General features: G+C 67.9%; 46 protein-coding genes and 1 pseudogene (2 of these 47 cut by a window edge). 13 read left to right on the top strand and 34 right to left on the bottom strand.

What is annotated here, in order from left to right; translation table 11 throughout:
* Together ACOGI4_RS05590 and ACOGI4_RS05585 are read right to left on the bottom strand one after the other, a co-directional pair.
* Nucleotides 1–262: the beginning of a carboxymuconolactone decarboxylase family protein gene (locus ACOGI4_RS05590; RefSeq protein WP_419842937.1), read on the bottom strand. 305 nt of this gene lie to the left of the window's left edge; 262 of the gene's 567 nt are visible here — the first part of the coding sequence; the start codon lies at nucleotides 260–262; the stop codon falls past the left edge of the window.
* Nucleotides 263–348: 86 nt separating this feature from the next.
* Entirely contained in the window at nucleotides 349–1005 is a 657-nt protein-coding gene (locus ACOGI4_RS05585; protein WP_419842936.1) for a DNA-3-methyladenine glycosylase I, read from the bottom strand.
* A gap of 45 nt (nucleotides 1006–1050) precedes the next feature.
* Between ACOGI4_RS05585 and ACOGI4_RS05580 the strand changes: the two genes are divergently transcribed.
* A complete protein-coding gene (locus ACOGI4_RS05580) occupies nucleotides 1051–2307 on the top strand; it encodes a hypothetical protein (protein WP_419842935.1) in 1257 nt (418 codons plus the stop codon).
* A gap of 4 nt (nucleotides 2308–2311) precedes the next feature.
* On the opposite strand, the gene ACOGI4_RS05575 is transcribed toward ACOGI4_RS05580, so the two are convergent.
* From ACOGI4_RS05575 to ACOGI4_RS05540, 8 genes are all read right to left on the bottom strand, one after another.
* Nucleotides 2312–2782, bottom strand: coding sequence for a VOC family protein (locus ACOGI4_RS05575; protein ID WP_419842934.1), 471 nt, complete (start codon nucleotides 2780–2782; stop codon nucleotides 2312–2314).
* 43 nt (nucleotides 2783–2825) lie between these two features.
* Nucleotides 2826–3344, bottom strand: coding sequence for a UGSC family (seleno)protein (locus tag ACOGI4_RS05570; RefSeq protein ID WP_419843095.1), 519 nt, complete (start codon nucleotides 3342–3344; stop codon nucleotides 2826–2828).
* Nucleotides 3345–3433: 89 nt separating this feature from the next.
* Nucleotides 3434–4504 carry a hypothetical protein gene (locus ACOGI4_RS05565; protein ID WP_419842933.1) on the bottom strand — a complete coding sequence of 357 codons (1071 nt, stop codon included), beginning with the start codon at nucleotides 4502–4504 and terminating at the stop codon, nucleotides 3434–3436.
* A gap of 78 nt (nucleotides 4505–4582) precedes the next feature.
* Nucleotides 4583–5359, bottom strand: a complete 777-nt coding sequence (locus ACOGI4_RS05560; protein ID WP_419842932.1) for a TIGR00266 family protein — start codon at nucleotides 5357–5359, stop codon at nucleotides 4583–4585.
* A 64-nt stretch (nucleotides 5360–5423) separates the two neighbouring features.
* Entirely contained in the window at nucleotides 5424–6236 is an 813-nt protein-coding gene (locus ACOGI4_RS05555; protein WP_419842931.1) for an HpcH/HpaI aldolase family protein, read from the bottom strand.
* 87 nt (nucleotides 6237–6323) lie between these two features.
* Entirely contained in the window at nucleotides 6324–6632 is a 309-nt protein-coding gene (locus ACOGI4_RS05550) for an NIPSNAP family protein (RefSeq protein ID WP_419842930.1), read from the bottom strand.
* 81 nt (nucleotides 6633–6713) lie between these two features.
* A complete protein-coding gene (locus ACOGI4_RS05545; protein ID WP_419842929.1) occupies nucleotides 6714–8012 on the bottom strand; it encodes an AMP-binding protein in 1299 nt (432 codons plus the stop codon).
* A gap of 745 nt (nucleotides 8013–8757) precedes the next feature.
* Nucleotides 8758–11007, bottom strand: coding sequence for a fibronectin type III domain-containing protein (locus ACOGI4_RS05540; RefSeq protein WP_419842928.1), 2250 nt, complete (start codon nucleotides 11005–11007; stop codon nucleotides 8758–8760).
* A gap of 421 nt (nucleotides 11008–11428) precedes the next feature.
* On the opposite strand from ACOGI4_RS05540, the gene ACOGI4_RS05535 reads away from it, so the two are divergent.
* The 3 genes from ACOGI4_RS05535 (at nucleotide 11429) to ACOGI4_RS05525 (ending at nucleotide 13786) form a co-directional block, all read left to right on the top strand.
* Nucleotides 11429–11836 (top strand): hypothetical protein, encoded by a 408-nt coding sequence (locus ACOGI4_RS05535; protein ID WP_419842927.1) that lies wholly within the window; start codon nucleotides 11429–11431, stop codon nucleotides 11834–11836.
* A gap of 168 nt (nucleotides 11837–12004) precedes the next feature.
* Complete coding sequence (locus ACOGI4_RS05530) at nucleotides 12005–13147, top strand: LLM class flavin-dependent oxidoreductase (RefSeq protein WP_419842926.1); 1143 nt, start codon at nucleotides 12005–12007, stop codon at nucleotides 13145–13147.
* Nucleotides 13148–13159: 12 nt separating this feature from the next.
* Nucleotides 13160–13786: a hypothetical protein gene (locus ACOGI4_RS05525; protein ID WP_419842925.1), complete on the top strand. Its 627-nt coding sequence runs from the start codon at nucleotides 13160–13162 to the stop codon at nucleotides 13784–13786.
* Nucleotides 13787–13973: 187 nt separating this feature from the next.
* Here ACOGI4_RS05525 and ACOGI4_RS05520 read toward each other — a convergent pair whose 3' ends face one another.
* Together ACOGI4_RS05520 and ACOGI4_RS05515 are read right to left on the bottom strand one after the other, a co-directional pair.
* Nucleotides 13974–15134 carry a pyridoxal phosphate-dependent aminotransferase gene (locus ACOGI4_RS05520; protein ID WP_419842924.1) on the bottom strand — a complete coding sequence of 387 codons (1161 nt, stop codon included), beginning with the start codon at nucleotides 15132–15134 and terminating at the stop codon, nucleotides 13974–13976.
* Nucleotides 15135–15155: 21 nt separating this feature from the next.
* Nucleotides 15156–16772 carry a hypothetical protein gene (locus tag ACOGI4_RS05515; RefSeq protein ID WP_419842923.1) on the bottom strand — a complete coding sequence of 539 codons (1617 nt, stop codon included), beginning with the start codon at nucleotides 16770–16772 and terminating at the stop codon, nucleotides 15156–15158.
* A gap of 173 nt (nucleotides 16773–16945) precedes the next feature.
* On the opposite strand from ACOGI4_RS05515, the gene ACOGI4_RS05510 reads away from it, so the two are divergent.
* Nucleotides 16946–18157, top strand: coding sequence for a nitroreductase family protein (locus tag ACOGI4_RS05510; protein ID WP_419842922.1), 1212 nt, complete (start codon nucleotides 16946–16948; stop codon nucleotides 18155–18157).
* A 30-nt stretch (nucleotides 18158–18187) separates the two neighbouring features.
* On the opposite strand, the gene ACOGI4_RS05505 is transcribed toward ACOGI4_RS05510, so the two are convergent.
* Genes ACOGI4_RS05505 through ACOGI4_RS05490 form a run of 4 tightly spaced genes read right to left on the bottom strand, consistent with a single transcriptional unit; the run spans nucleotide 18188 to nucleotide 22742 of the window.
* Complete coding sequence (locus tag ACOGI4_RS05505; protein WP_419842921.1) at nucleotides 18188–18928, bottom strand: ABC transporter ATP-binding protein; 741 nt, start codon at nucleotides 18926–18928, stop codon at nucleotides 18188–18190.
* Nucleotides 18929–18932: 4 nt separating this feature from the next.
* The gene (locus tag ACOGI4_RS05500; protein ID WP_419842920.1) at nucleotides 18933–21395 is read right to left on the bottom strand and encodes an FtsX-like permease family protein; all 2463 of its coding nucleotides are present in this window, start codon (nucleotides 21393–21395) and stop codon (nucleotides 18933–18935) included.
* Between the two features lie 9 nt (nucleotides 21396–21404).
* A complete protein-coding gene (locus tag ACOGI4_RS05495; RefSeq protein ID WP_419842919.1) occupies nucleotides 21405–21590 on the bottom strand; it encodes a hypothetical protein in 186 nt (61 codons plus the stop codon).
* A 42-nt stretch (nucleotides 21591–21632) separates the two neighbouring features.
* A complete protein-coding gene (locus ACOGI4_RS05490; RefSeq protein ID WP_419842918.1) occupies nucleotides 21633–22742 on the bottom strand; it encodes an LLM class flavin-dependent oxidoreductase in 1110 nt (369 codons plus the stop codon).
* A 165-nt stretch (nucleotides 22743–22907) separates the two neighbouring features.
* On the opposite strand from ACOGI4_RS05490, the gene ACOGI4_RS05485 reads away from it, so the two are divergent.
* Nucleotides 22908–23651 (top strand): helix-turn-helix domain-containing protein, encoded by a 744-nt coding sequence (locus ACOGI4_RS05485; RefSeq protein WP_419842917.1) that lies wholly within the window; start codon nucleotides 22908–22910, stop codon nucleotides 23649–23651.
* A gap of 60 nt (nucleotides 23652–23711) precedes the next feature.
* Here the strand turns inward: ACOGI4_RS05485 and ACOGI4_RS05480 are convergent, their stop codons facing one another.
* The 7 genes and pseudogenes from ACOGI4_RS05480 to ACOGI4_RS05450 form a co-directional block, all read right to left on the bottom strand.
* Nucleotides 23712–25034 carry a CoA transferase gene (locus tag ACOGI4_RS05480; protein ID WP_419842916.1) on the bottom strand — a complete coding sequence of 441 codons (1323 nt, stop codon included), beginning with the start codon at nucleotides 25032–25034 and terminating at the stop codon, nucleotides 23712–23714.
* Complete coding sequence (locus tag ACOGI4_RS05475) at nucleotides 25034–26392, bottom strand: CaiB/BaiF CoA transferase family protein (RefSeq protein WP_419842915.1); 1359 nt, start codon at nucleotides 26390–26392, stop codon at nucleotides 25034–25036. Before ACOGI4_RS05475 ends, ACOGI4_RS05480 begins: the two co-directional genes overlap by 1 nt.
* Nucleotides 26389–27063: a lysophospholipid acyltransferase family protein gene (locus ACOGI4_RS05470; protein WP_419842914.1), complete on the bottom strand. Its 675-nt coding sequence runs from the start codon at nucleotides 27061–27063 to the stop codon at nucleotides 26389–26391. The genes ACOGI4_RS05475 and ACOGI4_RS05470 overlap by 4 nt, the downstream gene beginning before the upstream one ends.
* A gap of 167 nt (nucleotides 27064–27230) precedes the next feature.
* Nucleotides 27231–28925, bottom strand: a complete 1695-nt coding sequence (locus ACOGI4_RS05465; protein ID WP_419843094.1) for a M1 family metallopeptidase — start codon at nucleotides 28923–28925, stop codon at nucleotides 27231–27233.
* Between the two features lie 233 nt (nucleotides 28926–29158).
* Nucleotides 29159–29835, bottom strand: a pseudogene (locus ACOGI4_RS05460) (dienelactone hydrolase family protein).
* Between the two features lie 67 nt (nucleotides 29836–29902).
* Nucleotides 29903–31054 carry an amidohydrolase family protein gene (locus ACOGI4_RS05455; protein WP_419842913.1) on the bottom strand — a complete coding sequence of 384 codons (1152 nt, stop codon included), beginning with the start codon at nucleotides 31052–31054 and terminating at the stop codon, nucleotides 29903–29905.
* A 238-nt stretch (nucleotides 31055–31292) separates the two neighbouring features.
* Entirely contained in the window at nucleotides 31293–32075 is a 783-nt protein-coding gene (locus ACOGI4_RS05450) for an alpha/beta hydrolase (RefSeq protein ID WP_419842912.1), read from the bottom strand.
* Between the two features lie 190 nt (nucleotides 32076–32265).
* Between ACOGI4_RS05450 and ACOGI4_RS05445 the strand changes: the two genes are divergently transcribed.
* The 3 genes from ACOGI4_RS05445 to ACOGI4_RS05435 all read left to right on the top strand — a co-directional run bounded on the left by ACOGI4_RS05445 (nucleotide 32266) and on the right by ACOGI4_RS05435 (nucleotide 37496).
* Nucleotides 32266–33891: an acyl-CoA carboxylase subunit beta gene (locus tag ACOGI4_RS05445; RefSeq protein WP_419842911.1), complete on the top strand. Its 1626-nt coding sequence runs from the start codon at nucleotides 32266–32268 to the stop codon at nucleotides 33889–33891.
* A 168-nt stretch (nucleotides 33892–34059) separates the two neighbouring features.
* A complete protein-coding gene (locus tag ACOGI4_RS05440) occupies nucleotides 34060–36300 on the top strand; it encodes an acetyl/propionyl/methylcrotonyl-CoA carboxylase subunit alpha (RefSeq protein WP_419842910.1) in 2241 nt (746 codons plus the stop codon).
* 122 nt (nucleotides 36301–36422) lie between these two features.
* On the top strand, nucleotides 36423–37496 hold the full coding sequence (locus tag ACOGI4_RS05435; protein ID WP_419842909.1) for an alpha/beta hydrolase fold domain-containing protein: 1074 nt from the start codon (nucleotides 36423–36425) through the stop codon (nucleotides 37494–37496).
* A 55-nt stretch (nucleotides 37497–37551) separates the two neighbouring features.
* Here the strand turns inward: ACOGI4_RS05435 and ACOGI4_RS05430 are convergent, their stop codons facing one another.
* The 3 genes from ACOGI4_RS05430 to ACOGI4_RS05420 all read right to left on the bottom strand — a co-directional run bounded on the left by ACOGI4_RS05430 (nucleotide 37552) and on the right by ACOGI4_RS05420 (nucleotide 42088).
* Nucleotides 37552–38433 carry an amidohydrolase family protein gene (locus tag ACOGI4_RS05430; RefSeq protein WP_419842908.1) on the bottom strand — a complete coding sequence of 294 codons (882 nt, stop codon included), beginning with the start codon at nucleotides 38431–38433 and terminating at the stop codon, nucleotides 37552–37554.
* 10 nt (nucleotides 38434–38443) lie between these two features.
* Nucleotides 38444–39463, bottom strand: coding sequence for a zinc-binding dehydrogenase (locus tag ACOGI4_RS05425; RefSeq protein ID WP_419842907.1), 1020 nt, complete (start codon nucleotides 39461–39463; stop codon nucleotides 38444–38446).
* A gap of 414 nt (nucleotides 39464–39877) precedes the next feature.
* Nucleotides 39878–42088, bottom strand: a complete 2211-nt coding sequence (locus ACOGI4_RS05420; RefSeq protein ID WP_419842906.1) for a fibronectin type III domain-containing protein — start codon at nucleotides 42086–42088, stop codon at nucleotides 39878–39880.
* A gap of 305 nt (nucleotides 42089–42393) precedes the next feature.
* Between ACOGI4_RS05420 and ACOGI4_RS05415 the strand changes: the two genes are divergently transcribed.
* Nucleotides 42394–43611 (top strand): cytochrome P450, encoded by a 1218-nt coding sequence (locus ACOGI4_RS05415; protein WP_419842905.1) that lies wholly within the window; start codon nucleotides 42394–42396, stop codon nucleotides 43609–43611.
* 8 nt (nucleotides 43612–43619) lie between these two features.
* Here the strand turns inward: ACOGI4_RS05415 and ACOGI4_RS05410 are convergent, their stop codons facing one another.
* The 4 genes from ACOGI4_RS05410 to ACOGI4_RS05395 all read right to left on the bottom strand — a co-directional run bounded on the left by ACOGI4_RS05410 (nucleotide 43620) and on the right by ACOGI4_RS05395 (nucleotide 47794).
* The gene (locus ACOGI4_RS05410) at nucleotides 43620–43898 is read right to left on the bottom strand and encodes an HU family DNA-binding protein (protein ID WP_419842904.1); all 279 of its coding nucleotides are present in this window, start codon (nucleotides 43896–43898) and stop codon (nucleotides 43620–43622) included.
* 151 nt (nucleotides 43899–44049) lie between these two features.
* Entirely contained in the window at nucleotides 44050–44937 is an 888-nt protein-coding gene (locus ACOGI4_RS05405; protein WP_419842903.1) for an ABC transporter permease, read from the bottom strand.
* A complete protein-coding gene (locus ACOGI4_RS05400) occupies nucleotides 44924–45910 on the bottom strand; it encodes an ABC transporter permease (RefSeq protein WP_419842902.1) in 987 nt (328 codons plus the stop codon). Before ACOGI4_RS05400 ends, ACOGI4_RS05405 begins: the two co-directional genes overlap by 14 nt.
* 87 nt (nucleotides 45911–45997) lie before the next feature.
* On the bottom strand, nucleotides 45998–47794 hold the full coding sequence (locus tag ACOGI4_RS05395; RefSeq protein WP_419842901.1) for an ABC transporter substrate-binding protein: 1797 nt from the start codon (nucleotides 47792–47794) through the stop codon (nucleotides 45998–46000).
* A gap of 148 nt (nucleotides 47795–47942) precedes the next feature.
* Between ACOGI4_RS05395 and ACOGI4_RS05390 the strand changes: the two genes are divergently transcribed.
* On the top strand, nucleotides 47943–50477 hold the full coding sequence (locus ACOGI4_RS05390; protein WP_419842900.1) for a CoA transferase: 2535 nt from the start codon (nucleotides 47943–47945) through the stop codon (nucleotides 50475–50477).
* Nucleotides 50478–50573: 96 nt separating this feature from the next.
* Nucleotides 50574–50993, top strand: coding sequence for a RidA family protein (locus tag ACOGI4_RS05385; RefSeq protein WP_419842899.1), 420 nt, complete (start codon nucleotides 50574–50576; stop codon nucleotides 50991–50993).
* A 48-nt stretch (nucleotides 50994–51041) separates the two neighbouring features.
* On the opposite strand, the gene ACOGI4_RS05380 is transcribed toward ACOGI4_RS05385, so the two are convergent.
* Nucleotides 51042–51461: a Zn-ribbon domain-containing OB-fold protein gene (locus ACOGI4_RS05380; protein ID WP_419842898.1), complete on the bottom strand. Its 420-nt coding sequence runs from the start codon at nucleotides 51459–51461 to the stop codon at nucleotides 51042–51044.
* Nucleotides 51462–51531: 70 nt separating this feature from the next.
* Nucleotides 51532–52698: a thiolase domain-containing protein gene (locus ACOGI4_RS05375; RefSeq protein ID WP_419842897.1), complete on the bottom strand. Its 1167-nt coding sequence runs from the start codon at nucleotides 52696–52698 to the stop codon at nucleotides 51532–51534.
* Between the two features lie 59 nt (nucleotides 52699–52757).
* Between ACOGI4_RS05375 and ACOGI4_RS05370 the strand changes: the two genes are divergently transcribed.
* The gene (locus tag ACOGI4_RS05370; protein ID WP_419842896.1) at nucleotides 52758–55235 is read left to right on the top strand and encodes a CoA transferase; all 2478 of its coding nucleotides are present in this window, start codon (nucleotides 52758–52760) and stop codon (nucleotides 55233–55235) included.
* A gap of 55 nt (nucleotides 55236–55290) precedes the next feature.
* Here ACOGI4_RS05370 and ACOGI4_RS05365 read toward each other — a convergent pair whose 3' ends face one another.
* Both ACOGI4_RS05365 and ACOGI4_RS05360 read right to left on the bottom strand, forming a co-directional pair.
* The gene (locus ACOGI4_RS05365) at nucleotides 55291–56205 is read right to left on the bottom strand and encodes a XamI family restriction endonuclease (RefSeq protein ID WP_419842895.1); all 915 of its coding nucleotides are present in this window, start codon (nucleotides 56203–56205) and stop codon (nucleotides 55291–55293) included.
* On the bottom strand, nucleotides 56193–57671 hold the 3' portion of the coding sequence (locus tag ACOGI4_RS05360) for an Eco57I restriction-modification methylase domain-containing protein (RefSeq protein ID WP_419842894.1). 177 nt of this gene lie beyond the right edge of the window; 1479 of the gene's 1656 nt are visible here — the last part of the coding sequence; the start codon falls outside the window, past its right edge — the gene reads right to left on this strand; its stop codon occupies nucleotides 56193–56195. Before ACOGI4_RS05360 ends, ACOGI4_RS05365 begins: the two co-directional genes overlap by 13 nt.

Here is a 57671-nt window from a genome sequence, read left to right as displayed (position 1 = left end):
TGTGCTGGCCGAACTCGTACACCGACTGGCAGTTCCAGCCCATCCGCAGCACCGCGATCTCCACGTTCCGACGCGACAGATCCCCCTCGAACAAGACCACTCGGGCGAACTCGCCGAACGCCCGCGACACCGCCCGGCTGTGCGCAAGCGTCGCGATGACGTTCACAGCGTTCGCGAACGAACCCTCCATCACCACACGAGCCCGCTCGGCGACCTTGCCGATCGGCGCCAAACGCGGCACAGCAGGGCGAGACAGATGCATGAGCGAACAGTCCTCCCGTCAGCTCCCAGACTGTAGGGCAACCGCGCACCACGCCGCAGCCGAACGCTCCGGGCATCACCGCGCAGCTAGCGCATGCACGACGGTCGCGTCAGCGCTGCGCGCGCAGCCTCGATTGCCGGTCGGCGCCAGCAGCCCTGGAGATGGTCGTTGACGATGCCTGCGGCCTGCATCAGCGCGTAGCACGTGGTCGGGCCGACGAAACGCCAGCCCAAGCGTCGCAGCGCTTGGCTGAGCGCTGTCGACTCGGGCGTGGTCGGCATCGCAGCGAGCGACTCGTCGTCGACGATGGCGGGCCGAGCCGCAGGCGTTGGCTCGAAGGACCAGAAGAAGGCCGCCAGGCTGCCGTGCGCAGCGATGGTCTCGAGGGCAGCGGCGGCGTTGTTGATCGTCGCCTCGATCTTGCCGCGATGTCGCACGATGCCTGCATCTGCGAGCAGCCGCTCCACGTCGGCCTGGCCGAAGCGGGCCACAGTCTCGATGTCGAACCCGCGAAACGCGGAGCGGAAGTTCTCGCGCTTGCGCAGGATCGTCAGCCACGACAAGCCTGCCTGGAAGCCCTCCAAGCACATCCGCTCGTACAGGGCGACGTCGTCGGTCACGGGCAGGCCCCACTCGGTGTCGTGGTACGCCGCGTAGTCGTCGTGACCCTCGCCCCACGAGCACGCCAGCGTGCCGTCCGCGCGGCGGCGCAGGCCACATGGCACATCCGTCGGCCCGCTCATGGCGTCACGCTACGTTCGTAGGCCGGGCTCGTAGGCTGGGCCGTCGTGCGGCACCGGCCTGATCGGCTGTTCCTGCTGACCGGGTGCGCCCAAGGATTTGCGCTGGCCTGGGGACTGCCGGCGGTGGTGTGGTGGGTGGTGGAGCTGACGCTGCGCCCGCTCCAGCTCGTGCTGTTGGGGACTGCACTGGTGGTCACGATCCTGCTGGCCGAAGTTCCCACGGGCGTCGTTGCCGACCTGTACAGCCGCAAGGGCGCCGTGGTCGCCGCGTATGCCGTCATGGGTGCAGCGATGACGCTGGCGCCGATCACGGAGACCTTCGCGGTGCTGCTGGTGTGGCAGGTGCTGTGGGGCGTCGGCTGGACGCTGCAGAGCGGCGCTTCCACAGCCTGGATGACCGACGAGCTGGCCGTGGCCTCCCGCGTGACCGACCAGCTCATCGTGCGGCACGCCATGTGGCGGTCCGTCGGCGTCATGGCAGGCATCGTCGCGGCAGGCGCGACGGGCATCTGGTCGCTGCGAGGATCGATGGCGCTGATGGGCTGCATCACGCTGCTGATCGCCGCATTCTTGGCAGTTGCCATGGGCGAAACCGGCTTCCGGTCGGCCCGCCGCCGCGCCGCATCGGGCCAGCCGGCGGTCTCCAGCACCGGCCTGTGGCGGGACGCGGTCGGCTTGTGGACACAAGGCGCACGGCTGGTTCGCCGGCGTCCCACCCTGCTCGCCGTCGTGCTGGCGGCGGCACTGGCCGGCGCGGCATCCGAAGGCATCGAACGACTGGACGTGCTGCGCTTGGTACAGCTCGGAATGGCCGAGTTCAGCGGCGCGGAGGCGGTGGTGTTCTTCGGTGCCGTCTGGTTCGTGATGGCCGCCATGGCCATCCCGGCAATGGCGTGGCTGGCCCGCCGCATCGACACGCAGCACGGCGGCCGCGATGCACGCCGGACCGGCGCGCGGCTGCTGGCCCGCCTGCTCGTCATCACCGGCATCGGCACCCTCGCTCTGGCCGTCGGCCCGTCGTTCGCGGTGGCTCTGGGCGGCTGGGCAGTGCTGGACGTGGCGGGCGAGATGACCTACCCGCTGGCAGAGGCCATGGCCAATCGCGACGCGCCTTCCGCCGTGCGAGCGACGGTCATCTCCTTCTTGGGTCAGGCAGAAGCAGTGGGCGAGGTGCTGGGCGGCTTGGCGCTGGGGGCGGCAGCGCAGCTCGTCTCTGTGCCGACGGCCTTGGCCATCGCGGCGGGTGCGTTCTTGGTCTCGGCAAGCCCGGTCGCCTGGGTGGCTAGGCGCTCGGCTCGGTGAGCGGTCAGCCGCCGGCTGCCATCTCGGACATGGCAGCCTCCGAACGACGGGCCATCTCGTCGGGGTCCACGTCTTCGATGTGAGTCGCGAGATTCCAGCGATGGCCCCACGGGTCTTGGATCATGCCCGAGCGGTCGCCGTAAAACTGGTCCTCGACCGGCCGCACCTCAGTTGCGCCTGCCGCGAGCGCAGCGGCGAAGGTGGCATCCACATCGTCCACGTACACGCTGAGCTGCACGGGCGAGCCGCCGTAGTGGGCCGGCGAATGGAATTCCATCTCGGGAAACTCGTCGGCCACCATGATGAGCGAATCGCCCAGCGTCAGCTCCGAATGACCGATTTTGTCACCCATGGGGAGGCGCATCCGCTCGGTCATCCCGAGCACCTCGGTGTAGAACGCAATCGCATCAGAGGCGCCGTCAATGCTCATCGACACCGAGATGCGCGGGTAATCGTCGGGAATCGCCTTGGTCATCGTGCGGGCTCCTTCTGCTTCTGCGTGCGTGCCCGAGCTCACGCTAGCGAGCTACCAGCAGCTCGACTGCCTGGGCCACCGCAGTCTCGGCCCGCGCTTCGAGGCCTGCTGCACCCGCGCTCGCGATGGGGTGCTCGATCACCGTAAAGGGATGCTCAGGCACGCCTTGGACGCGTGCCATCAGCTCAGCCGCGTCCACGAACGCACTCGTCATGACGCTGACTGCGGGCACGCCGATTCGCTCGGCGGCGACGGCGTCGTGCAGACTGCACGACGAGCAGCTGCCTCAGTCGCCGACGCCGGCCAGCACAGCCTCCCAGCCCATTGCCTCGGCAAGCAGCTCGTGCTGCGCGGGAGCGCTGTAGTTGGCCTTGGTCCGGCGGACCACCTCCGCCACACCGTGACGGTCGCGCAGCAGTCGTTCGACGTGATCGAAGAACGGCTGAGTGTTCTGCTTGCCGTTGGAGATGACTCCCACGGTGGCGCCTTGCAAGGTGACGAGCCGCTTCGGCGCTTCGAAGCCGGCAGGTGCTTGCTCATGGGTGGGATTCAGCAGCTCCACGCCGACCTCGCTCTGTTCAGGGCTCTGTTCAGGCACTGCGGTCTGTTGCCGCACTGCACCCTACGGTCACAGCATCAGAGCCGCAGCGACTAGTCCACATCGCAGTCCACGCAGGCGCCCACCGCCACAGTGGAGGCGTGGCTTCGGGTGCCGAGCCACGGCGGAATCACCGCCGCGAAGCCGCCCGCCGGCCCGCCCGCGGCGACAATCAGCAAGTCGTCGGGGGATTCCAGCGCCGAATAGCTCTGGTCGGCCCGATCCTTGACGATTGCTCCCTTGCCGACATCCGCCCAGTCTCCCCGGCGCACCCGGGCACGCTCGAAGACGCAGCCTGCGATGTCGTCGGGGGTCCAGCCGGCCGCATCGAAGTGAGCGCGCAGCTGCGGGGGCAGCACCACGACGTAATTGCCCGGCCAGATGGAATAGTGGAGTTGGTTGGCCCGGATCTCTGCGGCCACGGTCTCACAGAGCTCGGTGGGGTCGGTCGTCCATTCGTTCATGATCTGGCGGGGCGCCATCGAGGCCACCGCCGTCACCGAGGACACCTGGCCTCGCTCGGCCTGCACCGTGGAGAGCCGGCGGTCGCCCAGCGATACCCAGCTCGTGGCCTCCTCGTCCTCGGCGATGCAGTAACCGAGCTTGCCGGGATGGCCCAGCGTGGCCCGGTCGATGCCGCCAGGCTTCACATCGAGCACGTTGGCCAGCACCAGCCGTACTGCCCGTGCGATGACCGCACAGGACCGGTCGGCGCCGCCGAGCACGCTGAAGGTGGCGTCCATCGCCAGCTCACGCCGGACAGGTCCGTTGACGATCAGCATGACCGCGCAGCCGCCGGTGGACGCCGTCGGGCCGTGGAGCCCGAACTCGGGCTGCAGCATCGCCGTGAGCGCGGTCACGACGACCGGGAAGTGTTGTGGCGAGCATCCTGCCATCACCGCATTGACCGCGGCCTTCTCCGCCGTGATGGCCCGTGCCCGCACCGGCTCGATGCCGATCAGGTGGTCCGGCGACAGCATCGCCCAGTCCAGACACGCCGCCACTGCCTCCTGCGTGGGCGGCACGACAGGCAGGCCGTCTGTCCACCCGCGGGCGTGGAGGGCTGCTTGAGCTTCGGCGAAACCGTCGACGCTGATGCGACCTGAGGTCAGCCGCATCGTCATAGCTGCATCGTCATGACGCTGTGAGCAGCCGCCCGCTCGAATGCCGACAGACGGCGTGCGATCATGCGGGCCGGGCGGTCAGCTGCGCTCGAACAGGCCCGACAGCAGGCCGCGTGAGTCATCGGAGGCCGGTCCGGCGGCGTTCGCCAACACCCGCGACGAGAGCCGCTCGAAGGGCAAGGATTGCAGCCACACCCATCCGGTGCCCGACACCGTGGCCAAGAACAGTCCCTCCCCGCCGAAGAACATCGACTTGAGATTGCCGGCGCGCTCGATGCTGTAGTCGAGCGACGGCTGCAACGCCACCAAGCAGCCGGTGTCGAGCTTGATGGTCTGGTCGTGGAGCTGGACAGCCTTGATGGAACCTCCGGCGTGCAGGAACGCCATCCCGTCACCGGACAGCCGCTGGAGAATGAAGCCCTCGCCGCCGAACAGCCCGGTGCCGATGCCGCGCTGCCAAGCGATGTCGAGCTTGGTCCCCATCGCCGCGCACAAGAACGCATCGCGCTGGGCGATGATCTCGCCGCCCATCTGAGCGAGATCCACCGGCACGATCTTGCCCGGGTAACCCGCAGCGAAGCCGACCTTGGCCTTGCCGCCGGCACTGGTGTTGGTGAAGTGGGTGAGGAACAGCGACTCGCCGGAGACGGCTCGCTTGCCGGCGCCCTTGAGCTTGCCCCACAAGCCCGAACTCGGCTCGGTGCCGTCACCCATGATCGACTCGAACGACACGCCGTCTTCGATGAACATCATCGTGCCCGCTTCGCCGATGACCGTCTCACCGGGATCCAGTTCGATCTCGACGAATTGCATGTCGTCGCCGAAGATCTGGTAGTCGACTTCGTGACTCCGCATGGCTCTGTGCTCCTTGCTTGACGGGTTCAGTGAGTGACGGACTCAGTGGATGAGCAGAAGTACATCAGTAGATCGCCGAATCGGCGTCGCTGCCGACGGCCGACACACCGGATTCACGCGCCGTGCGCAGATCGAGCGCCATGCCGCGGCCGAGCGCCATGGCATCGCCTGCAACGGTCTGCATACGGAAGCCCTTGCCGCGCCGGTCCGCCGAGAGCGCCGCCGTGGAGTGGATGCCGGCCACCACGCCGTGGGCTGCGCACCGCTGCGCAATGTGCTCCAGCGTCGCCTTGTACTCGTCATGCTCGTCGCTGTAGCCAGGTCCGTAGCCGTAGCTGATCGACAGGTCCGCAGGCCCGACATAGATGGCATCCACACCTTCGACGGCCAAGATGTCGTCCAGCGAATCGACGGCTTGGCGCGTCTCGATCATCGGAATGCACGCGCTGGTGGCGTTCGCCACGTCGAAGTAGCTCTCGCCCGCCGCGGCGCGCGCCGCCGCCAAGATGGGTCCGAAGCTGCGAGCGCCCAGCGGCGGGTACTTGCACGCAGCCACAGCTGCTGTGGCCTCGCCGACCGAGTTCACCATCGGGATGATGACGCCCCGCGCTCCGGCATCCAGTACGCGCCCGATGATGCCGGGTTCGTTCCACGGCACCCGCACAATCGGCGTGCCGCCGCCGAGCTCGATCGCCTGCATCATCGTCACCGCGACCTGGTAGTCGGCAACGCCGTGCTGCATGTCGACACAGACATAGTCGAAGCCGGCGCGCCCAGCGATCTCTGCCGAATGGCTCGATGCCATCGACAGCCACGTCCCCAGCGCCTCGCCGCCGGCAGCCCACGTGTCCATCATCTTGTTGGACGTGTTCGACATGGGTGTGGCCTTCCTGTGGGGTGAAGCGCTGCGTGGTGAACCGCAGTCAGGTGAACCGGGACGGCTGGCCGCTGTCGCCGGTGGGGCTCAGTCTTCGAAGATGTCGCGCAGGATCGCATTCTCCTGCGCCTCGACCAAGGGCACGATCTCCGTCACAAACTCCTGCCAGTCGGGATCGGCAAAGAGCGCCTTGCGCTTTGCGGCCCGCTCGGCCAGCGAGTCATAGCGCCACATGTGGATGATCTCGTTGATGCCGCCGAACTCGGTGGTGTAGTAGCCGACCGGCTCGCCGAGATGCTTGCGCTGCGGCTCGTAGCCCTTGTCGAAGTACGTCTTCACCCATCGCTCGGGTGTGCCGACCTTCAGGCGGTAGCGCCGCATCTCCACGAAGCTCATGGTCATCTCCTCCCGATCAGCCGATCCGCTGCTCCGGCCAAACCGCTAGTCCAGCCGAACCGTAGCGCACGAGTCAGACGCTCATGGGCGCAGGTCGCGCACCCGTTGCGCCTTGCCCTCCGATCGTGGAATGCCCTCGGGCTCGACCGTGCGAACCTCGACGGCGATGCCGACCCGCTGTCGTACCGCGCCGGCGAACTCGTCGGCTATCGCCTCGTGGTCTCCTGCGTCGGGCTTGGGTTCGAGCACGGCCGTGATGCCTTCGAGACGTCCCCGCTGATGCACTTCGAGGAAGAAGTGCCCGGTCAGCCTCGGATCGGCAGAGACCAGCTCCTCGAACTGGCTCGGGAACACGTTGACGCCGCGGATGATGAGCATGTCGTCGGTGCGGGCCGCGACCCGGCCCATCCGCCGCATCGAGCGAGCGGTGCCCGGCTGCAGCGAGCAGATGTCACGTGTGCGGTACCGGATCACCGGCATCGCCTCCTTGGTCAGCGAGGTGAACACGAGCTCTCCCGTCTCGCCCTCGGGCAGCACCTCGCCCGAATCTGGGTCGATGATCTCGGGATAGAAGTGGTCCTCCCAGATGGTGGGCCCGTCCTTGGTCTCGACGCACTCGTTGGCCACACCGCCGCCGATGACTTCCGAGAGTCCGTAGATGTCGACCGCGTCGATCCCGAAGGCGTCCTCCAGCTCGGTCCGCATGGCCTCGGACCACGGTTCGGCACCGAAGATCCCCACCCGCAGCGACGTCGAGGCCGGGTCCAGGCCTTGGCGGCGGAACTCGTCGGCAACCACCAAGGCGTAGGACGGCGTGGCGCACAGCACGTCGGCGTCGAAGTCCACCAGCAGCTGCACCTGTCGAGCGGTCTGGCCCACCGACGCCGGCACCACCGTGCAGCCGAACTGCTCGGCCCCGTAGTGGGCGCCCAGTCCGCCGGTGAACAAGCCGTAGCCGTAGGCGACATGGACGACATCGCCCGGCTGCACACCGGCAGCGACCAACGATCGCTGGAACACGTGCGACCACATGTCGAGGTCGGCCTGGGTATAGCCCACCACGGTCGGCTTGCCGGTGGTTCCCGACGACGCATGGACCCGGGCCACGCGCTCTCGAGGCACGGCGAACATCCCGAAGGGGTAGGTGTCTCGCAGCTCCCGCTTTGCGGTGAACGGGAACTGCCGCAAGTCCTCCAGGCGCTGCAGATCTGAGGGATGCACGCCCGCCTGGTCGAACAGCTGCCGGTAGAGCGGCACGTGCGCGTAGGCGTGCGCCAGACTCCACTGCAGGCGCTTGAGCTGCAGGGCTCTGATCTGCGCGACCGGTGCGTTCTCTATGGGATGCAGGCCTCGCTTGGCGGCGGGCTCGAACTTGGCCATGTGACGGCTCCTGCGGATCCGGGCGGAGCGTGTGCCGGGGCCTCCGTGCCCGAACAGCTGCGCCGCTAATGCCTCCAGCAACATTGTGTCCGGGCGGAGCGTGTGCATGGGTGCAGCAACATCATGTCCGGGCGGAGCGTGGGCAGGGGCCTCCGTGCCCGAACAGCTGCGACGCACCTGTTGAACGCGCGGGGTGCGTGACGGCCCGGCTGACAGTTGTGTCTCGTCCGGGCGGAGCGTGGGCAGGGGCCTCCGTGCCCGAACAGCTGCGACGCATCTGCTGAACGCGCGGGGTGCGTGACGGCCCGGCTGACAGTTGTGTCTCGTCCGGGCGGAGCGAGGGCAGGGGCCTCCGTGCTCAAACAGCTGCGACGCAATTGTTGCACGCTGAGGGTGACTGGCTGCGAGCGCGGCTGTCGGCTGTGTCTCGTCCGGGCGGAGCGAGGGCAGGGGCCTCCGTGCTCAAACAGCTGCGACGCATCTGCTGAACGCGCGGGGTGCGTGGCGTCGCAGAACTGCGCGCGGAGGCCCCTGCCCACACCCCGCCCTCGCCGATGAGATCACTCGCCCCGAACAACGGGTGCTGCTCAGTCCCCCGGCGGCTCGCCTGCCCGCGCTCCGCCCTCGTTGGTGAGATCATTCGCCGGCTGCGCCTCGCGGGCACCCGGTGACGGCACCAGCCAGTCGAGTATCGGGCTGCGGCTGCCGCAAGGCACGCTCGGCCGGCGCAGCTGACAACTGCGGCCTATGGGGCTTTGGTCCACCAGAAGACACGGCGTATCGCGGACCAGCGCTTGCAAGTCTCCGAATAGGCGACAACGCTTGCCCGCAGCCGGTAGCCGGCGCCTGCCGCGTGACCGGTGAGCGTGACCGTGCGGGAGAGGGTGGGGCCAGCGGACTCGAAACTGCCCGCCCCCACGCGTTCGCCGGTGGTCACGTTGCGCACCTCATAGGCATAACGGACGGTCTTCACCCAATGCGGCACACCCGCACGGGTGTACGCGCAACGCACATCACGCTGCACATCCGGCGTGGCAGCGGGTTTCGTCCAGGTGACCGTCACCCGATCCGGCTTGCCGGTGTCAACTTTCAGTTCTCGCACCGGCATCGGCGCCATCAACGGACGCCTCGGCGGACCGGGCGGCCTGCCCGCCGCGGCGACAGCGAACGTGCGCGTCACCGGCGGCGAGAAGCTCCAGCACACAGCACTGTACGCCAGCACTTCCGCGGTGTAGCTCACCCCGGGGTCGAGGCCGGTCACCAGCCAGCTCGTGGTGCCCGACAGCACCAGCGACTCCGCCACCACACGCCCCACACCCGACCCGCCGCCACGAGACCGTTCGCGGACACGCACCAGAAAGCCCGACGCCTCACAAGCACCGCCCCCCGGCACCGACCACGACACCAACAGCACACCGCCGCCCGACACGACGCGCACCCCTGACGGCTGCCACGGCCTCCCAGACACCACCACACCACCAGAACCACCAGAACCACCCGAACCGCCGGAGCCGCCACCCCCGCCGCCGCCTGAACCGCCGCCGGAGCCTCCTCCCGACGAAGACCGCGGCACCGCCGTCGTCGTGCTGGTCGTCGCAGCAGTCGTCGTGGTCGGCGATGTCGTAGTGGTCGCAGCAGTCGTCGTAGTCGTCGGCGCCGTCGTCGTGGTCGTAGTCGGCGGTGTCGTAGTCGTAGTGGTTGTTGTGGTCGTCGTCGTGGTGGTTGTAGTCGTCGTCGTGGTGGTTGTTGTGGTCGTGCTCGTTGTCGTCGTAGTTGTCGTTGTGGCAGTGCCGACGGTGAACGACGCCCAGTCCGACGCAGGCCCCGTGCCGGACGCGTTCACCGCCCGCACCTGCATCCGCCACACACCCGCAGCCAAACCCCCCGACCGCCTAATCGTGTGCGACGTCGTCGACGCCCCCGAACCCCCAATCGAATACCAACCACTGTCAGACCCGCCCGGAGGCCGCCACTGATACTGCCAACCCGTAATCGTCGAATCACCCGGATCGCTCCACGACACCCTCAACCGATTAGACGTCCCAACCCTCGCCAACCCCACACCCGACGGCTTCGCAGGCACCCCCGCCGCAGTCGTCGAAGTAGTCGTCGTCGATGTTGATGTCGTGGTCGTAGTAGTCGTGGTGGTTGTTGTCGTGGTGGTGCTGGTCGTGGCCGGCGCGTTGGCGCCGTCGTCGTCGAGCACCTCCAAAACCGCCGAACCCTCCACTCGCGCAAAAGGGCTGACATCGTAACCCGGAGCCAAGTACATCACCTTTCGCTTGTTCTCCTGAGTCGTGTCCCCCCGCACACTGAACACCAACGAACCCGTGGTCTGCCCCGACGCAATCGTGATCCTGCGCCCGTTCGGCCAACACACGTCAGCATTCGCAGGATTCGGCGCCGAGCACGACGTCGCCGGCGTGTAATTCGAGTTCCACGTCAACGTGCTCGCCACCCCCACGTTCTGCGCCAGCCTCGACACCGTCACCGTCCTGTCGTTCCCCGACACCGCAGACGGCAACGTCACCGACAACGTCACATCCGTGCGACCCGAGTCGCCCTCACGCACCTGCGCAGGCGCCAACGACACCGCCAACGTATCGCTCGACGTGCCCGCCGTGCCCGAAATCACACTCGACTGCACACCCGGCCCGTTCGCGTTCACCGCCCGAACCTTCACATAACTCGACCCCGACGCCGGCGCCACAAACGACGTCGTCGACGCACCCGAACCAGACACGTCCACCCACGCCGTCGAATCCCGCACCGCCCCAAACGCATCGCTTCCCACAGCAGTACCCACCACATACTGATACTTCGTGATCGACGCATCATCCGGATTCACCCAAAACACCCGCACCCCGCCCACAGCCCGACCAACCAGAAAATTCTCCGGCTGCCCAGGCACCGAACCCTGACCGGACACACCCACCGGCACCAACACCACCACCGACACCGCCAACACCACCACCCCCACCAAACCCCACAACACACCCCCACGCCCACCACCAGCCGCACGCCACCGCTCAACTACGCACCGACCCCCCCCCCGCGAGGACGACACCCAGAACTCACTAGACCAGCACGATCAGTCATCAACACAAACCCCAATCAACGGGCATTGCATCTCGCCCGGCTCGCGCGGACTGCGGACACCTCAAACGACACCGCAGACCCGCCGTCGCGTAGCGCGCTGAGTGTATACCACGCCGACCCGACCACGCAACGGCCCTCACGCCGGAACCATCCGCAGCAGACCGCCGTACCGTCCGGACAGGTGACTGCGTGCCGTGCGAGCCGGATGTGCTGTCGGGGGTGTGGCTGAGCGTGGATGTGTAGCGGCTCGACGAGGGGGGCTGCGGTCGCGGCTGGCTGAGCTGGCTGCGACTCGTGAGGGTCTGGCATCGGGTGCGGTGCCTGCCGGGCGCGCACGGTGGATCGCCCGCGCCGCCGCCGACGCTCCGATCAACGAGCAGCACCTGGCTGAACGCGCACAAGTCGAGGGTCATGAAGAGTTCCTTCGCACCGTCGCCCGTCACGTCGCGGACCGCAGCGGCGACGACGGCGCGTCGCTGCTGGACCGGCAGCGACGCCAGCGTGCCGCAAGCGCGTTCACGCGTCCTGAGACCGGCATGACGGTGGTGAACGGCCAGTTCGACCCGATCACGGCGGCCACACCGACCTTGACACCGGCCGCTACCTGCTCCAACCACCAGCCAAACAGCCCCCAAGCAACACGTCGCCACCAGCCACGCGACCATCAGCCAAACATGGCTGCGTCCGATGCGTCAGACCGTCGAACCATGTCAACAATCTTCTAGACCAACACACCTTCAGTCGAACACACCTAGTGTGGAAACGTGTCGCGACAGATGGGCTCCAACCTCGTGCTGCAGTTGACCGTCAGCAGGTGTTGTTGCAGCAGTGTCGGCACAGGGTGTGGATCGGCACAGGGTGTGGAAACGTGTCGCGACAGGAGCTGACCGCCGGTGACTGACTTTCGCTTCACGATCCTCGTCGTTCCGTACATGCGTCGCCGCGGCGAGCAGATCGGCCTTGCAGGGTCGATGCCGGAGCGATGGCAGACCTTGATGGATCAAGTGCGGACGCAGATGCAGTTTGCCGAGTCGGTCGGGTACGACGGCTTCGCGATGACCGAGCAGCACCTGCAGGTGGAAGGCATCGAGACCACGACCAACCCGCTGATGTGGGACTACTTCGTGGCGCAGCACACCGAGCGGATGCGGGTGGGTCAGCTCGGCATGAACCTCACTGCGGTGAATCCGATCCAGCTGGCCGAGAACATCGCCATGCTCGACCACTTCACCGGCGGGCGGACGTTCGCGGGCTTCTCGCGTGGCAACACGCCGCGCTGGACCGGCACGTTCGGCCAGCACCTCGCCATCACCTCCACAGAGTCCGACAAGTCCGAGGCCGACCAGCGCAACCGCCGGGCGCTGTATGAGAACTGGCACTTGGTGAAGTCGCTGTGGACGCAGGACAAGGTCTCGATCCAAGGCGAGTTCTGGCACGTCCCGCCGTCGATGGAATGGCACTTCCCGCCGACCGACGACGTCGATCCCACCGCGGTCGACCACGACAAAACGCTGCGCGAGATCGGCATCGTGCCCCGACCGCTGCAGCAACCGCACCCGCCGGTGTACGCGCCGTTCAGCTACAGCATGGAAACCTCGAAGTTCTGGGCACGCGAGGGCGGCAAGATGGTCAGCTTCGTGGCCCCCGAGCGGCAGAGCTTCATCGCCACAGCGCTGGACATCTACCTCACCGAAGCCCACGGCGCGGGACGCGACACTACGCCTGCCGATGCGCTCGCTATCGGCGGCCACCTCACCATGGGCCGCACGCCGGCCGAAGCCGCCGACCTGTACGCCGGCTTCGCGGAGCTGTTCAACTGGGCGTACAACGCACCGCCCTACGTGGTGCCAATGGGCCGCGTGTGGCGCGGCAGCCGGGAAGAGGAACTCGATCACGTGGCTTCCCTGCACGAGGAGTTCGGCGTCACCGAGTTCTTCCTGTGGCATCACGTCGGCTACTTCACCCAGGACCAAGAGCTGGCGATGCTCAACGAGTTCGCGCAGGGCGTGATCGCTCCACTGCGCGCCGGCGCCTGAGCTTCGAGCCCGATGCCTGACGGCGGCGTTGCTGCGCTCGACAGCCGCCGACGGGCTGTGGCCGTGGCGATGGCATGCAAGGCAGCGCTGGCACTGTGCTTCTTGGTGGCGATCGCGTTGCCGCTCGATCATCTCGAAGGCAAGGGGATGGCGTTCCGCTTCCCGCTGTTCATGCTCTCGGCGGCAGTGGTGCCGCTGGCATGGGCATGGCGCGGGCGGTTCCGGCCCTACCCGGCCACGGCCGACGCACTGATCGTGGCCCCGTTCCTGATCGACACCCTCGGCAACCTGGCGCATGTCTACGACTCGTTCGATGCCACCGACGACGTGCTCCACACGGTGAACTGGATCCTGCTGGTCGGCGCATTCCACGCGTGGCGCTACCGACGCGGCGGCGCTGCGAGCCTCTCGCGCTCGGACGCGTGGCTGCTCGGCGCCGGGCTGGGAGCGCTCGCCATCGTCGGCTGGGAGGCTGCTGAGTGGATTGTGGCCGCAACCGGCGCAGGCGGCGGACTGGACCTCACCTACGACGACACCGTCGCCGACTTGGTGCTGTCCACTGTCGGCGGCATGGTCGGCTCCGCCCTCGCTGTCGCAGCGTTCCCGCGCCGTCGCACGGGCGGAACGGAGCAGGCCTGAATGTGCTGGCTTCACAGCAAGTCTCAACGTACTGTAAATCGCCGAATGCTCGGAAACCCGCATGAACACTGGGTTTCCCGGCTTGCTCTCAGCTACTCTAAAAATTTTAGAGTAAAATTCTGAGGGTTAGATAGGGTCAGCAGTACTCGCAGCGGCCCCGTCTCGGGCGCGGACTGCGGCGCTCGGGCTACAGGCTGCGCAGGCGCTCGACGGCTTCGTCGAGCATGTCGTGCTGCTTGCAGAAGGCGAACCGGACGAGGTGACGGCCCTCGTCGGCGTTGTCGTACATGACCACGTTCGGCACTGCAGCCACGCCGACACGCTCCGGCAGGCCCCAGCAGAATTCGATGCCATCGGCGTGGCCGAGCGACCGGATGTCGGCAGTGACGAAGTAGGTGCCCGCAGGCTCGAAGACTTCGAGGCCCACCGAGCGCAGGCCCGCGCAGAGTCGGTCCCGCTTGGCGCGCAGGTCCTCGGCCTGGGTCGTGAAGTACTCGTCGCCAAGGTCGAGCCCGACGGCGACAGCACGCTGGAATGGTCCTCCGCTGACGTAGGTCAGCCATTGCTTGGCCGTGCGCACAGCCGCCACGAGCTCGGGACGAGCACACGCCCAGCCGATCTTCCAGCCGGTTACGGCAAACGTCTTGCCGCCGCTGGAGACGGTCACGGTGCGCTCGGCCATGCCCGGCAGCGTCGCTATCGCAATGTGCTCGCCGTCGAACACCAGATGCTCGTACACCTCGTCGGTGACCACCAACAGATCCCGCTCAATGGCCACTGCGGCAATCGCCTCTAGCTCGGCCCGGGCAAACACCTTGCCGGTCGGGTTGTGAGGACTGTTGAGCACCAGCAGTCGGGTGCGCGGCGTGACCGCTGCGGCCAGCTCGTCAGCGTCGAAGCCGTAGTCGGGCGGGCGCAGCGTCACCACCTTGCGGACGGCGCCGGCCATCGAGACGACGGCACCGTACAGGTCGTACCACGGTTCGAAGGTGAGCACCTCGTCGCCCACCTCGGTCAGTGCCAAGATGCTCGCCGCCAGCGCCTCGCTGGCACCGGCAGTGATGAGCACCTCGCGCTCCGGGTCGACCTCCATTCCCCAAAAGCGAGCCTGATGCCGGGCGACCGCATGGCGCAGCTCCGGCATCCCTATGCCCGGCGGGTACTGATTCGCCGTGCCGCTGCGGATCGCTGCTACCGCCGCTTCGAGCACCTCTGCCGGTCCGTCGGTGTCGGGGAAGCCCTGACCCAGGTTGATCGCACCGGTGCGCACGGCCAGCGCAGACATCTCCGCGAAGATCGTCGACTGGTAGCCCTGCAGGCGCGAACTCAGGTACGGCAGCCGTGCCATGCGGCGAAGGCTACGAAACAGCTACTGGTAGGAGACGAACAGCGGCGACGGTCTGAGCGCCAGCACCTGCTGCGGGGTGGGCGTGGGGAAGTCCTCGTCGTAGAAGTTCTTCCAGCCCCAGTAGAAGCGGCCGGCGTCGGGCTGGGTGGTCAGCACCTCCCATGTGCTGTACTTCGTGGCGATCGGGCCCTGTCCGTCCATGTGGATCATCACCGCCAGCTCTGCGGGGGTCGCGACCTGATCGCGGTTGGTGATCATCGAGAAGCTGAATTGGTGCATGATCAGCAGCTTCTGCGGCAATGCCTCCTCGCGCACGAGACCGGCCAGCCAACCCACGACCGGGTTGATCTCGGCGGCGTCGACCGTGCCGACTTGACGCAGATGCACCTCGCCGGGCCGCAGCCGCCACTCGGGATCGAGCGCCAGGCCGACATGGGGATGCCGCAGCAGCTCCGCATAGCGCTTGGCCTGTGTCAGGAAATCGGTTCGGCCCGACTGCAGGTCCAGCACCACGTACATGTCGTTCTCGGCAGCCATGTCGATCCACGGCCGGATGACGTCGAGGGCGGTCTCATTGGAGTAGTCCCCGTCGCCGCCGGGGTTGGCCGATGCCACGGTGGCGATGATCTCGAAGGCGAGGATCACGTCCGAGCCGTCTGCGCCGTAGTCCCGCGCGATGGACCGCACGCGCTCGATTCCCTCGAGCGGGCCCTGCTCGCCCAGCACTCCCAGCTGCGAGGTCGCCGGATGGCCGTACATGGCCACCAGACGGCGGGCGCGGCCGGGCTCGAACAGGAGCAAGCCGCCGCCCGGCAACTCCTCGCCGCGTCTCACGACCTCCAGCTGCCATGCCGCTTCGGTATCGAGCGCAGCTCCGAGCTCGACGTGCGCAGCGCTGCGAAGCGTGTCGCGTGCCTGCGGCGGCAGCGCTCGCAGGTCTTCGCCGGCGCCCACTGCCACGGCCGCTGCGCCGATCTGCGTCCCGAGAGATCCCAACACCGCCGCACGCTCGGCGCTGTGGACCACCCACACCAACGCGGCAGGGGCATCGCGCAGCGGCAGTGCCGCGTTCGGATCGACCGGCACCCAGTCGAGTTCGAATTCGGTATCGATGCCGGAGAGCTGCCGTTGGAGCCGTTGCTGGTTGAAGCCTGCAGCCACGATCCGCTCCGGCGCGAGGCGACGGATCTCTGCCATCGGCTCGGGCGCGGACCAGGACTCGACCAGCAGCAGCGGACCGCGCAGGCCGCGCTCGGCGAGTGTGAGGATCGCCTCGGAGTCGTCGGCGAACGCCAGGCCGACCTCGTGCGCGCAGTCGTAGAGCGCGCGCGACAGTGCCACGCTGAACTGCACAGACGCCGCCCGCGCAGTGTCCGGTGAGCTCTGCGCGACCGCGGCCGCTTCGGCGGTGACGTGCGCAGGAACGTCAGTTGCCTCCCGCGCCGTGCAGTCCCGCTCGGCCGCAGCGGACACCGACGACATGGGCACGCTCGATTCCGGCTGCGCCGGCGCGGACGTTGCGGGCACCGGCGCATCGAGACTGGCAGACCGGCACGCGCTCGCCAGCAGCAGCAACAACACCGTCAACGCGGCCAGCACCGCAGCAGCAGGCGGCCGAGACGAGCGGGCGGACAGCATCTGTCGAGCACAGTTCCGTCGTGCGCTGTGCTGCCGAGCACCAGCCGGTCGCTCACGGATCTGCCAAGACCGGTACCGCCGTGACGGCTGACGTCGCGTCACGCTCGGAACAGCCAAGTCACGTTCGCAGAAACTACGGAGTGCGACACCGATACTGCGGCAATACTGACGACATGCCAACGCCGCAACTGAACCCCCACGTGCCAGCCCGCTACGACATCGCCGGGGTCGACCTGGCGTCGGTCGACGGCGTGCTGTCGACCACCCGCTCGGTTCGGCTTCGGCTGGACCTGGAACGAGACGTGCCCCATGACCTCGTGCTCGACTGCATCGACCTCGCCGAACAGGGGCCCGGCGGCGGCAACCAGGCCAGCCGGCGATGGCTGCTCGTGCGCGACCCGCAGCAACGTCAGGCCATCGGCGACCTGTACCACTCAGTCGTCGGCGAATTCATGCAGCGCAGCCGCGACGCGACTGCCGGCACCGGTCACGCGATGGAACAGGTGATGAAGTCGGCGGCTCACCTCGCGGAACACCTTGCCGAAGTGCCGGTCCATGTCATTCCCTGCGTGTGGGGAGTCCACGACGACAGCGGCAAGCCGGGCTTGTTCGATTCAGTCCTGCAGTCGGCGTGGAGCTTCTGCCTCGCGGCGCGGTCCCGTGGGCTCGCCACCGCTTGGACCACAGCGATTCTCAGCAAAGACGACGAACTGCGCGACGTGCTAGGCATCCCCGCCGGAGTCACGCCGGTGGCACTTCTGCCCTTGGCATGGTCGAAGGGCAGCGAGTTCGGCGCGGTGCCACGCCGGCGCGCCAATGAGATCGCCTACGTGGACGGCTGGGGCCGCACCTGGGAGGCACGCGGCGGCGACTCGACCGCTCGCTCCCTGAGCGAGGGACCGGGGGCCACGGTCGAGATCGACATCGACGCTGCGGCGGAGCGGGTCTGGGAGATCGTCAGCGACATCAACGCAGGCGCCGCCTTCTCCGAGGAATTCGTGCGGGCCGAGTGGGCGCCGGGCTTCGACGGCCCTGCGCTCGGCGCAACCTTCATCGGCCACAACCAGCACCCGGCCGTCGGCGAGTGGAACCTCGAGCTCACCGTCACCGAGTACGAGCCGAACGTGCTGTTCGGCTGGGCCAGCGGCGAGACACCCGAGCAGGCAGGCGCCCGCTGGCGCTACGAGATCGACGTGCTGCACGGCCAGCGCTGCCGCCTGCGCCACGCCATGCGGATCGGGCCGGGTCCGTCGGGCCTCACGATGGCGATCACGGCGACGCCGGACAAGGAGCCGCGCATCCTGGCCCGTCGCCAGAGCGAGCATCTCGCGAACATGACACGCTGCGTCGAAGGCATCAAGGCGCTCGCCGAAAGCGGCACCTGAGCGCACCGTCGACCGCGGCGGCTTCGCGGCCTACCAGTGCAGGTCGGCCAGCGGAGTCTTGCCGCCTTCGGGCGGGCCGTCGCTGACGATCTGGCCGCTGCTCATCTCTACGACGCGGTCGGCCATGCGGGAAATCTCGCGGTTGTGGGTCACCACCAGTACCGCCCGGTCCTGACTGGCCTGCTCGGCGAGCAGTTCGAGAATCTGGGCGCCGGTCTTGAAGTCCAGCTCTCCGGTGGGCTCATCTGCGAGCAGCACGGGGTTGCCGGTGGCGAGCGCTCGGGCGATGGCGACGCGCTGCTGCTCGCCGCCCGACAGCTCGTGCGGGAAGTGGCCGAGCCGGTGACCGAGCCCGACCGCACCGAGGATCTGCGCAGGGTCGGCCGACCCGCCCTTGCCGGCGACGTCCATACCGAACTCGACGTTCTCGGTTGCGGTGAGGCCGGGGAACAGGTTGAAGCTCTGGAAGATGAAGCTGACCGTCTCCCGACGCAGCGCGAACAGCTCGCTTCGGCTCGACGCGCTCAGGTCGCGGCCGCCGACGGTGACCTTGCCCGACGACGCCGAGTCCAGCGCGCCGATGATGTTGAGCGTGGTGGTCTTGCCGCTGCCCGACGGACCGAGCACCACCACGAACTCGCCTGCGTCGACCTGCAGGTCGATGCCCGCCAGCGCCGTCACCGTCACGGGGCCGATTTCGTAGTGCTTGGTGACGCCTTCGAGTTCGATCATCGGTCGCCGCTCCTCCTCGCTGCTCCGCCGCTCCGTCATTCCGCTACTCCATGACCCGGAGCTTGCCGGGAATGAACATGTTCTTCAGCTTGCGAAGCGAGAAGACCGGTGCCAGCGCCACGGCGACGAGTGCCACGGCGAGGTACAGCGCCATCTCCCACGGCCTGATCGACACGATGGCGCCGATCTCGGGGATCGCCGCCGGCAACAGGTACACCACCATCCACACCAACAGCGCGTAGCCCAGCAGGACGCCGAGCAGGATCGCGGCCGCGCACAGCAGCAAGCCTTCCACGGAGAGGTTCGCAATCACCCGCCGCACGGGCACGCCGTAGGCGAACATCGTGGCGTGGTCGCGAGCGCGTTCGTCCACGTTGATGTTGGCCGCGTTGAACGCGATCAGCAGCAGCAGCAAGATCACGAAGATGCGGGCGCCGACGAAGAGGCTCGACGCCTGATCGAGCGAGTCCTCGATGGACTTGAACGATTCGTCGAGGCCCTGCACACGTGCGACGCCGGTGCCGCCGCCGGCGAGCGACCGCTTGACGTCGTTCAGGCTGCTGCCGGGTGCCGGCACGCCGGTGACGGCGTTGGCGAGTCCGCCGAAGCCCCACATCGTTGCCTGCGAGAGATCCATGTACGCGCTGAGCCGCAGCGGGTGACGGTGTATGGCAGCGACCGTCAACGTGCTCGTGGTGCTCGTGTATGCGCCGTCGACCTGCGCCGGATGCGTGACCGTCACGTCGTCGCCGACATCCACGCCGAAGTCGCGGGCTGCCTTGTCGGCCAGCGCGATGCCGGGGGCGCCCGCCGACAGCACTCCTCGTGATGTCGTCGGCGTCCAGATGCTGCTGCCGAAGTCCACGAAGCGAATGACAAGGTCCAGCCGCGTCGGATCGCGAATTTGATCGGTCGCGTCTCGTGCAGGTGCGGCTGTGACGGCCCGGGCGCCCAGCACCACTGCCGGCTCGCCGAGACGCACCGTCGGATGGCTGAGCACGTCGCTCACTTGCGGCGCATCGACCGGGTAGAAGGCATCCATCTGGGCCATGAAGCGATCAGGCTCGCCTCCGAGCAGCTCTCGATTTCCTCGATCGAAGGTGGCAGCAAAGGAACTGCTGAGGCCCACGACGGCGAACAGGATCGCCACGCTCATGGCAAAGGTCAGCGTGGTCATCAGCGTTCTGCGGGGGGTGCGCAGCAGGTTGCGGAACGGCATCCGTGCAAGGCTGCGGCCGGGCAGCGGGACGCGGCTGACGATCGAGGAGAGGCTGCCTCCCCGCGACGCCAAATGGCCTGACCGAATCGCTTCGACTGGTCGAACTCTCACGGCGCGCAGCACCGGCCAGAACGTCGACAGCAGCGGCACCGCGAAGCCGACGGCGGCAGCCCTTGCGTAGACCGCCAGATTCAAGGACTTGTCCAGCACGGGATAGGTGACGTTGGCCTGCGCCACTGCCACCGTCTGGTGAGAGAGCACGTAACCCAAAGCGACACCCAGCACGACACCGAGCACGCTGATCTGTGCGCCGATGAGCATCGGCCGTATCGCAATCGTGCGAGGAGTCTCACCGATGGCCATCGACGCACCGATCTCTCGCCGTTGCGACTCCACCATGCGTGCGGAGAAGTTCAGCGCGGCGAATCCGGCGCCGACAATGAGCAGCAGGGCGAGGACGTTGTTGAGACTCTGGTCGACCTCCGGCGAGTTGCGCAATCCGATGTAGGAGGGCGTCTCATCGCGAGCGATGACATCCAGCGACACGCCGATGGAGGACTCCGCGGCGTCGACGAGCTGGCTTCGCACGCTCTCGGCATCGGCGCCTGGTGCCAGTGTCACCACCACGTCGTTGACCGCGTCGGGTCGGTCGGCGATGTCCTGCGCTACGGACAGCGGAGTGAACAACGCGGCGAAGTTGGACTGGCCGAGCGAGCCTCCGCCTTCTACGACCACAAAGTACTCGGGCGATGTGGCGTGGCCGACGTACTCCACGCTGGTGTCGCCGCGCAAGGTCAAGGTGCCGCGCTCACCCAAGCCGTGAAAGCGGGCGAATTTCGACTCGATCAAGACGCGCCGCACGCCAGCATCCGACGGCGCCATGTTCGCGCCCTTGACGGTTTCGACCCGATTGACGCTCGGCCCCCCGGCGGTCGTGTCCACTCCCATGATGCGTCCCTGCACCAGCAGCTCGCCGTCGTTCGCGGTCGTCTCGACTTGCGTGTCCAGCACGAGACGTTCGCTGTGTTCTTCGATGCCGTCGAGGCCCTCAGCAAGCCGCGCCAGCGAGCCCTGCGGCACGTCCAGACCCCCGCTGACCGTCGCCCGCAGGTCGTACATGTTGGTGAGATCCAGACTCGCGTCGATGGCGTCCAGCCGCCATTCGATGGCGCTGGTCGGACCGGCGTAGCTGCCCATGCCGATCGCAACCGTGAATGCGATACCCAAGATCTGAATCCAGCGCTTGCGGCCCTCCCGCAGCGACCACCGCAATCGCAAAAGCCGCACAACGCGCGCCTACTGCAGCAGCGTGCGCAGAGCCATGACGAATCCGCCCGTGAACAAGCCGGTACCGAAGACAATGGGCCGCATGTGGTCGATGTCTGGGCGATCGGCCAAGATCACCAGCATCAGGCCCAGAACAATGGCCAACATCGAAACCATGAGGACAAAGGCCTCTGTCAGGCTGTAGCCGTCCTTCATGCGAAGCAAACCTAGTGTGCCCGCCACGCGGGGCTCGGGGTGCTAAGCGGCGGCGGCGAGTTCCGTGGCAGCTAGACCCACCGGCGGGGCATCCCATTCCTTCAGCACGGGAAGCACCTCGGTGGCGAACAAGTCGCGGTTGCGCCGGGCTTCGGTCCAGTTCATGCCGGCGAAGCACAGGTTGGGGAAGAACGCCGCGATGCCGATCTTGTCCTTGATCTGTTGGATTTTCTCAAGCACCTGATCCGGAGTGCCGAACGGCATCAGCCGAGCGAAGTCCTCCGCGGCGCCGCGGGCACCGTGGCGGTCGATGTACTTGGAGATGCCCTCGTAGAACTCGTAGCCGGTGACGCCCTCGTGCGGCCGCTTGGGACCGAACTCGTAGTGCTTCATCACGGTGCCGTAGTAGTTGCAGATGTGCTCCATCGCCTTGGCCTCGGCCCGGTCGGCATTGGTGTCCACCCAGCAGAATCCGCCAGACAGCGGCGGAGGCGGCGGTGCAGTGTGATGCTTGGTCCATTCGCCCTGGTACGCAGCAAAGTCGGACTCGACGATCTCCCACGGCTTCTGGGGGATCACCAGCAGGCCGATGCCGAGCTGCGCCATGAGCGGCATGCCCTCCGGCGACACGGCTGCGGCGTAGGTGCGGCCCCTGAATGAGTGCTCGGGCCGCGGGCGGATCTCTCGGCGGGGCTGCTGCACGAACTCGCCGTCATGCTCCACGTAACCCTGCTCGAGTCCTTCGATGAGCATCTTGGCGTACTCCAAGAAGCGCTCCCGGCTCGTGTTCATGTCCACGCGGAAGCCCTCGTACTCGACGCGGGCCAGGCCGCGGCCGATTCCCAGAATGAGGCGGCCGTCGGCGAGGTTGTCGAGCATCGTCACCTGCTCGGCCACTCGCATCGGGTCGTGCCATGGCAACACGATCACTGCGGTGCCGAGCTGCAAGTTCGTCTTGGCGGCTACCCACGTCAGGAACTGCACTGGGTCCGGGCACATCGTGTAGTCGGTGAAGTGGTGCTCCACCGTCCAGATCGAATCGAAGCCGAGATCCTCGGCCTCTTCGACCATGCGGATCTCCTGCTCCCAGACCTCGCGGTCCGACAGCGCATTCTCCGGGTTCTGAAAGACTGCTGAGTAGCCGACATGCATGACGTTCCCCCCTAGCTTCGGATCTCCGGCTGCCGGTGTCGGCGCCGATGCGTCACACTAGGCCTACTCGCAGACCCACGCTGCGAAGCGGCGAGTGCAACACGGTTAGCGTCGCGGCGAGGCGGGCCACGAGACCGAGCGATACCCGACACAGGAGGCTTGACCATGGAGACGACCGCAGTTGCCCGAAGCATGCGCGGCTCAGTGGGGATGCTGGCGATGGACTGGCTGATGGACGCCTCCACGCTCGCGACCGCAGCACAGCGCGGCATGGCCGAAGGCATCGGGGCATACGCAACCGGACGGCTGGGAGTGCTGGGCGAGTGCCCGATCGACAACGTCGTGGCCGCTGCCTACTTCTGGAACCCCGACACGATGCGCGCCGCAGTCGCCGCAGGGCGCGCCGCGATGGCGCCGTCGCAGGGCGCTCGCATCTGGGGCGAGATCTGCGCCGCATTCGGCGCGCAGCGGCTCGCCGGCATGGAAGACGCCGGCCGGCTGGGCGAGCTGCTCGAACAGGTGGTGGATGCGGCGGCGCCCCAGGGCGCACCGACATTCGTCGGGTGGCGAGACCTGCCCCGGCCCGATGCCGGAGGTGCCGCGCACGCGTTCTTCATGGCGCAGATCATGCGGGAGCTGCGCTTCGGTCGCCACTGCGTGGCCGTGCAGGCGCTGGGCATGGGTCCACTCGAGGCGATCCTGTCTGGCCCCGCCGGCGAATGGAATGCCGAGTTCTTCGGCTGGCCGAAGCCGTACCCCGACGTCAGCCACTTGGGCGATGCCCGCGACGAGATCGAGTCGCTCACCGACAAGCTCCACGCGCCCGACTTCGAGTGCCTGACCCCCGAAGAACGCGCCGAGGTGCGCGAGCTGGCCAAGGCGGCACGCTTCCATCAGCCCGGGGAGTAGACGGCGCCGGCAGCCCGACTGTTTGAGAAGCCGCCGAACGCCGTCCGCGGCGCTCGCCGCTCAGTCTCCGGGCGGCGTTCCGGGCCGGTCCAGAGGCAGACCTCGCAGCAGCTCTTGGTGCTCGCCCAAACGCGGTGCCGGCGTGGCGCGCCACGGCGTCGCCGAGAAGCGATACGGGGCGCCTGGGTAGGTCACCGAGGTTCCGTCGTGGTCGAGCTCCACGGGAAAGCCCCGCGCCACGAAGTGCCCGTCGCCCAGCATCTCCTCGGGCGAGTACACGATGCCGCACGCAAGCCCGATCGACTGCAGGCCGACGAAGAGCTCGTGAGCGCCGAGTCGCTCGGCCAAGAAGTTGACGGTGTCACGTCCGGCGCCGAACACCTCAGCGCCGAGCGGGTCTGCATCGAGGTCCAGAATGTCGATCAGCTCGTAGTCCTCGCCCAGCTTCAGCAGCTCCATGTGCGGGCACTCGTCGGCCAGGTCCAGCTCGGCCACCCATGCGGCCAGTGCAGCGAACTCGGGTCCGCGCCGAGGCGGCACCCCCGTGTTGAGCCAGCGACCGCCGGCGCAGCGCACCTGCGTGGGCTCTGAGAGCTGCGGGAGTGCATGACGGCCAGTCTGCCGCTGCACGTCGACCTGCTGGTTCAGCCAGAAGTAGGTCGCGAACTCACACGTCAGATTTGCGGCAGCGAGCATCGAGACGTCGATGAGCTGGCCGCGGCCGGACTCCTCGCGCCACAGCAGCGCCGCCAGCAGGGTCGCGACCGCGTAGTGGCAGGCCATCTGCAGGCCCTGGTTTCCGCCGCCTCTCACCGGAGGGATCGTGTGATCGTCGTAGCCGCACGACCATATGGGTCCGCCCTCGGCCAGCACGGTGAGATCGGTGGCGGGCGGGTCGGGCCGGTCGCGCCCGTTGTGAGTGATCGACACCCAGATGAGCCGATCACGGTTCAGCTGGTCCCAGTCGAGTCCGATCGCTCCAAGGCGACCGGGCGGCTCGGCTTCGATCACGACATCGCAGGTGCTCACGAGGTGCCGAAAATCGTTCGCGCCGGTGGCCTCGTCCACGTCAAGCACCACCGAGCGCTTCGAGGTGTTGTAGTGCCACCACCACAACGCCCGCTCAGGGTCGGGCGTGTCGCGGGCGAACGGTCCGTAGACGCGCATCGGCGAACCGCCCGGCGGCTCGACCACGATCACCTCCGCGCCCATGTCTGCCAGCAGCTTCCCCGCGAGCGCGCATCGCTCCGAGGTCAGCTCCACCACCCGGATGCCGTCCAGCGGGCGGCGATGCTGCGACGCCGCCGTATCCGCCGGTGCTGGGTTCGCCGGCGAAGTTTCGGCCACTGCAGAGTCAGCCGGTGCGGTGTTCGCCTGCGACATCAGATCACCCCCGTGGCTTTCAGCTCCGCGATCTCGTCTGTGTTGCGGCCCAGCACGTCGCCGAACACGTACTGGTTGTCCTCGCCCAGGCACGGTGCGCCGCGGGCGATGGCCCAGTCGGTCTGGCTCAGCCGCGCCGGCAGCCCTTCGACGCGCGTGTCGCCCACCGCACTGTGCGGCACGGTCACCCACAGGCCGCGTTCGGCGGTGCGAGGGTCGCCGTCGATGCGCTCGCTCGGACGCAGCACCGGCGCGGCGGGCACTCCAGCCTCGACCAGCTTGGCGCGCACGGCGTGCTTGTTCTGCTGAGCTGTCCAGCTGCCGACCAGTCGCTCCAGCTCGTCCTCGTGCGCCAGGCGACCGGCCAGACGCTGCCAGCGGTCGTCGCCGGTCCACAGCTCGCCGACGGCAGCCGCGAAGCGCTGCCAATCCTCATCGTCACGCACCGCGATGGCCACCCACTCGTCGTCGCCGTCGCACGCGAAGATGCCATGCGGCGCCATCGCCGGCGATTGGGAGCGATTGCTGTTGGGCATCCCGCTGCGGCGGGCCCGGCGGCCGTTCACCGTGAAGTCCAGCGACGCCGCGCCGTGCAGCGTGCCCGCTGCCTCGATGCATGCCAAGTCCACCCACTGGCCCTCGCCGGTCCGCTTGCGGTGGTACAGCGCCATCAGCAGCGCTATCGCCATGTAGTACGCGCCGGTGTGGTCCATGAACGAGTAGCCCCATCCCGCCGGCGGCAGGTCGGGCAGCCCCGACTGGAACGTGAGACCCGAAACGGCCTGGGCTATCGGGCCCCAGGAGCGGAAACCGGCGTAGGGGCCGGTGGCGCCGAAACCGCAGTTCGACACGTAGACGATGTCAGGCTTGATCCGCCGAAGCTCGGCGTAGCCGAAGCCGAGGCGCTCCATGACGCCGGCCGCGAAGTTCTCGGTGACCGCGTCGCTGACCGCGATCAGCTCGCGCAGCAGCTCCTTGGCGCGCTCGCTGCGCAGATTGAGCGTGATGCCGAGCTTGCCAGCGTTGTGGCTGTTGAACGAGCCTCCGGCCTCGATCCCGCGGTGCTCGCCGACGAATGGCTGCGTGCCTCGCAGGATGTCCCAGCGGCCCTCGCGTACGGGGTCTTCGATGCGGATCACCTCCGCGCCCAGGGCCGCCAAGATCTTCGTGGCGCCGGCGCCCGCCAGCTGACCGGTGAAGTCGCAGATGCGGATGCCTCCGAGCGCGCCGGGCTCAACACGGGGCCACAGCGGCGAGGTAGGCGCTACCGGCGCAGCGGGCGACGTCGGCGCAGCGGGCGAGGTGGGCGAAGCCGACAATGCTGATGCTGCACTCGAAGCCGGCGATGTCGCGTTCATGGCACCAGGTCGCGCATGGGAGTGCGGGCACGGCCGGGCTCATCGGCCAGCGCTCGTGCGCGCTGCTGGCAGTCCGCAAGCGCATCGGCAAGGGTCGCCGTCCACGCCGTCATGTCCGGTCGCCTCGCACGACCGCCGTCGGGACCCGCAGGCGGAGCGAGCGGCTCGCCCACCACGATCGCGACCTGCGTCCGACGCGGGAATCGCGCACCGCTGGGCATCGACTCGCGTGTGCCCGCAATGCCGACCGGCAGCACCGACGCCCCCGACTTCGCGGCCAGCCATGCGGTGCCGTCGAAGATGGGGGCGATGTCGTCGCGCGGCTGTCTGGCGCCTTCGGGGAAGACCAGCAGTACCTCACCGTTGCGGAGCAGCTCGAGTGCGGCCCGCATGGCATCGAGGTCCGCCGCGCCGCGCCGCACCGCAAAGGCACCCATCGAACGCATGAACCAGCCGAGCGGCCTAGGGCTGAACAGCTCCTGTTTGCCGAGATAGCGGACTCGGTGATGGGTGAGGCTGCCGAGCAGCGGTCCGTCGAGGTGGCTGCGATGGACCGGTGCGTAGATCAGCGGGCCCGCTTCGCGCAACTGCTCCTGACCAGCAGCGCGCAGCCGGTAGACGCGAAACAGCAGGCTGCGCACGAGGCCCCGCGCCGCTCGCCACGTCAGCACTCCTGCCACCCCGTCTGAGCCCAACTGCCCCGCGGCGCCGCGCAGCTTCGAGGTGACCGCGCCGCACAGGCGCGAACTCGGTCTGTCCCGCCCAGATGTGCTCTGACGAGGTCTGCTCTGGCTGGACCGGCTCTGGCGCCATCTGTTCACATCCAGATTGTGGCCCCTTACGGCCGCTGATGCGTCCATGCGGGCAGGCTCGGCATCTGTTCGGCGTACAGCCACGAGGCGAGCAGAGCCGCTGCCTCGGCGCCGCCGAGCTGCGCTACGAGCGCCATGAACTCCGGCGTCGTCGCATGGCCTCCGCCAGACCGTCGATAGTGGCTTCGCAGAATCTCGAAGAAGGTGTCATCGCCGAGGTGGCGGTGCAGCGCATGCAGGCTCAGCGGGGATCGCTGGTACACCGACGCGATGTCGAACAACTGTTCTACCGCGATCCGTCCCGGGGGTGCGGCACGAAGATCGCGCGCTTGCCGCCATTCATCGATCATCAGCGCATCAAGGTCCTCGCCGCCGTGTTCTGACACGTAGAGGAGCGCCAAATAGTGCGCGAATCCCTCGTTGAGCCAGATGTCGCCCCAGTCGCCCGGTGATACCGAGTTGCCGAACCACTGGTGCGCCAACTCGTGGGCGATGACCAACGGCGTCAGCATCTGGTCGCCGTGCAGCGAGAGCGTCTGGTTCTCCATGGCGAAACCGATGCTGAACGGGAGTACCAAGGTGCCGTACGCATCGAACGGATACGGGCCGATCAGGCGCTCGAAGAACGCAATGGCGTCGGGGGTAACCGAAAGAGCATCTAGGGCGGCTTGGCGGTCCGTGTCCGTCAGCGAACTCGGGAGGTAGTCGCGGATCAGCACGCTGTTGCCGGATGCTTGCACGTGACGCTCGAATTCGCCGATGTACACCGCAGCCAGATAGGTTGCCATCGGGTCGTCCATCTGCCAGGTGAACGTGCGCCTGCCGTCGGCGGCAGACTCCTCCACGAGCAGGCCGGTGGATGCCGCCGTGAGGTGCGCCGGCACGGTGACGGCGATGGTGAACGTGGCCTTGTCGGTCGGGTGGTTGTTGGACGGGAACCACGACATAGCACCAGACGGCTCACTGGAGGTGAAGATCACGTCCTCCCAGTTGAACCAGCCGATCTCGTGGTACGGCACTCCGGGATCGTCGATGTGCTGCGGCTCTCCCGAGTACGCAACCTCAACGGTGAAGCTGGCACCTGCGGGCACTGGCGTCGACGGCTTCACGACCAGTTCGGCGCGCTCGCGCAGATGCTCGGCTGCGACGCCGTCCACCGTCACCGCATCCACTTGGAGGCCGGAGAAGTCCAGGTAGATCGTCTCGAGCGCTGCGGCTGACACCGCATGCACCGTGGTCACGCCGCTCAGCGTGTTGGCGGCCGGGTCAACGTCGAGCAGCAGGTCGTAGTGGGTGACGTCGTAGCCGCTGTTGCCCAGCCACGGGTACAAGCTGTCGCCCGCGCCGGCGCCGGGCGGAGGAGGCGTCTGGTCCGCCGGGACGGTCACGAACGGCGGCGGAGTCGATGCTTGCCCGTCAGGTGCGGCAGCGTCAGGTGTCGTCGCAGCGGGCGCGGTGGACGGCATCGTGACCGTAGTCGTAGCAGTCGTCAGGGTGGAGGGCGTCAGCGCCGTCGTTGTCGTTGGGTCTGCGGGCGGCAGTGACGTCTCGGCGCGGTCATCGGCAGCGCCAGTACACGCCGCGAGCCACAGCGCAGCACCGCACACGAGCGCAGCAAGCCTGATGCCCCTGCGCATGTTCCTGCCACGCAGCACGCTGCCGGTCAGCGAGATTCCGTCGTCCCGACTTCCCCATTCCCCCATGCACCATCGCCTGAGCATCGACACCATGCTTGCAGGTAAGTCCGCTGGAGTGTTCGCGCCCTGGCGTAGGCGGCTGTTGTCGCCGGACGTCGCCCGCGGCCGAAGCGGCAGCGCCCCGCCGAGTCACCGAAACGCTCGTACAGTTGCGAGATGCAGCCCTCGGCCGAATCGGCTGCTCAGCTCAGGGGTTCAGTTCGGGTGCTCGGCCAAGGCAGGAAGTGCAGGTGGCCCGGCGGCTCTGTTCCAGATGCTCAGCCCAAATGCGCGTCGAAGTGGTCGAGGGTGCGCTGCCTGGCCAGTGCAGCAGCATCGGGGTGATAGCTGGCACGTGCGTCACAGTTGAAGCCGTGGTCTGCGCCCTCGTAGACATGCACGGTGATGTGGTCCCAGCGGTCGGCGATCGCCTGCACGTTCTCGATCGGGATGCCGCGGTCCTCGGTCCCGAAGTGCAGCATCAGCGGCGCTTGGGGCCGCTCGTCGAGATGCGGCATGATCTGCCCGCCGTAGTAGCCCGATGCCGCAGCGATCCTGTCTGCGAGGCGGGCCGAGGCCACGTAGCACATCGAGCCGCCCCAGCAGTAGCCGACGATGCCGACGTTCCCGCCCTCCGCGGCCCAGTCCGCCGCCGCGGAGATGTCGTCCATGACCTGATCCACGGTGAGGTCCTCGAAGGCGATCTTGCGGCCCACGTCGATCCCTTCGGCGTCGTAGTCCAGCTCCACGCCTTGCCGCACGCGGTCGAACAGCGCCGGCGCCACGGCCACGTACCCTCGGCCGCGTAGCCGTCGGCGACGCTGCGGATGTGGTCGTTGACGCCGAAGATCTCCTGCACGACCACCACGCCGCCCTGTGCCGGCCCGCTGGGCGTGGCCCGGTACGCGCTGATGGAGGTTCCGTCAGCGGCTGTCAGCGAAATCGTCTGTCCCATAGCGCCACTGTCTAGCCGACCCTGCCCAGTCCGCGCCATCGAGCCGGCGCTGCCAAGCCGACGCTGCTCAGGTGAGGCCCATGAAGCGGCGGGCGTTGGTGTAGACCACCTCGTCTCGCAGGGCGCTCACCTCGTCGTCGAAGCCCTCGAAGGTCTCGTTCAGCTCCGCGAGCGCGCCGGGGAACGTGCAGTCGTAGTGCGGGTAATCCGAGCCCCACACGACGGTGTGGGCCAAGCCCATGGCAGCCACCTGCTCGAAGGCGTCACCCTCGCCGGCCTCCATGGTCACGAAGCACTGCTCGGAGAAGATCTCGGTGGGGTCGCGCTTGAGCCGCGGCACGAGGTGGCCCATGGCCTCCTTGTGCTCGTCGAGCCGGTCCAGCCAGTACGGCAGCCAGCCCAAGCCGGACTCGAAGAAGCCCACCCGCAGCATCGGGTGATCGTCGAGGACGCCGGAGGCCACCATCTCCATCACTGCGGCCATCTGCTCAAAGGGATGGCACACCATGTGTACGTAGAACTGGTTCTCATAGCGGGTCTTGGCAAAGCTCGGCATTCCCGAGCCGAAGCTGCCGTGAATGCCGACCGTCAGATCGTGATGCTCCGCCGCCGACCAGACCCGGTCCATCTCGGCCGAGAACAACTCGAGCCCGCCGTAGCGCTCGGGGCGGAACGTGATGCCGGTCAGCCCTGCGTTGGCCACCTCACCGATGACCTCCACCGCGCCGTCGACCGACTGCAGCGGGCACACCCCCATGCCGAACAGCCGATTCGGGTCAGCCGAGCAGAAGTCGGCCATCCAGCGGTTGTACGCGCGGGCGTTCTCCACGGCGACATCAGGTGCCTTGATGTCGCCGGAGATCAGCATCAGCGACGGGAACATCAGTGCTGCGTCGAGCCCTTCGTCGTCCATCACCGCCAGGCGAGCCGCCGGGTCGTAGCTGCCGGGCACGATGTCGTCCCAGGTGACGTCGCTGCCGTACGCGTGCGGGATGCAGGCCGGCGCAATGCCGTTGCGCAGCTTCTTGCCTTCCGCGAACGCCGCGTCGCTGCCGTCGCCCAGCACTCGGCACTGCATGATGAGGTCCCGGTACTTCGGGTCGGCGTACTCCTGCCACACCGAGGGCGGTTCCGCGATGTGCGCATCCGCGTCGTAGACCGGCACCGTGCCGTTTTTCGCCAGCGGCCCTGCGCTCTTGTGCGTGTACGTCGTAGCCATGTCAAGCCTCCCCTTGCTCCCCGCCCGTGTACCCTCCGGCGGACTGTCCCCAAGGCCCCATTCTGTCGCCTGCTGCGAGCCGATGCGCAGCGATCCGGCAAGCGGCCGCGGCCATGCACCGTTGCCGTACTCAAGCAGGCTCACAGCTGAGCCGATGCAACAGACAAGCCGACGAAGCAGGCGGGCCGTGCCGGGTTCCAGCAGCGGTTCAGCCTGGTTCAGCCTGGCTCGGTCTAGTTCAGTCGGCGAAGAGCGCTCGCAGGCCTGCGCTGACGGCCGGGGCGACCACGGTGTTGTGATTCTCGCCGGGGAACACGCGCCACGTCAGGTCGATGTTGCGGTAGCCGCGGGCGGAGAACTGGTCGTGGAACTTGGCCTGGGGCGAGTACTCGCCGGTCTCGTGCTCGCCCATCGACATGAAGACCTTGACATCCGGGTCGCCGCCGGCGGCAGCGTGCTCGGCTTCGAGCCGGAACATGACCTCGTAGTCCCACCACACCGAGGGACTGGCCAGCAGGTAGCGAGCGAACATGTCCGGCGCGTTGAACAGCACATGCAACCCGAACAGCGCCGTGAACGAGTGGCCCACGTAGGTCGCCTCGCCGACGTGGTAGCGGCCGCGCAGCAGCGGCAAGACGTCTTCGGCCAGCCACTGCCGGAACGACTCGGCCTGGCCGGTCTGCGAGGCCGGCAGCCGGACGCCGGTCATCGGCGGCGGCACTGCAGGTGTCACGGTGAAGTCGACGGCGCGCAGGTCGAGCATCTCGCGCATGTCGGCGGTGTCGTGCGCGATGCCGGCTACCACGCAGCGGGGCGTCTCGCGCGACATCGACAGCAACCGAGTGGTGTCCACTGCGGTGCCGAAGGTCCACGGCGCATCGCAGCACACCACCAGCGGGTACGGCCGCGCGGCATCGGCGCGGTAGCCCATCGGCGTTGCCACCCACAGCTGGTAGCTCCGGCCGGCGTCGCGACGTCGAAGAATGTGCGTGTCAACCGGCCAAGCACCCGAGTCAGCCACGGCACGGAGGCTAGATGCACATTGGCCTGAGGTCAGCCATGAGGTCATTGGCGCGTGACGCGGAACGGCAGCCGCGGTCGCGAACAGGTAGGCATTCGCGTGGCGATTCATGCAGAATTCGCCCGCTCTCGCTTGCGCCCGTCGGTTCGCCGGCGCGCAGGCGGGCGCATGGCCACCTCGCGGGAGTCACATGCCGGTACTGCGAACTCACATCGACACCTCCGCTGCGTGGTTCGCGAAGAACTGCGAAGACATGACAGCGCAGCTCGCCGAGCTGGACGAGCTGCACCAGCAGGCCGCGGCTGGCGGAGGCCCGCAGGCCATGGCGCGCATGCGCAACCGCGGCAAGATGCCGGTGCGCGAACGCATCGCGATGGTGCTGGACCGTGACTCGCCGTTCTTCGAGATCAGCGCTCTGGCCGGCTACTGCTCGAACTACGCCGTCGGCGGCGGGCTGGTGATGGGCATCGGCGTCGTGAACGGCGTCGAGTGCATGATCGAGGGCAACGACCCGAGCGTGCTCGGCGGCGCCATCACCGTGTTCGCCGGACGCAAGATCATGCGCGCCATCGAGATCTGCCGAGAAAACCGGCTCCCCTACATCCAGTTCGTGGAATCGGCCGGCGGCGATCTGCGCGGCGACGACGACCCCGAGCGACAGATGCGCGAGCAGGAGAGCCACTTCGCCGAGTCCGGACGGCTGTTCTACGACGTCACCGAGCTGTCGAAGCTGAGGATCCCGTCGGTCGCCGTGGTGTTCGGCAGCTCCACTGCAGGGGGCGCCTACCAGCCCGGCATGAGCGACTACAACATCTTCATCCGCAAGCAGTCCAAGGTCTTCCTGGGCGGGCCGCCGCTGGTGAAGATGGCAACCGGCGAGGACTCCGACGACGAGACGCTGGGCGGGGCACAGATGCATGCGGAGACCTCGGGCCTCGCCGACTATCTGGCCGAGGACGAAGCCGATGCGCTGCGCATCTGCCGGGAAGTCGTGGCGCACCTGAATTGGCGCAAGCTGGGCCCCGGGCCGACCATGCCGGCTGATCCCCCGATACACGATGCGCAGGAACTGCTGGGGCTGATGCCGCGAGACCTCCAAGCGCTGATCGACTGCCGCGAGGTCGTCGCCCGCATCACCGACGGCTCCCGCTTCGAGGAGTTCAAGGCCCGCTACGGCACGACGCTGGTGTGCGGCTGGGCATCGATCCACGGCTTCCCGGTGGGCATCCTGGGCAACAACGGCCCGTTGTTCAGCGACAGCTCGGAGAAGGCCGCCCAGTTCATCCAGCTCTGCAACCAGCAAGACGTCCCGCTGGTGTTCCTGCAGAACATCACGGGCTACATGGTGGGCAAGGACTTCGAGCAGGGCGGGATCGTCAAGAACGGCTCGAAGATGATCAACGCCGTGTCGAACTCGATGGTGCCTCACATCACGGTCATCCTGGGCAACAGCTACGGGGCGGGGAACTACGGCATGTCCGGACGAGCGTTCAACACCAGATTCACCTACCTGTGGCCCACCGCGAAAATCGCCATCATGGGGCCGAAGCAGATTGCCGGCGTCATGTCGATCGTCCGGCGGGGCCAGGCCATGCGCCGCGGCGTCGAGTTCGACGCGGAGGCCGACCGCAGGATCACCGAGCAGGTGGAGCACTATCACGAGCTGAAGTCGTTGGCCGCCTACGCCAGCGGGCGAGTGACCGACGACGGCGTCATCGACCCGCGCGATACCCGAGACGTGATCGCGATGTCGCTGTCGGTGTGCCACAACAATGTCGTCAAGGGCGCCGACGGGTTCGGCGTCTTCCGCATGTAGGGCCGCTGAAGTGAGGGCCGCAGCAATGCACGAAGCACCGACCATCGCAAGCCACTGCAACGGCCCGGAGCGCAACAGCCCACAGGTCGATCGCCCCGAGGGCACTGAGCCTGCGCACGCCGGGCCGGAGGCCGTCGAGCCGGTTGGCAGCGAGCAGGAGGCTCGTCGATGAGCACGACAGCCGCGCCAGGGTCCCGCCCGCTGCGGCGACTGCTCGTGGCCAACCGCGGCGAGATCGCCCGCCGGGTGTTCCGCACGGCGCGCTCGATGGGCATGTCGACCGTGGCCGTCTATGCCGACGGCGATGCGCGCGCCCCGTTCGTGACCGACGCCGACGTGTCCGTGCCCTTAGGAGGCCGCTCGGCCGCCGACACCTACCTCGACATCGACAAGGTGATGGCAGCAGCGGACCGCAGCGGCGCCGATGCCGTCCACCCGGGCTACGGCTTCTTGTCGGAGAACGCTGCGTTCGCTCAGGCCGTGATCGATGCCGGTCTCATCTGGGTCGGACCGCCGCCGCACGCCATCGCCGCAATGGGCGACAAGCTGGCGGCGAAGGAGGCGATGGCCGCGGCCGGCGTGCCGACGCTGCCGTCGGTGCCGGTCACCGAGGACTTGAGCGAGGACGCGTTGAGGGCCGCAGCAGCCGAGGTGGGCTTTCCGGTGCTGGTCAAAGCAGCCGCCGGCGGAGGCGGCAAAGGAATGCGCATCGTCGATCACGCCGAGGAGCTGGCCGATGCGGTCGCCGGCGCCCGCCGCGAAGCCGCCGGTGCGTTCGGCGACGACACCGTGTTCTTGGAGCGCTGCCTGCCGGCGCCGCGCCACGTGGAGATGCAGGTGCTCGGAGACACGCACGGCCACCTCCTGCACTGCTTCGAGCGCGAGTGCTCCATCCAGCGGCGCCACCAGAAGGTCATCGAGGAAGCGCCATCGCCTGCGGTCACGCCGGCGCTGCGGGCTCGCATGGGCGAGGCAGCGCTGGCAGCTGTGCGCTCCATCGGGTACCACTCAGCCGGCACGGTGGAGTTCCTGCTGGACGGAACCGGCGACGATGCGAGCTTCTGGTTCTTGGAGGTCAACACCCGTCTGCAGGTCGAGCACCCGGTCACCGAGGCGATCACCGGGCTGGATCTCGTGCGAGAACAGCTTCGCATCGCGTCGGGGGAAGAACTCGGCTACTGCCAAAGCGATCTGGCCATCGGCGGCCATGCCGTCGAGGCCCGCCTGTACGCCGAGGACCCTTGCAGCGACTTTCTGCCGCAGACCGGCACGATCGAACTGTGGGCCCCCGCCGCAGACACGTCTGCACGCTTCGACTCGGGCATCGAAGCCGGCTCGGTGGTCGGCACGGAGTTCGACCCGATGCTGGCCAAGGTGATCGTCGCGGCCCCGACTCGTCGCGAGGCCGCACTCGGACTGGCGGCGGCACTGGAGCGCACTCGCATCGGCGGCGTCTTGACCAATCGGGACTTTCTGGCTGCGGTGCTGCGCAGCGATGAGTTCCTCGCCGGCGACACCACCACGGACTTCATCGAGCGGACAGGACTGGCGACGATTTCGCAGGCGCCGGAGCGGACGCAGTTCACCCATGCCGCTGCGGCTGCGATTGCGTTGGTCTCCCAGCACCGCAATCGCTGCAGCGCCACTGCGTTGGGATTCATGAGCTCGGGTTACCGAAACAGCGCCATGCCAGACGAGATGCTGCCGCTCGCGACCGTCGGCGCCGACGACATCGACGTCAGCGTGACCTACCGACGCCGGCGCGACGGCGACTATCGGCTGCGCGTCGCCCCTCTGCAGACCGAGGCACCCTACGCGCCGCCGCAGACTGAGCTGACACAAACTGACCTGACACAAACTGACCTGACACAAACTGACCTGACGCAGACACCGCCTGCGCCGAACGATGATGCGAACGGCGGAACCGCTGCGCCGCGGGCCAGCGAGTTCGTCGTGCGCCCCCACTCGATCCAGCTGCGCGCCGTGGCTGAGCAAGCGGCCGACTGCGACGCCGGCGCTGCGGCGGCCGAGGCTCTGGATGCCGAACTCGACGTCTCAGCGGGCGGACTGCGCGGCACGTGGCAGGTCAGCCGGCGCGGGCGCAACTGGTACGCGACCGGCCCGTTGGGCGGTTCGGTGATGCTGCGCGAGCACTCTCGCTTCCCCGACTCGCACGCGGAGACGGCCGAAGGCGGGCTGGTTGCGCCAATGCCGGGCAGAGTGCTGATGGTGAACGTGGCGGCCGGCGACCGCGTGAGCGAAGGTCAGGTGCTCGTCGTCCTCGAAGCCATGAAGATGGAGCACCAGATCGCGGCTCCGACGAACGGCGAGGTCGCCGAGGTGCGAGTCGGCGTGGGCGACCAGATCGACAACGGCGAGCTGATAGCGGTGATCACGGCCGACGACTGACCGAGCCGGCGCAGGGACGACGCACGGCGTACCGCAAGCGGGCTACTGTCAACACGAGTCTTCGGGGTCCGTGCCATCCGCCGGACAGCAGAAGGCAGACAGGGGAACAGGGGGACCAGCCCATGAGCACCGCAGAACTGCATCGACCCGGCCGGCTGGGCAACCCGGCGATGACGCTGGCGACCGACCCTCGTTCGGACCGGCGGATGATCGCGGCCATGGAACCGATGGGCCTCGCCGGCGAACCGGCCGCGACGCCTGTCACTGCGGCTTCGGCCATCGACGAGATGCACGCCTACGTGGACGCCGCCGAGCCCATGTACGAGCAGCTCTTCGATGCGCTCTACGACGCCTTGCCGCCGGTGCAGGGCGTGACCTCGCGCACCGAAATCATCGCCGGCGTCGACGGCAACGACATCTCCCTGTACATCCATGCGCCTGCCGAAACCAGCGGCCTGCTGCCGTGCGTGTACCACATTCACGGGGGCGGCATGGTGCTGCTCAAGGCGGCAGGCAAGTCGTATCGGCGCTGGCGCGACGAACTCGCCGCGTTGGGCTTGGTGGCTGTGGGCGTGGAGTTCCGCAACGCCAGCGGGGCACTGGGCCGTCATCCATATCCGGCCGGACTCAACGACTGCGCGTCCGGGCTGCGCTGGGTGGCCGACAACAAAGCGGCATTGGGCATCAGCACTATCACCGTCTCGGGCGAGTCGGGCGGCGGCAACCTCACGCTGGCCAGCACACTGAAGGCGAAGCGCGACGGCTGCCTCGACATCATCGACGGCGTGTTCGCGCAGTGCCCGTACATCTCAGGCGCGTACGCCGACCCGCCCGCACACCTGGTGTCGCTGTTCGAGAACGACAAGTACTTCCTGGAAGTTGCCAACATGGGCGCGCTGATGCGTCTGTACGACCCCTCCGGCGCCAGCGACCGCGACCCGTTGGCGTGGCCGCTGCACGCAACAGCAGACGACTTGGAAGGCCTGCCGCCCCACGTCATCTCGGTGAACGAGCTCGACCCGTTGCGCGACGAGGGCCTCGAGTACTACCGAAAGCTGCTCGCCGCCGGCAATGCGGCCCAGTCGCGCACCGTCAACGGCACCTGCCATGCAGGCGACGTGATCTTCCGCGCTGCGATTCCGGACGTGTACGCGGCCACCGCCACCGCACTGCGCGACTTCGCGTACTCGCTCTGATCCGCCGGTCGCCGTCGTCGAGCACAGGGGCGGCTGCCGACGCTTCGGCAGGTGTTCACAGGCCGAGCACGCGAACGGCATTGTCGTGCAGGTACTTGCGCTCGATGTGCGGCGGCAGCTCCCAGCCCGCGACGATGCGGCGCAGGTCGGCGAGCGGACCGCAGTTGGGATAGACGCTGCCGAAGAGCACTTGGTCCGGCAGCTGACGGGCCAGCGCGGTGATGTAGTCCTCAGCGCCAGGAAAGCCGTAGTGGACGTACTGGCCTGGCACGATGACCACATTGGGCTGCTTGTACGCCACGCCGATCGCCTCTCGCACGTACGGCCAGCCGCCGTGCTGAATGGAGACCGTCAGTTGGGGGAAGTCCGTGGCCACGCGGTCGGCATACTCGGGGCGGCAGTCGTCCTGATACGGGCCGAGCAAACAGCTCATGGTTGTGGACACGATGAGCCCGAGACGCTGCGCCTCCTCGTAGATCGGATAGAGCGCTCGGTCGTCGAAACGACGGCTGACACGCGCCGTCGAGGGGTCCACCGTGACGCCGCGCATTCCCTGCGATGCCAGCTCAGCCAGCGACGCCGCTGCAGCTTCGACATCGCTGGGCTCGACAGAGCCGAACCCCACGAACCGCCCTGGATGTGCCGAGACGATCCGGCCGATCTCGGCCGTGCCAGTGGGGTCCAGCCCACGAATGCCGGTCGGCCCGGGCACGCCGATGACACCCAGCGCGATCCCCGCGGCGTCCATCTCGGCGAACATCAGGTCCTCGGACTGCTGCACGAAGCTGGGACACGGTTCGAGACCCATGCGCTCGAGGTAGTGGTAGGTGGTCTGCGGTGTCCAGCTGCGCGCTCCGATGGGGCGAAATCGGAAGTCGATGACGGCGTTGTCGTCGCTGCTGCCTGCCCTTGCTGGGACATCCCCGAGGCGATGCACGGGCCGAGGCTCAGACCGGCGCGTCGGCAGTGAGAACGATCTTGCCGAAGAAGCGGCGCTCTTCCAGTGCCCGATGCGCCTCCACCCCGTCGGCCAGCGGCACCTGCGAATCGATGACCGGCACCAAGGCGCCGCTGCGCACCATCCCGAGCAACTCGTCGAGATCGCTGCGCTGCCATCCGTTGGAGCCGCGGATGTCCATCTCGGCGGTCCAGATGTAGCGCAAGTCGGTAGGCGGGTTGTAGCCGGCAGTCGCACCGCACGTGAGCACGCGTCCGCCTTGGCGCACGCATCGCAGCGAGCGGGCCCACGTGTCGCCGCCGGTGAAGTTGACCACCACGTCGTAACCGCCGCCGCCGAACAGCCCGCCGGTGCGCTCTCGGCAGTAGCGGGCGATGTCGACATCGGTGTAGTTGACGGTCTCGGCGGCACCGAGCTCGGCAAGACGCCTGCACTTGTCGTCGGTCCCCGCAGCGGCGATCACGCTCGCGCCGCGCATCACCGAGATCAGCAGCGCGGCGGTGCCCACACCCCCGCTGGCGCCCAGGATCAGCACCGTGTCTCCCGGGCCGACCCGGCCGCGAGTGACCATCATCCGGTGCGCTGTGCCGTAGGCCACCGGCAGACACGAAGCGTCCGCGTAGGAGACGTCGTCGGGCAAGGCGATGAGCTGGCTCGCGCGCACCGTGACGTACTGCGCGTACGCGCCCCACAGCGTGTCGCCGATCATGAAGATCTTGCCCGTCTCGCGATCGATGTGGACCGGATCCGCGAGCACCCGGTCGCCCACCGACCAGCCTTTCACGCCGGGGCCCAGCTCGGCCACCTGGCCAGCTGCGTCGCAGCCGGGGATGCCCGGCAGCGGCACCTTGATGCCCGGCATGCCGCGGCGAGTGAAGACATCGTGGTAGTTGAGCGAGCACGCCCGCACCGCGATGCGCACTTCACCTGCGCGGAGCTCGGGCGCGGCGATGTCCCGGTAGGACAGCACGTCGATGTCGCCGTGCTCGTCGAACACGATGGCCTTCATCGGGCTGTCTGTCGAAGTGCCCTGTGGCGCCTCATTGCCGTCATGTTATGGTCGCGTCGCTGCTTGTTTCAGTGCTTTCGGGCGGAGCGTGGGCAGGGGCCTCCGTGCCCGAACAGCTGCGACGCATCTGTATGAACGCGCGGGGTGCGTGGCGGTGCGGCTGCCGGCTGTGTCTTGTCCGGGCGGGGTGTGGGCAGGGGCCTCCGTGCTCAAACAGCTGCGACGCATCTGCTGAACGCGCGGGGTGGGTGGCGTCGCAGAACTGCGCGCGGAGGCCCCTGCCCACACTCCGCCCTCGCCGGTGAGATCATTCGCCGCTCGCTCGTTGGAGGCTCGCGGTGACCGCACCGACCTGTCGACCTGCCGGCTGCGGCTGCCGAACGGCACGCTCGCCCGGCGCAGCGGGACGGCGGCCTATCGGGCTTTGGTCCACCAGAAGACGCGGCGTATCGGCGACCAGCGCTTGCAGGTCTCCGAATACGCGACGACGCTCGCCCGCAGCCGATACCCGGCGCCCGCCGCGTGACCGGTGAGCGCGACGGTGCGGGTAACGGTGGGGCCGGCGGACTCGAAGCTGCCCGCCCCCACGCGTTCTCCGGTGGTCACATTGCGCACCTCATAGGCGTAGCGGACGGTCTTCACCCAGTGCGGCACACCCGCACGGGTGTACGCGCAACGCACATCACGCTGCACATCGGGCGTGGCAGCCGGCTTCGTCCAGGTGACCGTCACCCGACCCGGCTTCGCGGTGTCCACTTTCAGTTCTCGCACCGGCATCGGGCTCATCAACGGACGCCTCGGCGCAACAGGCGGCCTGCCTTCGGCAGCGACCGTGAACGTGCGCGTCACCGGCGGCGAGAAGCTCCAGCACACAGCACTGTACGCCAACACCTCCGCCGTGTAGCCCACGCCCGGGGTCAGGCCGGTCACCAGCCAGCTCGTCACACCCGACAGCACCAACGACTCCGCCACCACACGCCCCACACCCGACCCGCCATCACTCGGCCGCTCGCGGACACGCACCAAAAAGCCCGACGCCTCACAAGCACCGCCGCCCGGCGCAGCCCACGACACCAACAGCACACCGCCGCCCGACACGACACGCACACCTGACGGCTGCCACGGCCTCCCAGACACCACCACACCACCCGAACCGCCAGAGCCACCGCCCCCGCCTGCACCGCCCCCACCGCCGCCGGAGCCTCCACCCGACGAAGACCGCGGCGCCGCCGCCGTCGCGGTCGTCGTCGGCGCAGCAGTCGTCGAAGTCGTGCTGGTCGTCGCAGCAGTCGTCGTAGTCGGCGATGTCGTAGTCGTCGTGGTCGTCGTGGTCGTCGTAGTCGTCGTAGTCGTCGTGGTTGTCGGCGCCGTAGTCGTCGTGGTCGTCGGCGGTGTCGTCGTAGTCGTGGTGGTGGTGGTCGTAGTCGTGGTGGTGGTTGTGGCGGGGACGTTGAACGACGCCCACGACGACACCGGCCCCAGCCCGCTCGCGTTACGCGCCCGAATCTGCAACCTCCACTTGCCCGCAGTGATCCCCGACGGCGGACTGAACGACAACGACGTCGTCGAACTGCCCGAATTGCGGACATTCTTCCACGAGGACTTCGTCCCCGCGGGAATCGCCCATCGATACGACCACCGAGTGATCGACGCGTTGTTCGGATTCGTCCACGACGCATCGAACGTGTTCGTATTCCCACGCCGACTGAACGACAACCCCGACGGCTTCGCAGGCACCGGCACCGTCGTAGTAGTCGTCGGCGCCGTCGTAGTCGGTGCCGTCGTCGAAGTCGTAGTGCTGGTCGTGGTAGTCGTTGATGTTGTGGTCGTAGTCGGCTGTGTAGTCGTCGTCGTTGTGGTTGTTGTAGTAGTAGTAGTGCCTGCGTTGGCGCCGTCGTCATCGAGGATCACCAATGCAGCATTACCTTCAGCCCGGCTCGAAGTACCGGCAATAGTGTAGTACGCCGACATATAAGCGACATTCCTCCTTTTCTCCTGCGTCGTGTCGCCCAACACGCCGAACACCAGCGTACCCTCCGTCTCCCCCTCAGCCACCGTGAACGTCTTCCCATTCGGCCAACACACATCAGCAGTCGCAGGCGACGGATTAGAACAAGAACGGGCCCTAGCAGCAATGTTCAACGTCGCGCTGCCGCCAAGCCGATGCGCAACGCTGACCACTTGGCCCCCCGCAGGCGCCGCAGCAGGAAGCGTCGCAGTCAACGTCACATCCATCCTGCCCGAATTGCCCTCAACAACCTCAGCAGGATCAAGCGACACCGCGATCACATTGCCCGACGTGCCCGCGACCTCATCTTTTTCCAAGGACGCCGCGCCCGCACCGTTCGCGTTGACCGCCCTCACCTTCACATAGATCGTCCCGCTCCCAGACGCCTCAAACGACGTCGTCGTCGCACCAGAACCAGCCATATCGACCCAACTGGTCCCGCTCTCCCCAAGCGCATACTGGTACTTCGTGATCGACGGATCCTCCGGATCCGACCAAAACAGCTTCACCCCGCCCACAACCTTGACAATCAGCAGATGCCTCGGCGCCGCAGGCACCGACGAACCCTGACCCCCCACCGACGACGGCACCAACACCACACCCGCCGCCAACAGCACTACCCCAACCAACCCCCAAACCCAACCACGCCAACCGGCCCGCGGCCGATCAACAACGCTCCGACCCCCCCCCCCGCGAGGACGGTTCGTCGAACACACAAATCGACCATCACCGGTCATTGGCATCGCTCTCACCCAACTACTGCTGCGCTGCACCGTCGGCACGGCGCGGACTCAACCGGCGCGGAGGCTAGCACGCTCGCTCTGGCGACCTCCCGACTGAAGCAGTACCATCAGCCAGAAGGTCAGCCCAGCGCGACCCTGGCAAGCTCACACTGTTCGCGCAGCACCGTTAGGGTGCGCTCATGGCGGTGCCTGTTGCCGATGTGGACATGCCAGAGCTGGAGCTGGACCCGGTGTCGTGGGAAGACCAGCGGCAGATGCTGCTCGGGCTGCTCGAGAGCGGCGAGTGGATCGCTCGCACGCCGCTGGGCTACGTCATCGCCGGCTACGACGACGCCGCAGCGGTGCTGCGCGACGGCCGCTGGCACTCCGCCATCGGGCTCATCGCCGACATGCAGGGATACGACAACCCCGAGTTCCGCCAGCGTGCCGGCAACAACATCTTGGCCATGGAAGGCGACGAACACCACCGCCTGCGCCGCCTGGTAGGGCCGACCTTCACGCCGAAATCGGCCGAGCGGCTGCGCCCGTTCATGGCCGAAGTCATCAACGAGCTGCTGGACCCGATCTGCGAGCGCGGCAGCGCAGAGTTCGTCAGCGAGGTGTGCGAACCGTACCCCATACCGATCATCTGCGAGCTGCTCGGCGCTCCTCGGGCGGACTGGCAGTTCTTCAGCCGGATCGCAACCGACGTCTTCCGCATCTTCAACGGCAACCTCCACCGCGACGGCCCGACCATCGTGGCTGCGCAGGAGGAGATGGCTGCCTACATGACGGCCATGATCGCCGAGCGACGCTCAGCGCCGCGTGACGACCTGCTGAGCGACCTGATCGCGGCAGAGGAGGCCGGCGACCGGCTCTCCACCGACGAACTCCTGTCGCTCGCCAACTCGCTGCTGCTCGCAGGCACGGACACCACCCGCAATCAGCTGGCGTGCGCGGTCGCACTCTTCGCAGGTCACCCAGACCAGTTCCGGCTGCTGGCCGAGGACCCTGCGCTCGCACCCGGCGCCGTGGAAGAGGTGATGCGCTACCTCGGCGCGATACGCGGCACGGCCCGCTACGCCAGCGAGCCGATCGTCTATCGCGACATGGAGTTTGCCCCCGGCACGCTCATCTTCCCGAGCCTGGTTGCCGCCAACTACGACGGTGCGAAGTACACCGGGCCGTGCCGCTTCGACATCACCCGCCGCTCGGGCACGCCGCACATGACCTTCGGCAGCGGCATCCACCACTGCCTCGGGGCCTTCTTGGCCCGAGCCGAGCTGCAGGAAGCGCTGAAGGCCGTCGCGAAGCGTATGGGGGACCTGCAGCTCGACGGAGAGGTGGAATGGAAGCCGCTGTCGAACGGCATCTGGGGCCCGACGAGCCTGCCGATCAGGTTCACGCCGGGGGGCTGAGCCCCGGCTCAGCTCATCAGCTGCTGCTTCATGGCAGCCGCGGTCGCCAGCTTCAGCGAACGGCTCGGGCCGATCTCGATGGACTCGCCGGTCTGAGGGTTGCGGCCCATGCGGGCGCCACGCTCGGACATGGAGAACGTGCCGAAGCCAGGCCACGACACCTTGCCGCCTGCTTTCACTTCCGCTGCGACGAGTTCGAAGAACGCCGCCAGCGTGCGCTCCGCGTCGACGGCCGTCACGCCTGCCTCCTCGGCCACTGCCTTGATGGTCTCCGCCTTGTTCGCCATGATCAGGCTCCTCATCTCACATTGAATCGGGCCCGAGTGCATCGGGCGAGGTGAATCGGGGCGCAAGAACAGCACAGCCGAGCCCCGTCGCGGCGCATGTGCAGCCCGTTGTCTATCGGGCTGAAGCAGCGCTTGCACCTCGCGACCGACCTCAGCGAGCACGGCCACCGCGGCTGTCGCTGCGCACGTCGAATGCGTCACGCAGTCCGTCGCCGACGAAGTTCACGCACAGCACTGTGAGCGCAATCGCTGCACCGGGCGGGATGACGAGCCAGGGGGCTACCGTCATGAAGCCCTCGTTGCCGCCCAGCATGTTGCCCCAGGTGGGCGTGTGCGCGGGGCTGACGCCGAACCCGAGGAAGCTGAGCACCGACTCGGCCAGGATCGCGGCTGCTGCCGCGAGCGAGACCGCCACAGCGATCTCTCCGACCAGATTCGGCAGCAGGTGGCCGAGCATCACCCGCGTTCTGCTCGCGCCCATCGCCTGGGCTGCTGCGACGAACTCCAGCTCACGCAACCCGAGGACTCTGCCGCGGATGATGCGCGCCACAGCCATCCAGCCCAGCAGCGACAGCACCGCCACCACATCGACGATGCCGTCGCCCAGCATCCGGGCGAGCATCATCACCACCAGCAGGCCCGGGAGCGCCAACAGCGTGTCGGTCAGGCGCATCAGCACCGCGTCCACTGCGCCGCCGAAGTAGCCCGCGACCATGCCGACCAGCGTGCCGCCGAAAGTCGCCAGCAGTGCCACCGAGACGCCGACAGCGAGCGTGACGCGCCCGCCGTAGAGCATCTGGCTGAGCGTGTCGCGACCCAAAGTGTCCGTGCCGAGCAGATAGACGCGACCGGGCGCCGCGAGCACATCGCTGGGGTGCGTTCGGCCAGCCGAATACGGCGCAATCGCCTCAGCCCCGACCGTCGCCACGGCGATGCCGACCAAGATCGCCAGCGACACCAGCGCTGTGCGACGGCGCGCGAACCGTCGCCACACTCTCGCAGCGGGCCGCTCGGACCGTTGCACCTCAGCGACTGCCACGACGGATCCTCGGATCCAGCACGCCGTAGAACAGGTCTGCAGCCAAGTTCATCCCGATCACCGCTACAGCCACGATCATCGTGGTGGCCAGCAGCATCGGGTAGTCGCCGCCGAACATGGCATCCAAGAACAGCCGGCCCATGCCCGGGTACTGGAAGACCCGCTCAGTCACGACGAGTCCGCCGACAAGCTGTCCGACGTCCACAGCGGCTTGGGTCGTCACCGGGATCAGCGCGTTGCGGACGCCGTGGCGGATGACCACCGTGTGCTCCGCCAAGCCCCGGCCGCGAGCCGCACGGATGTGGTCCGAGCTCATCACGTCGAGCAGGCTCGCCCGCATGTAGCGGCTGTACACCGCCACGAGCTGCAACGACAGCGCCATCGCCGGCAGCACCAGGTGTCTCGCCCGGTCCACCAAGTCGAATCCCTGCTGTCCCGGCGAGTACAGCCCGGCGGTGGGCAGCAACGGCGGGGCGACGCCCAGCCAGTTCGCCAAATAGAGCCCGAACAGCAGCTGCAGCATGAGCCCCAGCCAGAACACCGGTATCGAGATGCCGACGAAGGAGAACGTCGTGGCGGCGTGGTCGACGAGCGAGTCGCGGCGCACCGCCGACACCGTGCCGACGGCGACGCCCAGCGCCAGCGACAGCACCACCGCGGTGCCGGTGAGCACGGCCGTGTTGGCCAGCGCAGTGCGCACGATGGGCCACACGTCGGATCCGTTGCGCACCAGCGATGTGCCCAAGTCGCCGGTGACGAAATCGCCCAGCCAGCCCAGGTAGCGGACGAACAGCGGATCGTCGAGCCCCAGCGATTCGAGGTACGCGGCGCGGTCTGCCGGGGTGACTCGCGGGTTCACGGCGAGGTCACGCCCCGGCTTGGCGATCCGATTCGCCGCCCAGAACACCGCGAACGAGATGACCAGCAGCATCGGCACCGTGGTCGCGATGCGCCGCAGGACGTAACGCGTCACGGTCGAGAGCCTGCCAGTCCCTGCGCCGAATGCGGGCCCGCTACCACACGGCCCGGGGTGCGGTCACCGTCTGAGCCGCCGCTGCGTTCAGCCGGTGTGTACGGTCCAGTCGAACATGTCGAAGAAGCCGCCGTAGGGACTCGACACATACGCGCCTGGGCCCTTCACGGCATCCGCGTCCCAGATCACCATGTTGGGCAGCACGTACAGCGGAATCCACGGCACGTCAACCGCCAGGATCTCGCTCAGCCGGCGTACCAGCTCACCGCGGGCGGCCGGGTCCACCTCGGCATCGACGGCGAACGCTAGGTCGCTGGCCTGCTGGTTTCGGTAGGCGGTGAAGTTCTGCCCGGAGTAGCCGTTCTCCTCGGTGGGAACGCCGTCTATGTCGTACAGGCGGGCCACCGAAGGATCCGGATCGGTGCTGTTCGCGAAGAGCGCGACGGGTCCGAAGTTCATGGCCGGCAGGCGGTTCGAGAACAGCTCGCCTGGGTCGTAGTTGACGATCTCCCAGCCGATCCCCAGCGGCGCGGTCATCTCCACCACCAAGGCCTGCACGTCCTCTCGGCGCTTGTTGCCCGCGACCGTGTTCCACGTCAGCACCAGCTGCTCGCCCGCCGGATTCACCCACAGACCGTCGGGATCGGGCCGCGTCCAGCCCTCGGCTTCGAGCAGCTCCGCCACCTTGGCAGCGTCCTGGGTGTACCGGGCGAAATCGTCGTTGCACCAAGCGCCGAAGCCCGGGTTCCACCCTGCGCACTGCAGCACGTCTGGATCGGCGACGATGGTGCCCAAGGCGATGTCGGCCACACGTTCCCGATCGAGCGCGTAGGCGATGGCTTGGCGCACGCTGCGCGTCAGCTCGAAGCGCCGGTCCGGCGCGTCCTGGTTGATCCAGAGGCCCTCCACGAAGGTGCCTTCGCCCACCGTGTAGCCGAGGCTGCCGCCGATGCGGTCGCGTGCCCCGGGGAACGGCTGAGGAAAGGCGGCCATGGCTTCGCCGGTCTGCAACGCGAGCAGCTCGGAGTCGGTGTCCTCGCGGGGAACCATGACCACACGGTCCACCAGCGGGATGCGCTCGGCGTCCCAGTAGCTGCGGTTGGGCACCAAGATGTGCTGGTCCTGGTTCCATTCAGTCTGGATCCACGGTCCCCCAGAGACGGTGATGCGGTCGTTCCACTGGTCGGCGATGTCGGTGTCGGGGCCCAGCTCGTGGGCCGGCAGCACTGCGCCGAACAGTGTCGGCCACGGTGCGTACGGCTGGCTGAACGTGATGACCGCCGTGTGAGGATCGGAATGATCCACCTGGGTGATGAGGTCCATGCCGAGAGAGCTGAGCGTGCCGGTGGTGTCGAGCGCAGCGCGCCACGTGAACCAGATGTCCGTGCTGGTGATGGGCTCGCCGTCGCTCCATGTCGCAGCGGGGTTCAAGCGGTAGGTGAGCGTGAACGTGCCGTCGTCGGCGGTGACGAGGCCACCGTTGGCAACGGTGGGCGCCTCGGTGAGCAACGACGACGCCACGTAGGTGTTGGACTGGTCGAGTTCCATGAGCCTCGGCAGCAGGTGGGTGAGCACCGACCAGATCGTCCAAGTGGCGTTCGCGCACGACGTGACGGGGTTGATGCACTCCGGCCATTGCTCCACCGCGAGCACCAGCGTGCCGCCCGATGGTTCGGCCGGCTCGGTGGCAACGGCAGCGTCGGTGGCAGCGGTGCCGGCGGCCGCATCGGCCGCGGTCGTGCGGACGGGATCTTCGCCGGATGTGTCGCTGCCGCATGCTGCGAGCAGCAGCAGCGCTGTTGTCGCGATCGCGGCGCTGCGCCGCAGGCGACGGGGCATCCGGCGAGCGTCCCCAGCTTGGCTGGCCTCTTGACTGGTCTTCACGAAGCATCAAGTGTGCCATGTCAGCCAAATGCAACGCTCGCAGCCGACGCGCTTGTCTGGCAGAGTCTCTGACACTGATTGGGGCATTCGGTGGGGCACTGGCGCCCATAGCGACGACCCCATCCCAACGACCAGGGAGCGCTTCGAGTTGCTGGACGGCTATCGGATACTGGACCTGACAGACGACCGAGGGCACCTTGCCGGCATGCTGCTGGCGCAGCTCGGCGCCGAGGTCGTGCTCTGCGAGCCGCCCGGCGGCCACCGCTCGCGTCATCGTGGCCCCTATGTGGACGACGTGATCGACCCGGAGCGCGCCATCGAATTCCTCGTCTACAACCGCGGCAAGCGATCAGTGGTGGTCGAGCACGCCGATCAGATTGCCGACCTCACCGCCCGCTGCGACGCCGTGATTTCCTGCGGAGTATTCGACGTCGATCTCGAGGCGCTGCGCGCCGCCTGCCCGCGGCTCGTGACTGCGTCCATCACCCCGTTCGGCGAGACAGGCCCCAAGACCGGCTGGGCCGCCACCGACCTCACCATCGCTGCTGCCAGCGGCACGATGTCGCTGACCGGGGACCGTGACCGGGCGCCGGTGCGCATCGGCTCGTCGCAGACATGGCACAACGCTGCGGTGGACACCGCCGGCGCACTGCTCATCGCACTGCACGAACGGCGGGCCTCCGGACTGGGGCAGCACGTGGACACCTCGGCGCAGCAGTCTTTCGTGGACTGCACGCAGTTCCAGATGATGGCAGTGCTCACCGGCGGCGACGTGCCGGTGCGCCTGCCGGGAGCGGTGAACCTGGGCGGTTTCTTGATCCCATGGGTCTACGCGTGCGCGGACGGCTTCGTGACCGTCACGTTTCTGTTCGGGCCGATGATTGCCCCGTTCACGAGCCGCATCCTGTCGTGGGCATGCGAGGAGGGATACTGCGAGCCCGACCTGCGAGACAAAGACTGGGTGGACTTCGGCATGGCCGTGCTGGAAGGCCGCGAGTCCATGGACACCTTCGACCAGGCAATCGGGGTCCTGAAAGCACTCGTAGCCGGCAAGACCAAACGCGAACTGCTCGAACGGGCGCTGTTGGACAACCTGCTCATCGCTCCCATCACCACCACCGCCGATGTGCTCGCCCTCGACCAGCTCAGAGCACGCGGCTACTGGCAGCACGTCGAGGTGCCACGCGCCGACGGCCCGGCACCGGTGCGGCTGTGCGGCGCACTGGCCAAGACCTCCGGCGAACCGCTGGCCGATCTGCGGTCGGCGCCGCTGCTCGGGGAGCACACCGCGGCGTATCTCGGGGACGCGGACGCCGACGCGTCGCCGGCTGACGAAATGCAGGTCGACGGGTGCGATGGCGGCCGTCGCCACGCTGACGCGCCGGTCGTCTCGCGTCCAGCGGCGGACGTTGCGGCTTCGGCGCGACCCGCCGAGCGTGCGCTGGCCGACGTCAAGATCCTCGACTTCATGTGGGCACTGGCGGGGCCCGGCGCAACCCGCACCCTGGCCGACTACGGCGCAACCGTCGTCAAGGTGGAGAGCGAGCACAAGCCCGACGTGCTGCGCGGCGTCCACCCGTTCATCGGCGAAGAGGGCGGGCAGGAGAACGCCCTGCAGTTCCATTCGATCAACGCCGGCAAGATGGACCTGACGCTGGATCTGACGCTGCCCGAGGCGCGCGCGGTGGTGCTTGACCTCGTGGCGTGGTGCGACGTGCTGACCGAGTCGTTCTCGCCCAAGGCAATGGCGAACTGGGGTCTCACCTACGAGGTGCTGCGCGAGGTGAACCCACGGCTCATCATGTTCTCCAGCTGCTTGATGGGTCAGACCGGCCCGATGCGACAGTACGCAGGCTTCGGCACCATGGCAGCTGCCATCGCCGGCTTCTATCCGGTGACCGGCTGGCCGGATCGGATGCCGGCGGGACCCTTCACGGCCTACACCGACTACATCTCCCCCAAGCTCGGCGTGATGCTGATCCTCGCCGCGTTGTCCGAGCGAGACCGCACCGGATGCGGCCGGCACATCGACTTCGCGCAGATGGAAGGCGCTCTGCATTTTCTGGCGACCGAGCTGGCGGACGAGGAGATCAACGGCCGCACTGCCGGCCGAGACGGCAACGCCGACCGCCATATGTGCCCCCACGGCGTGTATCCGGCGGCGGGCGACGACCGTTGGGTTGCGGTCGCCTGCGAGACCGACGCGCAGTGGCGTGCGCTGGCGGGGCTGATGGCCGACGCATCGAGCAAGCACCGCGGACTGGCAGGTGCGTTGGCAGAGATCGGGGGCGCGTCGGATCTGGCGGCGCTCGACGCTGCGGGCCGCCGCGCTCGCCGCGATGCCATCGATGCGGCGATCGCGACGTGGACGGCACCCCAGGATGCGGCAGACGTCGAGACGGGCCTGCAGCGCCGCGGTGTGCCGGTTCACCGCGTCAACGACGCCGCCGACCTCGTAGCCGATCCGCAGATCATCGCCCGCGAGCACTTCTTGTCGGTGCCGCACGCCAAGCACGGCCACACCTGGGTGGAGAACAGCAACTTCGATCTGTCGCGCACGCCCGGTCGGCCGCTGTGGGGCGGCCCGATGTTCGGCGAGCACAACATGGAGGTGCTCGAAGGCATCCTCGGCTATGACGCCGACAAGATCGCTGAGCTCGTCATCGCCGGCGCTATCGCCTGAGGTCGCGAACCTCGCCCGCACAGTGCAGCTGCGCGCCGCTCGGCCGCGGCCCGGCCGGCCGGGGGCCACCGTGTCCTCTTGGGCCACAATGTCCTCATGAGCGATGTCCCCACGAGCAACGTCCCCGCGAGCAACGAACGACAGCACATCTCCAGCGGCGGTCCGCTGGAAGCCCGTGCCGGCTACTCGCGGGCAGTACGCGTCGGCGACTGGGTAGCCGTATCGGGCAGCACTTCGCTGGGCCCCGACGGCGTGGCCCACCCAGGCGACTGCTACGGGCAGGCCATCTTCACCTTGGGGGTCATCGAGCGAGCATTGGACGAAGCGGGTGCGCAGATGGCCGACGTCGTGAGGACCCGCTCGTTCATCACCGACATCGCACTGCTCGACGATTTCATCCGCGCGCACGGCGAGGTGTTCGGCGACATCAGGCCCGCGTCGACGCTGGTCGAGGTGTCGGGGCTCATCCATCCCGACCTCGTCATCGAGATCGAAGTCGACGCCATCATTCGCTGAGGGCAGTTCGCTGAGGGCAGGCAGGGAGCGCAAACGGGCTCGAGGCGCTCAGACGGGCGTGAAACGCAGCAGCGCCGAACCCTCGGGCGTCGGGTCGAAGACGGCCTGCACGGCTTGTCCGATGCGGACCGTGTCGGGATCGCAGCCGACGATGTTGGTGAGCACCCGAGGGCCTTCGTCCAGTTCGACATAGGCCAGCACGAACGGTGCGGCTGCGCGCCACGAGCCCGGGATGCGACGGGTGACCGTGGCGCTGTAGACGGTGCCTCGCCCGCTCGCCTGGAACCACGTCACCGAGGTGCTGCCGCACTGATCGCAGCGCTGCCGCGGGTACCACACGACATGGCTGCAGTCGTCGCAGGCAGGCAGTTCCAGTCGGCCTGCAGCGGCCGCATCCCAGAACCGCTGCGTCTCGAGGTTCGCGGACGGCGACGGGACGGGCAGCCCCGATGGCCCCAGCCCGCTCACCGCGTCGGCCCCGCTTCGACCGCGCACACGCCAGCCGCGCTCACGCCGACCGCGCACACGCCGGCCCCGCTCACGCTGACCTGCCCAGCACCAGCGTGGCGCTGGCCATGCGAGTGGCGAGGCTGCCGCCGGTGCCGTGCGCCACGGCCAGCTCGCAGTCGGGCACCTGAACGGCAGGATGCGCTTCGCCGCGCAGCTGCCGCACGGCTTCGACCACTTTGGTCATGCCGCCGCGGTTGGCCGGATGGTTGTTGCACAGGCCGCCGCCGTCGGTGTTGAACGGCAGCACACCGTCCGGCGACTGCAGCGCACCGTCGCTCACGAAGCGGCCGCCGTGTCCCTTCTCGCAGAAGCCGAGGTCCTCCAACGTCATCACGACGGTGATGGTGAAGCTGTCGTAGATGGACGCGTAGTCGATGTCTGCGGGCGTGACGCCGGCTTCGGCGAACGCCAGCGGGCCTGAGCGCACCGCCCCGGTGCGAGTCAAGTCGATGCGGCCGCCCGAGGTGTGCTTGACGGAGGTACCCGTGCCCAGCACCGGCACGCAGTGACGGTCGAGCGAGGATGCCACCGCCTCGCTGACCAGCACCAAGGCGCCGCCGCCGTCGGTGATCACGCAGCAGTCCAGCCGATGCAGCGGGTCAGAGATCATCGGCGAGGACACCACCTCGTCCACGGTGACCACATCCGGCAGGAAGGCGTCGGGATTGTGCTGCGCATGGGTCGAAGCAGCCACCTTGACCTCGGCCAGCTGCTCCGACGTGGTGCCGAACTCGTGCATGTGCCGTGCCGCGGCCAGCGCGTAGCCGCCGGGCACCGACATGCCGAACTGGTTCTCGAACGACGCCTCCGGCGCCGAACTGAACCGTGCGCTGCCGCCTGGACCGGCGCCGCCGGTGCGGGGCTTGCCCGCCAAGGTGATCAGCGCCACGTTGAGGTGACCTGCCGCGATGGCTGCTGCGACGTGCTGGACGTGTACCAGGTACGACGAGCCGCCGGTCTCGGTGTCGTCGATGTAGCTGCAGTCCAGACCCAAGTACTCCGCCATCGACAAGGCACCGAAGCCGGGTGCATCGCCGGCTGAGCAGTAGGCGTCCACATCGGCGAGCGTCAGCCCCGCGTCGGCCAACGCGCCCGCAGCCACCTCGGCATGGATCTGGGGCAGCGTGCGGTCCGGCAGCTCACGTTCGGGGTGCTCGTACGCGCCGGCGATGAACGCCTTGGAGCGAACCGTCATCGGCGGCACGCTAGCCGCCTCGTCCATCCGGGCCGAATCGGGTCACTAGCGTCGCGGCGATGCTGAAGCCATACCGAGTACTGGACCTCACCGATCACCGTGGTGCGATGTGTACATCGATTCTGGGTGCCCTCGGCGCGGAGATCATCCTCGTCGAGGGTCCCGACGGCCGAGGGCGCCGCCATCGCCAGTGCGGGCCCGACGGGACGTCGCTCGGCTGGTGGAGCTTGCGTCGCGGCGCACAGAGCTGTGTCATCGCCGATCGCCCAGAGCTGCTGGAGCTAGCAGCCGGCGCCGACGCGCTGATCGAGTCTCCCGACCCCGGGCTCGGCTTGGACCGCGCCGAGCTGCGCTCCGTCAATCCGGGTCTGGTGCATACCACGGTGACAGCTTTCGGCAGCACAGGCCCCAAGTCGGGCTGGGCGGCGTCGGATCTCACCATCGCTGCGGCCGCCGGCAGCGCTGCCATCACCGGCGACGCCGACCGGGCACCGCTGCGCATCACCGCGCCGCAGAGCTGGCTGCACGCCGGATCGCATGCGGCAGTCGGCACCGCGTTGGCGCTTCGCCAGCGCGACCGCAGCGGCTACGGCCAGCACGTCGACGTTTCCGCGCAACAGGCAATGATGCAGACCGCATTCCCGGGGATCGTCGCTGCGCCCAACGCCTACCCGTCGGCCAGGCGGACCTCCGGGGGCATCCTGCTGCTCAACTTCCACCTGCAGTTCGTGTACCCCGCTGCAGACGGCTACGTGTCCGTCACGCTGCTGTTCGGCGACACCATGGGCCGCTTCACCGCCCGCCTGATGGACTGGGTACGCGAGGAAGGCTGCTGCGACGACGAGCTGGCGGCGCTGGACTGGGTGGACTTCGGGATGCGGCTGTTCACCGACCCCGACCTGGCGCCGAGTCAGCTGGAGACGACCAAGGCTGCGATTGCCCGGCTGACCCGTTCGCGCACCCGAGCCGAGCTGTTCGCGCAAGCGCAGCGGCGTGAGCTGCTGCTTGCGCCGGTGTACTCCCCGGCGGAGCTGACCGGCGTCGAGCACTTCAGCGAACGCGGCTACTGGGACACGGTCGAGGACCCGGCGTGGGGCAGCGTGGTGGCGCCCGGCGCGTGGTGCAAGCCCAGCGGCGCTCCGCTGCGCAGCCTCGGCGGTCCGCCGGCGCTGGGCGCGCACACTGCAGCGGTGAAGGCGAAGCCCCCTTCGGCGCTGCTGGAGGCCGCCGCACGTGTGCGTGCCGGCAGCAGCGGCGGGGAGGGCAGAGGCGACCGTTCGAACCCGAGGCCGCTCGCGGGAATCAACGTGCTGGACACGACGTGGGTGTACGCCGGCCCCTTCACTACGCGGGTGCTGGCCGACTTCGGCGCCACCGTCATCAAGGTGGAGGGACCGGCGCGCTTCGACGCTTCACGAGGCGGAGGAGGCGGGCTGAAGGGCGACATGAGCCCAGACGCTTCCATCCAGTATGGGACGCTGAACGCCGGCAAGCTGGGCGTTACCATCGACTTGAACGTTGCCGAAGGCCGCGAGGCGTTCTGTGACCTCGCCGCCTGGGCCGACATCTTCGTGGAGTCCTACACGCCGGGCACGCTCGACGCGTGGGGCATCGGCTGGCAGACGCTCTCGGCGCGCAATCCAAGCCTGGTCATGCTGAGCACCAGCCTGATGGGCCAAACGGGGCCGCTCGCCACCTTCGCCGGATTCGGCAACCTCGCCGGCGCCATCACCGGCTACTACGAGATGACCGGCTGGCCGGACCGTCCGCCTGCCGGACCGTTCCTCGCGTATACCGACTACGTCACTCCGCAGTACATGGTGCCGCTGCTGCTGGCTGCACTCGATGCGCGTGATGCCGATCCGCGGGGCCGCGGCCAGCATCTGGACTTCGCCCAGGCCGAAGCGGCAGTGCATTTCTTGGCTGCTGAAGTGCTCGAACACACGGTCAACGGCACCGCAGCTGGGCGGATGGGCAATGCGGATGCCTTCATGTGCCCTCACGCCATGTACGCCTGCGCTTCGTCCGGCGACGGCTCTGGCAACCCGCTCGAAGCGCCGGACCCGTGGGTTGCCGTGGTGTGCGAGACCGAACAGCACTGGGCGTCGCTGTGCGGAGTGCTGGAAGGCGACGGGCAGCCGGTGCAGGCCGACCTCGTCGCGCTCGACGCCGCGGGGCGGCTCGCGCGCAGCGGAGACGTCGACGATGCGGTCGCGGCCTGGGCTGCCGCGCGCACGCCGGAGGAGGCGCAGGCCGCGCTGCAGGCCGTCGGCGTACCCGCACACGCTTGCCAGAACAGCCACGGCTGCCTCGGCGATCCGCAGCTCGTCCACCGCGGCCACTGGATGGAAGTGGAGCACCCGTTGCATGAACGCATGATCGTCGAGGCGCCGCGCCTGCAGCTCAGCGCCACGCCTCATCACCTCACCAGGTCCGGGCCCAGCCTGGGCGAACACAACAACCTGGTCCTGCGAGACATCCTCGGCTACGACGACGACCAAGTAGTCAAGCTCGCGGCCGCCGGCGCCCTCGGCTAACCCGCGCCGAACGCCCAGCAGACAGATCGATGCGCGAGAGCGGCACCACGAAACCTCAGCGAGTGGCTCCCACGAATTCCGACAACGGCGCGAGGTCATGGGCCCAGAAAATCGTCAGCCCGCTCTCTTGAGCTTGGACGAGGTTGCGAGTCTCGAACACACCCGACAGCACGGCCGTCGGCACAACCCCTTGGTCGCCGAACGCTCGGATCCACTCGGCTGCCTTCGCCGCAGCATCGTTGTTCAGCCGCTTGACCGAGTTCGTCGATGAGTTGGAGACCTTGCATTCGATGGGCATCACGCGGCCGTCGTGCAATCCGACGACTACATCGGCCTTGCGCCCGGCCACCAAGCACTCAGCGCAGAACTCTCCGCGCCCCGGTGCGTGCCTCGGTGTCCGTACCTCACGCGTCTCGACCTGGGTCAATCCAGCGGCAGCCAAATGATCGCGGACAGCTTGTTCCTGACCAGTCTTGGCTTCATTGGCTCGGCTCGTTCGTACTCTCTGGCTGGCCATCAGCGATGCCGTGGCCGTGGCCGCAGCTGAGCGCTCCTCGTCTGTGGGAGGTCTGCCCTCGCTGACCCAAGCGAACCGGCGGCTGTCGAGCATGGCCAGAACCGTCTCAACTACCCGCAGAGCTGCCCGTTGGTCATTCCGCATGCGGCTTGCTGCCAGATTGGTTTCCGCAAGCTCCACGAGATCGTCAGCGGAGACGGGAGGGCCCGCCAAGTATCTGACCGCCTCGAGCAGGTCGGCGTCGGTGAGCACGGATTGCGCAACGTCACGCAGCGACTGAAGCCCGTCACTGTCGCGCATCAGTCGCTCGACACTCGCCGCGTAACCATCGAAAGCGTGGACGTAGCGCTCAACTGGCTCAGTGAGGCGTTCCTCACGAAAGAGCCGCGCCGATGCGTCTCGTTCTTGCTGGAGTTCTTCGGCGGTCCAGCAGGGCGGGGCTAGGAGTGCCATAGCTCGCCGGCTTCGAGCCAGGCTGGGGGCGGCACCATGATGTGTTCCATTTCCGATGGCTCGAACTTGGTCAAGCCGCCCGCGTAGGTGCGGCCGTCGGCGGTGGTTGTGCGTTCCCGCAGCGACTGAATGAGCCTGCGCAGCGCACCCGGCGAAAGCGATTCGATCGGGTAGATGCCGTGCACCGTGTTGAGATTGCGAGCTTCGCTGAGATTGCGCACGAACGCAGGCGGTCGGCGTGCCATGTAGGTCGCCAGAATTGGCGCCGGGTCACGCAGCTTGACAGACCACCACGGCCTGCGGTGACGAGCGACATAGCTGTCAGCGGCACCGGCGCGGCGGGCGGATGTCAAGAACGCCTCAACGAGTCGTCGTTCGTCGGAATCAAAGGCGTCCAGGTCAGCCGGGAGATCGACCACGGCCCGCAGCCGGCTGCTGTCCCGCAACGGGCTGGACCCGAGATCGATGAGTTCAGATGCCCGCGTGACCGCCGCGGCCAGCACCGATGCCGGCAGACGCGCGTCGTCCTGTCCGGTCACCCAGGTCGAGTTCGCTCCGGTGACTGCCCCCCGATGCACGCGACAGAACTCGCCGAGCCGAACGTAGCCAGCTGGCACACTCGGCTTCGGCTCCCACAGCGACGACCAGCGACGCGTCGCACGCAGCTCGGCGCGGCTGAACTGCTTGCCTCCCTGCAGTCCTCGCAAGTCCTCCGTTCGCTTGATCTTGCGTACACGGACGCTGCGCTGCGATTCGCCTACCTGGAATGCTGTGACGGCGGCCGTTACCGCCGCATCAGCGAAGACCTGGCTGCGGGCGTCGAGCACGTGAACCGAGAGACCGCCCAGCGGCCCGGCAACCAGATCGCGAGCGAGTCGGCCGTAGCCGACATCGAGCCACTCCGATGAGGTGACGAACACGCCGTAGTCCCCCGCACGCGCCAGATGCGCCGTCGCGACGAGGAAGTGGACGTGCAGGCCCGCGAGCGCTGAAGCCCTGTAGCCCAGTTTGGCGGCGTGGGTTCGCAGCCAAGCCTTCCACTCTGGCGCGATGTCGTGGTGCCGCACATAGGGAGGGTTGCCGATGAAGGCGGTCGGGCCCGTCGCAGGTTCCAGCGTCAGCGCCCTGTAATCGACCGCGTGCACCTTCGCACGTCGGTCCAAACCCATCACAGTCAAATTCGCCCGCGCAGTGAGCGAAGCGAGCGGATCGATCTCGACTGCGATGAGGCGGGCGTCGGGCAGGCGTCGGCCTGCCGCCATCAAGAACCGCGCCGAGCCTGCGCCGGGGTCCACCACCCGAGACGCTCGGCCGTGATTCGCGAGCCATTGCGACATCGGCCCGACAAGCGTCGCCGGCGTGTACGTCGCGCCTAACGCTCGGCGCTGCCGCGCCGAGCGCAGCGAGGCAAACGCACAGCCCAACGGATCGTGGCCCGAGAGGATCGATGATGCGGTCCGCTCCAG

The sequence above is a fragment of the Candidatus Poriferisodalis sp. genome (genome assembly GCF_965205175.1).
GTDB lineage: Bacteria > Actinomycetota > Acidimicrobiia > Acidimicrobiales > Poriferisodalaceae > Poriferisodalis.
The sequence above is the reverse complement of the archived record's forward strand: the minus strand, read 5'-3'. Positions and strand labels throughout refer to the sequence as shown.

Coding starts and splice junctions, on each gene's coding strand:
- ACOGI4_RS05585 (WP_419842936.1), bottom strand. CDS start 1,005: ATGAGCGGGCCGACGGATGTGCCATGTGGCCTGCGCCGCCGCGCGGAC.
- ACOGI4_RS05575 (WP_419842934.1), bottom strand. CDS start 2,782: ATGACCAAGGCGATTCCCGACGATTACCCGCGCATCTCGGTGTCGATG.
- ACOGI4_RS05565 (WP_419842933.1), bottom strand. CDS start 4,504: ATGACGATGCGGCTGACCTCAGGTCGCATCAGCGTCGACGGTTTCGCC.
- ACOGI4_RS05560 (WP_419842932.1), bottom strand. CDS start 5,359: ATGCGGAGTCACGAAGTCGACTACCAGATCTTCGGCGACGACATGCAA.
- ACOGI4_RS05555 (WP_419842931.1), bottom strand. CDS start 6,236: ATGTCGAACACGTCCAACAAGATGATGGACACGTGGGCTGCCGGCGGC.
- ACOGI4_RS05550 (WP_419842930.1), bottom strand. CDS start 6,632: ATGAGCTTCGTGGAGATGCGGCGCTACCGCCTGAAGGTCGGCACACCC.
- ACOGI4_RS05545 (WP_419842929.1), bottom strand. CDS start 8,012: ATGGCCAAGTTCGAGCCCGCCGCCAAGCGAGGCCTGCATCCCATAGAG.
- ACOGI4_RS05525 (WP_419842925.1), top strand. CDS start 13,160: ATGCCTGACGGCGGCGTTGCTGCGCTCGACAGCCGCCGACGGGCTGTG.
- ACOGI4_RS05520 (WP_419842924.1), bottom strand. CDS start 15,134: ATGGCACGGCTGCCGTACCTGAGTTCGCGCCTGCAGGGCTACCAGTCG.
- ACOGI4_RS05515 (WP_419842923.1), bottom strand. CDS start 16,772: ATGCTGTCCGCCCGCTCGTCTCGGCCGCCTGCTGCTGCGGTGCTGGCC.
- ACOGI4_RS05510 (WP_419842922.1), top strand. CDS start 16,946: ATGCCAACGCCGCAACTGAACCCCCACGTGCCAGCCCGCTACGACATC.
- ACOGI4_RS05505 (WP_419842921.1), bottom strand. CDS start 18,928: ATGACGGAGCGGCGGAGCAGCGAGGAGGAGCGGCGACCGATGATCGAA.
- ACOGI4_RS05495 (WP_419842919.1), bottom strand. CDS start 21,590: ATGAAGGACGGCTACAGCCTGACAGAGGCCTTTGTCCTCATGGTTTCG.
- ACOGI4_RS05490 (WP_419842918.1), bottom strand. CDS start 22,742: ATGCATGTCGGCTACTCAGCAGTCTTTCAGAACCCGGAGAATGCGCTG.
- ACOGI4_RS05485 (WP_419842917.1), top strand. CDS start 22,908: ATGGAGACGACCGCAGTTGCCCGAAGCATGCGCGGCTCAGTGGGGATG.
- ACOGI4_RS05480 (WP_419842916.1), bottom strand. CDS start 25,034: ATGTCGCAGGCGAACACCGCACCGGCTGACTCTGCAGTGGCCGAAACT.
- ACOGI4_RS05475 (WP_419842915.1), bottom strand. CDS start 26,392: ATGAACGCGACATCGCCGGCTTCGAGTGCAGCATCAGCATTGTCGGCT.
- ACOGI4_RS05465 (WP_419843094.1), bottom strand. CDS start 28,925: ATGCTCAGGCGATGGTGCATGGGGGAATGGGGAAGTCGGGACGACGGA.
- ACOGI4_RS05455 (WP_419842913.1), bottom strand. CDS start 31,054: ATGGCTACGACGTACACGCACAAGAGCGCAGGGCCGCTGGCGAAAAAC.
- ACOGI4_RS05445 (WP_419842911.1), top strand. CDS start 32,266: ATGCCGGTACTGCGAACTCACATCGACACCTCCGCTGCGTGGTTCGCG.
- ACOGI4_RS05440 (WP_419842910.1), top strand. CDS start 34,060: ATGAGCACGACAGCCGCGCCAGGGTCCCGCCCGCTGCGGCGACTGCTC.
- ACOGI4_RS05435 (WP_419842909.1), top strand. CDS start 36,423: ATGAGCACCGCAGAACTGCATCGACCCGGCCGGCTGGGCAACCCGGCG.
- ACOGI4_RS05425 (WP_419842907.1), bottom strand. CDS start 39,463: ATGAAGGCCATCGTGTTCGACGAGCACGGCGACATCGACGTGCTGTCC.
- ACOGI4_RS05415 (WP_419842905.1), top strand. CDS start 42,394: ATGGCGGTGCCTGTTGCCGATGTGGACATGCCAGAGCTGGAGCTGGAC.
- ACOGI4_RS05410 (WP_419842904.1), bottom strand. CDS start 43,898: ATGGCGAACAAGGCGGAGACCATCAAGGCAGTGGCCGAGGAGGCAGGC.
- ACOGI4_RS05385 (WP_419842899.1), top strand. CDS start 50,574: ATGAGCGATGTCCCCACGAGCAACGTCCCCGCGAGCAACGAACGACAG.
- ACOGI4_RS05375 (WP_419842897.1), bottom strand. CDS start 52,698: ATGACGGTTCGCTCCAAGGCGTTCATCGCCGGCGCGTACGAGCACCCC.
- ACOGI4_RS05370 (WP_419842896.1), top strand. CDS start 52,758: ATGCTGAAGCCATACCGAGTACTGGACCTCACCGATCACCGTGGTGCG.
- ACOGI4_RS05365 (WP_419842895.1), bottom strand. CDS start 56,205: ATGGCACTCCTAGCCCCGCCCTGCTGGACCGCCGAAGAACTCCAGCAA.